Source organism: Caballeronia sordidicola (assembly GCF_002220365.1).
Lineage (GTDB): Bacteria > Pseudomonadota > Gammaproteobacteria > Burkholderiales > Burkholderiaceae > Caballeronia > Caballeronia sordidicola_C.
Genome location: NZ_MTHB01000204.1, coordinates 1 through 57,671 on the forward strand (window position 1 = coordinate 1; position 57,671 = coordinate 57,671).

Below are 57,671 nucleotides of genomic sequence, written 5' to 3' on the forward strand. Positions count from 1 at the left end.
CCACGGTCACCAAAGGAAGGGCGCGGGCCACGATCGCTGCTCGGACCACGCGGCGCATCACCACGCGGCGTGAACGGTCGACGTTCACCATCGCCCGCAGGCCGATCACCGCGCGGAGCGCCACGGTCACCAAAGGAAGGGCGCGGGCCACGATCGCTGCTCGGACCACGCGGCGCATCACCACGCGGCGTGAACGGTCGACGTTCACCATCGCCTGAAGGCCGATCACCGCGCGGAGCACCACGGTCACCAAAGGAAGGGCGCGGGCCACGATCGCTGCTTGGACCACGCGGCGCATCACCACGCGGCGCGTACGGTCGACGTTCACCATCGCCTGAAGGACGATCACCGCGCGGAGCGCCACGGTCACCAAAGGAAGGGCGCGGGCCACGATCGCTGCTCGGACCACGCGGCGCATCACCACGCGGCGCGTACGGTCGACGTTCACCATCGCCTGAAGGCCGATCACCGCGCGGGGCACCACGATCACCAAACGACGGCCGCGCCCCGCGGTCACCCGCGCCGCGCGAATCGTCGCTACGCGCTTTGAAAGGTTTCCGCTCACCCGCACCCGATGGTCGTGCACCACCTGCTGGTTTGTCGCTACGCACTGGCCGATCGCCGCTCGCCATGTCGGCGCGTGCGGGCTTTTTCCGTCCGGCAGCGCTGCCGGTACGGACGGGGGAACGTGCCGGCGATGCCGGGCGCGGGTGCTTCGCTGTCAGTTTGACGCGCATATATTCTCAGGCTGCGATCGCGCGCAGCAGTTCGGTTTCGACCTGGATCTGTGTCCGGTTGTCGGATAGGGTTTTGCCGTCGAGCAGGAACACGTCTTCCACGCGTTCGCCAAGCGTATTGATCCGCGCCGCGTGGACGCCGATCCGGTGCTGGGCCAGAACCCGCGCGATCGAATAAAGGAGGCCCTGCCGGTCGTTAGCCGATACGGACAGGATGTAATACTGACCACGTTCGTCGGGACGTAAATCCACGCGCGGCGTGATCGGAAAAGTGCGGACAAGCCGCGAAACACGTCCCTTCGACGGTTCCGGCAAAATGCCCTCAGCGCCCAGCAGCGTACTCAACTGCTGTTCGACGAGATTCGCAATGTCGCGATAATGCCCGTCATGGTCCGGATGCGCGACCAGAAAATTGTCTAGCGCGTAGCCGTGCCGTGTCGTCGTGACCCGTGCGTCGAGCACGGACAGGCCGTTTTTGTCGAAATAAGCGCAAATCCCGGCGAACAAATCGGGCCGGTCCTGCACATACACCAGCACCTGAAGCGCGGCGCCAATCGGCGACGGCCGCGCCCGCACGATCGGCTTTTCGCTCTCCACGTGTTTGTAAAGCACGCGGGTCTGCCAGGCGATATCGGCGGCGTCGTGACGCAGGAAATAGCCGACATCGAGCTTGTCCCACAACACTTTTTCCGCGTTTTCGGGCACGGTTTCAAGGCGCAGCAACGCGAGCGCGTCTTCCTGGCGCGACTTGAGTTCCGAATGCGCGTGCAGTTCGGCGCCGCCGAGCACGGCGCGCGTGGCGCGATACAAATCCTCGAGCAGCTTGCCTTTCCACGCGTTCCAGACCTTCGGGCTGGTGCCGCGGATATCGGCGACCGTCAGCAGATACAGCGCGGTCAGCCGGCGCTCGGTCTTGAGCATCGATGCAAATTGCTTGATGACTTCCGGATCACTCGTATCCTGCTTTTGCGCCACCTGGCTCATGGTCAGATGCTGTTCAACGAGCCACACGACCAGGTCGCTGTCGTCCGCGCCAACATCGTGTTCACGGCAAAAACGCCGTGCATCCGCCATGCCGAGCACGGAGTGATCGCCGCCGCGGCCCTTGGCGATATCGTGAAAAAGCGCCGCAATATATAGCACCCACGGGCGTTCGAAATTGCCCATCAACTGACTGCAGAACGGGTATTCATGCGCGTGTTCGGCCAACGCAAAGCGCCGGAGATTGCGCAACACCATCAGGATATGCTGATCGACGGTATACACGTGATACAGGTCATGCTGCATCTGCCCGACAATGCGCCGGAAGTTGAGCAGGTAACGCCCCAGCACGCTTGTCTGGTTCATCAGCCGCAGCGCGTGCGTGATGCCTTCGGGTTGCTTCAGGATCTCCATGAACAGACGCTGATTCTCGGGGTCCCGCCGCCAGTCGCGGCCCATCAGGTCACGTGCGTTATAGATTGCCCGGAGCGTTCGGGCGGATAAACCCTTTATGCCGCGCGTCTGTTCGTACAGCAGGAACGCTTCGAGAATGGCGTTGGGTTCGCGTTCGAAAACGTCGTCGCTGGCGATTTCCAGCATGCCCTGCTTCTCGACGAAACGCTCGTTGAGCACGCGCGTGATGCCGCTCGTCGACGGAAACAGTTGCGCTTCCACGTTCTGGATCAGGATGGTGGCAAGCTGAGTGACGGCTTTGGCGGCCCAGTAGTAGCGCCGCATGAGCTGTTCGCTCGCGCGTTTGGACGAAGTCGCTTTGTAGCCGAGGCTTTCGGCCAGCGCCGTCTGCAGGTCGAAGACGAGAATGTCCTGACGCCGCCGCGCAATGACATGCAGCCGCGCGCGCAGGGTCTTCAAAAAGCCTTCGTTGCGGCGCAGCTCGCTGGCTTCGCGTTCGGTGATGAGCTGGCGCGAATCCAGTTCGCGCCAGCTGCTGCCGAAACCGGCCGCGCGCGAGATCCATAAAATAAGCTGCAAGTCGCGCAGCCCGCCGGGACTTTCCTTGATATTCGGCTCGAGGCTGTACGGCGTGTCCTGATACTTGGCGTGCCGCTGGCGCATTTCCAGAACTTTTGCCTGGAAGAACGCACGTGGATCGAGCGTCTGCCGATACCGCGCCTCGAACGTTTCAAACAGTGTTTCGTTGCCCACTATGCGCCGCGCTTCCAGCAGCGAGGTCTGGACGGTGATGTCGTTGCTCGCTTCATCTATGCACTGCGACACCGAACGCACGCTGCTGCCGATGTCCAGGCCAAGATCCCACGCCATCCCGATCAGCTGTTCGATACGCGCAGCCAGTGAGGCGGTGTGCTCGGGCGTTTCGTCATCGGGCAGGAGGACGAGGATATCGACGTCCGAATAGGGCGCAAGTTCGCCGCGCCCATAACCACCGACCGCAATCAGCGCTGCCGATTTCGGCATCGCGCAGGCTTCCCACGCGCCTCGGAGCGCGTCGTCGGTGGCGCGCCCGAGCGCGTGCATCAGGCCATCGACATTGGTTGCGCTTTGGAAGCGCTCGAGCAAGGCGGCCTTGGCCGACTTGTATGAGGCTTTCAACGAATCAGCGCGGGGCGGGGCGTCGGCAGGTACGCTCATGGGCAGGCGGGTCGTCAAGTCAGTGGGTCAAAATTGATCGTAGCGAACAGACGGTTCGCCGGGTTTTAATCAGGTCACGTCGGTGCGGTCAGTGCGCACCCCGACACAGATTGCATGCGGCGTGCAAAGCAAGCGCTGTCTGACCAGCCTTTGACCGCGAGCGTGAGTGGTTGGGCGCGAACCAAGGCGAGATGCCGCGGCTTCCCATGCCACTCCATGCAGCAAGCTTAAGCTGTCTTTAAACCGGGCGAAATAACTGGCTTGTTCCGGCCCGACTCAAGTTCCGGCACGACTCAACGACAACCATTCACTGCGCGAAAGCGCGTGATGGGGCGCAGCAAAGCCCAAATAGCGAGATTCGGCCCGCTGAGTATCGGCAATATCGGCCGTAACACGACGCCTGCACGAATCGGCCGCAACCTGCACTGTCAAAAAACCGGCCGGCCAACGGTCGAACTACGTGCTACGAGTTCTCAGTCAAGCCCGCTTCGAGTCCTTCAAGCCGCCGCGGCGATCAATTCCGAAGGCGCTTGCGTACCCGCCGACACGGTCAGCACTTCATAGCCCGTCGGCGTGACCAGCACCGTATGTTCCCATTGCGCGGACAGGCTGCGGTCGCGCGTCTTGACGGTCCATTGGTCGGGCATGGTGCGGATATCGCGGCGGCCGGCATTGATCATGGGTTCGACGGTAAAGATCATGCCCGCCTGCAATTCGATGCCCGTGCCGGGCCGGCCGTAGTGCAGCACTTGCGGATCTTCGTGGAAGACCTTGCCCACGCCGTGGCCGCAGTACTCGCGCACCACGCTATAGCCCTGCGCTTCGGCATATTTCTGGATGGCGTGCCCGATATCGCCCAGATGCGCGCCCGGCTTGATCTGGTGGATTCCCAGCCACATGCAGTCGAACGTGGTTTGCACCAGGCGTTTGGCCAGGATCGATCCTTCGCCGACCAGGAACATCCGGCTGGTATCGCCGAAATAGCCTTCCTTGATCACGGTGACGTCAATATTCAACGCGTCGCCGTTTTTCAGCGCCTTGTCGCCGGGAATGCCGTGGCAAATCACGTCGTTCACGGAAATACAGGTCGCTTTCGGGTAGGGCGGATAGCCGGGCGGCTGGTAATTCAGCGGCGCGGGCACCGTGCCTTGTTCTTTCAGCATGTACTCGTGGCAGAGGCGATCGAGTTCGCCCGTCGTCACGCCTGCGACAATATGGGGCGTGATGAAGTCGAGCACTTCGCTGGCAAGTCGGCAGGCGACGCGCATTTGCGCGATATCGTGGTCGTTTTTCAGCGTAATGCACATGACTTGTGTCGAGAATGCGTGTAAGCGGCTGTGTTGTCGCCAATCGCGCATTATCGCACCTTACAGGGCTCGCCGCACCCAGGTGCGGGCCGGCGCGGCAGTTTTAGAGCAGTCGGCGCGCGAATTTACCGATTGCAGCGGCAGCCGCGGCGCACGATAGGGCGGTTGGGGAAAGCCGCCCCTGGCGCATATCCGAGTGAGCAGGCGTCTTGAGTCCTGCCATTTGTGCGTGATATACTCGCTGGCTAAGTCTGCATCTACTTTGCAATCATCTTTTCAAGAAGGCTTTGCTGAAAGCAATGAGTTTTTCAGGAAAGCGCGTGGAGAGGGACGAGGCAAAGAAAATCGGACTTGAATCGCAAGCCGGCGCACCCAGGGTGTCCGGCGCCCCGGATCCAGGAAACTCGATCGAGAAACACGGGGCGCCCGATGCGGCAGCCGGCTTAAGACCTAACCCTCGCGGAGAACTCTCATGGCAGTAACAATGCGTGAAATGCTGGAAGCCGGTGTCCACTTCGGTCACCAAACTCGCTTCTGGAACCCGAAGATGGCCCCGTTCATTTTCGGTCATCGCAACAAGATTCATATTATCAACCTCGAAAAAACGCTGCCGATGTACAACGACGCGCTGAAGTACGTGCGTCAACTGGCAGCGAATCGCGGCACGATTTTGTTCGTTGGCACGAAGCGCCAATCGCGTGACACGGTGGCAGAAGAAGCGCAGCGCGCTGGCATGCCTTTCGTGAACGCTCGCTGGCTCGGCGGCATGCTGACCAACTTCAAGACGCTGAAAGTATCGATCAAGCGCCTGAAGGACATGGAAGCATCGCTGGAAGCCGGTGAAACGGAACGCATGAGCAAGAAGGAAGCGCTCCTGTTCGAACGCGAGATGGCCAAGCTGGTGAAGTCGATTGGCGGCGTGAAGGACATGGGCGGCATTCCGGACGCAATTTTCGTGGTTGACGTGGGTTATCACAAGATTGCCGTGACCGAAGCCAAGAAACTGGGCATTCCGGTTATCGCCGTGGTTGATACGAACCACTCGCCGGAAGGCATCGACTACGTGATCCCGGGTAACGACGACGCTAGCAAGGCCGTCATGTTGTACACGAAGGGTGTGGCCGACGCGATCCTGGAAGGCCGTTCGAGCGCGGTGAACGAAGTCGTGCAGGCAGTTCGCAGTGGTGATGGCGACGACTTCGTGGAAGTCAACGCAGAAGCGTAAGTCTCTGCATAAGACGCCGACGTGATGTATCCGGCAAGAAAGGGGGCTTTGCGAAAGGCCCCCTTTTTTTAACCGGCCGCAACTGCGACGTAAAGTGACAACGGCAGTATTCGTGGGCAGCAGAACGCGAAACAGTCGTGAAGTATCGGTGAAGTAGTAGGCAGCACCCCAGGCAGCACCCCCATTCTGGCCGCGGGCATTTCTCGCCGGCGGCGCGTGTCAATAGTGCGAACGTGTGAAAGCACGGCACAGACTCAAGGAGCAAATGATGGCGGCAATTACCGCAAGCATGGTGGCAGAACTGCGCGCAAAGACCGACGCGCCCATGATGGAATGCAAGAAGGCGCTGACGGAAGCCGAAGGCGACATGGAGCGCGCTGAAGAGCTGCTGCGCGTGAAGCTGGGCAACAAGGCAAGCAAGGCAGCATCGCGTGTGACGGCTGAGGGCATCATCACGGCGCACATCGACGGCGGCGTGGGTTCGCTCGTCGAACTGAATTGCGAAACCGACTTCGTCGGCAAGAACGACGACTTCCTGGCATTCGGCAAAACCGTCGCCGAGATCGTGGCGAAGAGCAACCCGGCCGATGTCGCTGCCCTCGGCGCGCTGCCGCTGGAAAGCTCGACTGTCGACGCCGTGCGTCTCGCGCTGGTCGGCAAGATCGGTGAAAACGTGTCGATTCGCCGTTTCGTGCGTTTTGAATCCGCCAACAAGCTGGCGTCGTATCTCCACGGTACGCGTATTGGCGTGCTGGTCGAGTTCACGGGCGCGGACGAGCAAGTCGGCAAGGACGTTGCCATGCACATCGCTGCAATGAAGCCAGTCTCGCTGTCGTCGGACGACGTTCCGGCGGAACTGATCGCGAAGGAACGCAGCATCGCCGAGCAAAAGGCCGCTGAATCGGGCAAGCCGGCTGAAATCGTCGCGAAGATGGTCGACGGCAGCGTCCAGAAATACCTGAAGGAAGTTTCGCTGCTGAACCAGACGTTTGTTAAGAACGACAAGCAGACGATCGAACAAATGTTGAAGGCCGCTGGCGCGTCGGTGCAGAAGTTTGCGCTGTTCGTGGTCGGAGAAGGCATCGAAAAGCGTACGGACGACTTCGCTGCTGAAGTGGCCGCGCAAGTTGCCGCCGCCAAGCAAGGCTAAAGATTCAAACGGTGGTCAGGGCTGCGCAGCCGGCTAGGTGCAGCAGACGCGCGTAGCAAGTCCGGTGCAGCATCAGCCGGCCCGTTCAACCGGGCCGCTCGATGTAGACGCACTGGCCGCCGAGTCAAAAATGCAGTGAAAAGCAGCTAAATGTGAGTTCGGCGTTCCCGTATGCGGAACGTCGGTCTCGCGCCCTCATGGCGGTCAAAACCGCGCCGGACGGGCAAACCAGGGTTGATTCAGGTGAGCCCCGGGGTTAATCCGTTACGCCGCCGCGGCTTGTCCAATATGGGATGCTTGCCGGAAATATCGTTTCACCCCTACAGTTCTACGTTGTTGCACTCCCTCTCGGCGCGATCGGAACCCTCATATGCCCACAGCCTACAAACGCGTACTCCTCAAACTCTCCGGCGAAGCACTAATGGGCGACGATGCCTTTGGCATCAATCGCGCGACAATCGAAAGGATGGTGGCAGACGTCGCTGAAGTAGTGCGCATGGGTACGCAACTCGCGGTTGTCATCGGCGGCGGTAATATTTTTCGCGGCGTGGCAGGCGGTGCGGCCGGCATGGACCGTGCGACGGCAGACTACATGGGCATGCTCGCGACCATGATGAATGCGCTCGCCTTGCAGGACGCCATGCGCCACGCTGGTATCGAGGCGCGTGTGCAATCCGCGCTGCGCATGGACCAGGTGGTCGAGCCGTACATCCGCCCGCGCGCCATCCGTCAGCTCGAAGAAGGCAAAGTGGTCATTTTCGCGGCGGGTACGGGCAACCCGTTTTTTACCACCGATACCGCCGCTGCGCTGCGTGGTTCGGAAATCGGTGCGGAAGTTGTGCTGAAAGCGACCAAGGTGGACGGTGTATATTCCGCCGATCCCAAGAAAGACCCGAGCGCCACGCGCTACAGCACGATCAGTTTCGACGAGGCGATCGGCAAGAATCTGCAGGTGATGGACGCGACGGCGTTTGCGCTGTGCCGCGACCAGAAGCTGCCTATTCGCGTGTTTGCGATCAATAAGCCGGGCGCGCTCAAGCGCATCGTTCAGGGCGACGACGAAGGTACGCTCGTCCACGTGTAAACTCACGCGGTGACAAAAGGGCGAGGGCGGGCGCGCTCCCAGGGAACTGCGCTGCCACCGCCAGCACTGCACGCAATAAAAGTACGGAGGCTCAAATGAGTGTGGCTGACATTAGAAAGAGCGTCGATCAGAAGATGCAAAAGTCGATCGAAGCGTTCAAGAACGATCTCGCGAAGATCCGCACGGGCCGCGCCCACACGGGCTTGCTGGACCATATCCAGGTGGATTACTACGGCTCGAGCGTGCCCATTTCGCAAGTCGCGAACATGACGCTCATCGACGCCCGTACGATCGGCGTGCAGGCGTGGGAAAAGAAGATGGTGCCGGTGGTGGAAAAGGCGATCCGTGACTCGGATCTGGGCCTGAACCCCTCCAACCAGGGCGATCAGATCCGCGTCCCCATGCCCGCGCTGACCGAAGAACGCCGTCGCGAACTGACGAAAGTCGTCAAGAGCGAAGGCGAAAACGCCAAGATTGCCGTGCGCAATCTGCGTCGGGACGCCAACGAGCAGTTGAAGCGGCTCGTGAAGGACAAGGAAATCTCCGAGGACGACGAACGTCGTGCAAGCGATGACGTCCAGAAGCTCACCGATAAAAACGTCGCGGAAATCGACAAGCTGGTTGTGTCGAAAGAAGCCGAAATCATGACGGTTTGAGGCCGTTTCCGGTCTCTTGCGTCGTGCCGGCGCGTCACTCTGTCGATACTTAGATTCAGCGGCCATGACCTATACCAGCTCTACCGTTCGCGTACCCGATGTCGCGGCTGTCCCGCGCCATATCGCGATCATCATGGACGGCAACGGCCGTTGGGCGACGCAGCGGCGCCTGCCGCGCGTGGCCGGCCATACCCGCGGCGTAGACGCCGTGCGGGCAACGGTCGAAAGCTGTGCGCGCCAGGGCGTCGAATTCGTGACGCTGTTCGCTTTCAGTTCCGAAAACTGGCGTCGTCCGACTGACGAAGTCTCGTTCCTCATGCGCCTGTTCGTGACGGCGCTGGAGCGGGAAGTCGGCAAGCTGCACGCCAACGGCATCCGTTTGCGGGTGGTCGGCGACACCTCCATGTTCGACGACCGCATCCGTGCGCTGATCCAGCGTGCCGAAACCAAGACGGCGCGCAATACGCGCCTGACGCTGACCATCGCGGCAAACTACGGCGGCCGCTGGGACGTCATGCAGGCGGCGAAAAAACTGGCGGAGCAGTCGGTTCAGGAAGGCCGCGTCGTTCCAGTCGACGAAGCGGCGTTCGAGCAGCACCTGGCCATGGCCTATGCGCCAGAGCCGGACCTGTTCATCCGCACGGGCGGGGAGCAGCGCATCAGCAATTTCCTGTTGTGGCAGATGGCGTACACCGAACTCTATTTCACCGATACCTACTGGCCCGATTTCGACGCCGAAGCACTGGCTCGCGCGATCGAATCGTATGCTGAGCGCGAACGCCGGTTCGGGCGGACCAGCGCGCAACTCGAACCGCAATCGCAGAAGGCCGACACCCTTTCATGCTAAAGACCCGTGTCATCACGGCAATCGTCCTGCTGGCAGTGCTTCTGCCAATCACGTTATTCGCGCCGATAGGCGTTTTCGCGGCATTGATCGCCGTTGTTGTCATCTTCGCTGCCTGGGAATGGGCGCGACTGCTCAAGCTTACCGGCGGGTCGCCGGTGGTGTACGCGGTGATCGCCGGCATGGCGCTGATCGCCAGCACGCGGCTCGGGCTGGGTTACAAACCGTTGTATCAGATGGCGGCCATATTCTGGGTGCTGGCCGGTCCGTTCGCGCTTGCGCGCAAGCCCGCGCTTGCCGACGGCGCGTGGCGCGTCTTCCTGCTGTTCGCCGGCATTGTGACCTTCGTGGCCTGCTGGCACGCGCTCGTTGCGGCCCGTACGGTCGGGGTGGCGTTCGTGCTATCGCTTCTCCTAGTCGTATGGCTGGCCGACATTGGCGCATACTTCGCCGGAAAAGCGTTCGGCCGTCATAAGCTTGCACCGTCCATCAGCCCCGGCAAAACCCGCGAAGGCGCGTTGGGTGGCTGGCTGGCGGTAATGATCGTAGGCTCGGCGGGCGCGGCGACGCTGGTTTTTGCGCCGACACTGTTTTCGGCGCTGGTGGCGCATCTCGGCTGGGCCGGCGCGCTCCTCTCCTTGACGGTGCTGACCGTATTCAGCGTAATTGGCGACCTGTTCGAGTCTCTGCTGAAACGCCAGGCGGGCGTCAAGGATTCGAGCGGATTGCTGCCCGGGCACGGTGGCGTCCTTGACCGGATCGACGCATTGTTGCCTGTATTGCCGATCGCACTCCTGTTGCTCGGTCCTGTTGCCCAGTCAATCGGCTAATCGGCTAAAGAAGGATTTATGCAAAAACGTCTGACTCTGCTCGGATCCACGGGCTCGATCGGCGAAAGCACGCTCGACGTCGTGGCGCGGCACCCGGACCGCTTCACGGTCTATGCGCTGAGTGCGCATCGCAACGGCGACAAGCTCGTCGACCAATGTGTGCGATTCCAGCCGGAAGTGGCGGTGGTCGGTGACGCCGATACCGCCGCGAAGGTTGCCGCGGCGCTGCGCGCCCAAGGCTGCAAGACCGAGGTGAGCTACGGTCCGCAAGCGCTGGTGGACGTTTCGGCAAGCGCCGCCTGCGACACGGTGGTGGCCGCTATTGTCGGTGCTGCGGGCCTGGCGCCCACGCTGGCTGCCGCGCGCGCGGGCAAGCGCATCCTGCTGGCCAACAAGGAAGCGCTGGTCATGTCGGGCAAGATTTTCATTGATGCGGTGCACGACAACGGCGCGGTGCTGCTGCCGGTCGATAGCGAGCACAACGCGGTGTTCCAGTGCATGCCGCGTGAAGTGGCGCTGCACGGCGGGGTATCGAAGATCATCCTGACGGCATCCGGCGGCCCTTTCCGTACCCGCGAACCGTCAACGCTGCGCCACGTCACGCCTGACGAAGCCTGCAAGCATCCGAACTGGGCGATGGGCCGCAAGATTTCCGTCGATTCCGCCACGATGATGAACAAGGGCCTCGAAGTGATCGAGGCGCATTGGCTCTTCAACGTGCCGGGGTCGCGCATTGAAGTGCTGATCCATCCGCAAAGCGTGATTCATTCGCTCGTTTCGTACGCGGACGGTTCCGTGCTCGCGCAACTCGGCAACCCCGACATGCGCACGCCGATCGCCTATGCGTTGGCGTTTCCTGAGCGTGTGGACTCGGGCGTCGCGCAACTTGATCTCGCGCAAATCGCTTCGCTCACCTTCGAGAAGCCTGACCTGAAGCGTTTCCCGTGCCTGGCGCTCGCGCTGAAGGCGCTGGACGCTGGCGGCACCGCGAGCGCGGCGCTCAACGCGGCCAACGAGGTCGCGGTGGAGGCGTTCCTTGCTCGCCGTATCGGCTTCATGTCGATCGGGGAAGTGGTCGAGCGCGTGTTGAATGCGTTGCCGAACGGCAGTGCATCGACCCTTGATGAGGTGCTCGCCGCCGATGCCGAAGCGCGTCGCCTGGCAGGCGAGTTCGCCGCTTTGCTGACAGCCGACGCACCGCACGCCGAACGCGTCCTGCACTGAGGTCGCCATGAACTTCCTGATCGAGATCGTTGCATTTGTGGTGGCCATCGGCGTGCTGGTCGTCGTCCACGAATTCGGCCATTACAGCGTCGCGCGGCTGTGCGGCGTGAAGGTCCTGCGATTTTCGGTCGGGTTCGGCAAGACGCTCGTGAAATGGGTCAGCAAGCGCACCGGCACCGAGTGGACGATCTCAGCGCTGCCGCTGGGCGGCTACGTGAAGATGCTCGACGAACGGGAAGCTGAAGCGAGCATTCCCGAAGCCGATTTGCCGCACGCATTCAACCGTCAACCGGTGTTCAAGCGGATCGCGATTGTTGTGGCGGGGCCGGTAGCGAACTTCATTCTCGCCATTTTGCTGTTCGCCGGCGTGTTCGCGGGGGGCGTCTCCGAGCCGGCGGCGATTCTCGCGGCGCCCGCGCCCAACACCGTTGCCGCGAAGGCGGGCTTCGAAGGCGGCGAGACGATCGTTTCAATGCGCGATGTGCAGGGCAGCAGTGACGCGAGTGGCGAGACGCACAAGGTGCGCTCGTGGTCCGACCTGCGCTGGAAACTGCTTGACGCGTCATTTGATCATCGCCGCGTGGTGCTGACGGCCAGGACGAACGAGGGCACGTTCGATTTCCCGTTGAGCGTGGGCAAGATCGACGATCAGGACGTCGACCAGGATTTCATGGATAAACTCGGCTTCGAGCCGGGCGGCGGCACGCTGGCGGTAGCCGGTGTGGAAGCGGGCAGCGCGGCGGCAAGAGCGGGCTTGCAGGCCGGTGACGTGCTGCGCGCTATCGACGGCAAAAAGATCGATAACGCGATGGGTTTTATCGACTACGTGCAGCATCGTCCGGGTACGCCGGTCTCGCTGACGGTCGAGCGCAACGGCGTGGAGCGCGCAGTGCAGATCGTGCCGGAGCTCAAGCAGGACGCTGCCACGCATCGCGATGTCGGCCGGATCGGCGCGTCGCTCGCGACCCGGATTGCGGCAGTGGATGTGCGTTATGGTCCGGTCGAAAGCCTGCAGTTGGGCGTCAAACGGACGTGGGACATCAGCATTTATTCGCTGCGCATGTTCGGGCGGATGATCACGGGCGAAGCGTCGCTGAAAAATCTTTCGGGGCCGGTGACGATCGCCGACTACGCCGGCAAGAGCGCGCGGCTTGGATTGTCGGCGTTTCTTTCATTCCTCGCGCTCGTGAGTATCAGTCTTGGCGTCTTGAACTTGTTACCGATTCCGGTTCTTGACGGTGGGCATCTGTTATATTATTTGGTTGAAGCCGCAACCGGCAAGGCCGTGTCAGATCGTTGGCAGCTGGTTTTGCAGCGGGCGGGTCTTGTTTGCATCGTCGCCTTGTCGATGATCGCGCTCTTTAATGACCTTGCTCGCTTGATCCGCTTTTGATCTGGCTTGCCGTTTCACCTTGATCCTTTTTCATCCTGTCTGGCGGCGCTTGAACGAACGCCGTCCGGCTTGATGCAGCTATACACACTGGGGAAGCACGTTGTTCAAACCTCATCGCTTTGTTCCTAAGTCGGCTGTGGCCGCAGCATTGGCCGCAACCGGAATGGCGGCGCACGCGACAACGCCGTTTGTCGTGCAGGACATCCGGATTGACGGCCTTCAGCGCATTGAACCCGGTTCGGTTTTCGCCTACTTGCCTATCAAGCAGGGCGACACGTTCACCGACGACAAAGCCTCCGAGGCAATTCGCGCGCTGTATGCAACGGGCTTCTTCAACGACGTCCAGATCGCCACACAGGGCAACGTGGTGGTGGTGCAGGTGCAGGAGCGTCCGGCCATTTCGCAAATCGACTTCTCCGGGATCCACGAGTTCGAAAAGGACAACCTGGCGAAGGCGTTGCGCGCGGTAGGCTTGTCGCAGGGCCGCTCGTACGACAAGGCGCTTGTCGACAAAGCCGAGCAGGAACTCAAGCGCCAGTACCTGACGCGCGGGTTCTACGCGGCCGAAGTCACGACCACCGTCACGCCGGTTGACCGTAACCGCGTGCAAATCCTGTTCTCGGTGGCGGAAGGTCCGAGCGCGAAGATCCGCCAGATCAACTTCATCGGCAACAAGGCGGTCAGCACGAGCACGCTGCGCGACGAGATGCAGTTGTCCACGCCGAACTGGTTCTCGTGGTACACGAAGAACGATTTGTACGCGAAGGACAAGCTCACGGGCGACCTCGAAAACGTACGCTCGTACTACCTGAATCGCGGTTATCTCGAGTTCAACATCGACTCGACGCAGGTGTCCATCTCGCCCGACAAGAAGGACATGTACCTGACGATTGCGCTGCACGAAGGCGAACCGTACAAGATCAGCGCGATCAAGCTCTCGGGCAATCTGCTCGACCGCCAGGCCGAGCTGACGAAGCTCATCAAGATCAAACCGGGTGACCGTTTCTCGGCTGAAAAGCTGCAGGCGACCACAAAGGCTATCGTCGACAAGCTCGGTGAATATGGCTACGCGTTCGCACAGGTCAACGCACAGCCGCAGATCAATCAGGCCGATCACACGGTCGACCTGACGCTGAATGTGGATCCGAGCCGTCGCGTGTATGTGCGGCGCGTGAACATCGTCGGCAATACGCGTACACGTGACGAAGTGGTGCGCCGGGAAATGCGTCAGCTCGAAAGCTCGTGGTTCGATTCGAGCCGGCTGGCGTTGTCGAAGGATCGCGTGAATCGTCTCGGTTACTTCACCGATGTCGACGTGACCACCATCCCGGTCGAAGGGACGAACGACCAGGTGGACGTGGACGTGAAAGTCACGGAAAAGCCGACCGGCGCGATTACGCTCGGCGCGGGTTTTTCGTCGACCGACAAGGTAGTGCTGTCAGCGGGCGTGTCGCAGGACAACGTGTTCGGTTCGGGTACCAGCCTCTCGGTCAACATCAATACGGCCAAGACGTACCGGACATTGACGGTGACGCAAGTCGATCCGTACTTCACCATCGACGGCATCAAGCGTATTACCGACCTGTACTACCGCACGTATCAGCCGCTGTATTACTCCACGGATTCCAGTTTCAAGATCGTTACCGTCGGTGGTGATTTGAAGTTCGGCATTCCGTTCTCGGAGCAGGACACGGTGTACTTCGGCGCGGGCCTCGAGCAGAACACGCTCGATATTGATTCCGCTACGCCGCAAAGCTATATCGACTACGTGAAGGAATTCGGCCGCGTAGTGAACAACGTGCCGGTGACGGTTGGCTGGTCGCGTGACAATCGTGACAGCGCATTGGTCCCGAGCCGCGGTTATTACACGCAGACGAACGCTGAATACGGCACGCCGGCGGGTAACACGACGTACGTCAAGGTGGACGCTCAGGCGCAGTACTACTACTCGTTCGCGCGCGGCTTCGTGCTCGGCCTGAACTTGCAAGGCGGCTACGGTAAGGGCCTGCAAGGCCAGACGTACCCGATTTTCAAGAACTACTATGCCGGCGGTATCGGCTCGGTTCGCGGCTATGAACCGAGTTCGCTGGGTCCGCGTGACACGACCACGGGAGACCCGATCGGCGGTTCGCGCATGGCGGTGGGCAACATCGAGTTGACCTTCCCGTTGCCGGGTACGGGTTATGACCGCACGCTGCGCGTCTTTACCTTCCTTGACGGCGGTAACGTCTGGGGCGATCCGGGTCAGGGCGGCACCAGCACGGGTGCGAACGGCCTGCGGTATGGTTACGGTTTCGGCTTGGCCTGGATCTCGCCGATCGGCCCGCTCAAGTTGAGCTTGGGTTTCCCGGTGACGAAGCATGCCGGCGACCAGTATCAGAAGTTCCAGTTCCAGATCGGTACGGCGTTCTAAACCGCGATCGGGATGTGTCGGTGGCCCGGTTTTCCGCTCTTGTCGCGGAGCTGGGGTGCCTGACACAGTGGCTTGACTTCGTAACCTGATTCAGCGACTTGATTGAGCAAGATAAGTCAGTGGTGTAAATAAGTAACGTGAGGAAGACTTTGCGAACCGGTAAGCTTTCTAAACATGTAGCGTTGGCGCTTGTCATGTCGGTGGCGCTCGGCCTGACGGGTGCCGCCAAGGCAGAGGCGCAGGAGACCCGGATTGCAGCCGTCAACTCCGATCGCATCTTGCGTGAGTCAGCAGCGGCGAAGGCGGCGCAGACGAAGCTCGAAAGAGAGTTTTCAAAGCGAGACAAGGCGCTGCAGGACATGGCAGCGGGCCTGAAGACCCTGTCGGACGCAATGGACAAGAACGGCGCAGGCATGGCACCTGCCGACCGTGCTGCCAAGCAACGCGAGTTGTCGCAGGCCGATCAGGACTTCCAGCGCAAACAACGCGAATTTCGCGAAGACCTGAATCAGCGGCGCAACGAAGAGCTTGCTGCCGTGCTGGACAAGGCCAACAAGGTCATCAAGCAGATTGCGGAAGCGCAGCATTACGACCTGATCGTGCAGGAGGCGGTGTACGTCAGTCCGCGCATCGATATCACCGATCAGGTGCTGAAGGCGCTGGCCGCAAATCAGGCGAGCCTGTCTGCCAATCCAGCTAGTAGTTCGAACTGATCGGGAGCGGTACCGGATGGCATCAGACAGTGCGATCACGCTTGGTGAACTGACCGAGCGCTTCGGTGGAGACATAGCGGGCGATGCAGCGCATCGCGTGAACGGCCTCGCGCCGCTCGACAAAGCCGGCCCCACGCAACTCGCCTTTCTCGCGAACCAGAAATATTTGTCTCAAGTGGAAAGCACTCAGGCCGGTGGGGTATTGATTTCGCCAGCAGACCTGGAAAAAGTGACGTCGCCGGAAGGGCGTAACTTCATCGTCACAGCGAATCCCTACGCTTATTTTGCGCGTGTGGCGCAGGCTTTCATCGACCTCGCGACGCCGCCGGTTGAACCCGGCGTGCATCCCACGGCGTTTATCCATCCCGGCGCGAAGGTGGCGGCCAGTGCCGTGATCGGGCCGCACGTGAGCGTGGAAGCGGGCGCCGAGATTGGCGAGCGCGTGAAGCTGGATGCGGGCGTGACGATCGGCCAGGGCGTCAAGCTGGCTGACGACGTTCATCTCTATCCCCACGTGAGCGTCTATCATGGCTGTAAGCTCGGGGCGCGCGTGATCGTGCATGCCGGCGCGGTGATCGGTGCAGACGGTTTTGGTTTTGCTCCGGATTTTGCCGGCGACGGCGACGCGCGCACCGGCAACTGGGTCAAGATTCCGCAAGTCGGCGCCGTGGTCGTGGCAGAGGACGTGGAGATCGGCGCGAACACGACGATCGACCGGGGCGCAATGGCCGATACGGTGATCGAGGAAGGCGTGAAGATCGATAATCTGGTCCAGATCGGGCATAACTGCCGGATCGGCGCCTACACGGTGATTGCAGGCTGCGCGGGCATTGCGGGCAGCACGAACATTGGACGGCACTGCATGATCGGCGGCGCGGTGGGCATTGCGGGCCACGTGACGCTGGCGGACTACGTGATCGTCACGGCCCAGTCCGGCGTGTCGAAGTCGCTGCTGAAGCCGGGTATGTACACCAGCGCGTTCCCCGCCGTGAATCACGCCGACTGGAACAAAAGCGCTGCCATTGTGCGTAATCTGGACAAGTTGCGCGAACGCATCAAGACGCTCGAAGCGGCCGTAGCTGCGGGCACTCACCCGGATAACACCGCGGATAACATCCCGGACAGCACTTCAGGCAAGCATTAAGACGGTAAATACCGGCATCCCACGCGAAGCCGCTTGTTGTTTGTTGCTTATCAACGAGTAACGAGCTAACGAGCGGTTTCGCAGTCAACACCCGCGCTGTGAAGCGCGCGAGCAGAACGACTATGAGCACCGAAAAAATCAATCTAGACATCCACAAGATTCTCACGTTGCTGCCGCATCGGTATCCGATCCTGCTCGTCGACCGAGTACTCGAACTCACGCCGCATAAGAGCATCAAAGCGCTGAAGAACGTGTCGATCAACGAGCCGTATTTTCAGGGTCACTTCCCGACACGGCCTGTGATGCCTGGCGTGCTGATTCTCGAAGCGCTTGCGCAGGCAGCCGCGCTGCTGACGTTCGCCGAGGAGAAGGAGCCGCACGACCCGGAAACCACTCTGTATTACTTCGTAGGCATCGACCGGGCACGCTTCAAGCGCGTGGTCGAACCCGGCGACCAGTTGATCCTGAACGTGAACTTCGAGCGCTACATGCGCGGCATCTGGAAATTCAGCGCACGTGCCGAAGTGGACGGTGCAGTAGCAGCCGAAGCCGAGTTGATGTGCACCGTGAAAAACACGGCCGCCGACCCGAAGTGACGCGAGCCGTGCCTAAGTGACGCGAGCCGTGCCTTAGCCGGCGCGGCAAACCAAGCAACTGAACACCAAGCGAGGGCGCATGAGCAAGATTCACCCTACCGCGATCATCGAGCCGGGCGCGCAGCTCGACGAATCCGTCGAAGTCGGTCCATACGCGATCGTCGGCCAGCACGTGCAAATTGGCGCGCGCACGACTATTGGTTCGCACAGCATAATCGAAGGCCATACGGTCCTGGGTAGCGACAACCGCATCGGCCACTACGCATCCGTCGGCGGCCGGCCGCAGGACATGAAGTACAAGGACGAGCCCACCCGGCTTGTGATCGGCGAGCGCAACACTATCCGCGAATTCACCACCATTCATACCGGCACGGTGCAGGATACAGGCGTGACCACCATCGGCGACGACAACTGGATCATGGCCTACGTGCACGTAGGGCATGATTGCCAGCTTGGCAGCAACATCGTCATGTCGAGCAACGCGCAACTGGCAGGTCACGTGATCATTGGCGACCATGCCATTGTCGGCGGCATGTCGGGCGTGCATCAGTTCGTGCGCATTGGCGCGCATTCCATGCTGGGCGGTGCGTCCGCGCTCGTGCAGGACATCCCTCCGTTCGTGATCGCCGCCGGTAACAAGGCTGAGCCGCACGGTATCAACGTGGAAGGGCTGCGTCGCCGTGGCTTCTCGGCTGAGGCTATTTCGGCGCTGCGTTCGGCGTATCGCGTGGTGTACAAGAGCGGCGCGACGCTGGAAGAAGCGAAAGTGCAATTACGTGAACTCGCTTCCGCAGGTGGAGACGGCGACGCGCCCGTCACGGCGCTGGCCGATTTTATCGACGCCTCGCAGCGCGGCATCATCCGTTGACCGAGCGCTCGATGACGCTGGCCCCCGCCCCCCTGCGCGTTGCGATGGTGGCGGGCGAGCCGTCAGGCGATCTGCTCGCGGCTTCCCTGCTTGAGGGCTTGAACGAGCGTTTGCCGGCCGGCACGCAGTTCAACGGGATCGGCGGTCCACGCATGACGGCCGCGGGTTTCGACGCCCACTGGCCGATGGACAAGCTGACGGTGCGGGGTTATGTCGAAGCGCTCAAGCATATTCCCGAGATCCTGGGCATTCGCAACGAGCTCAAGCGGCAACTGCTCGCGGAGCCGCCGTCGGTGTTTATCGGCGTGGATGCGCCCGATTTCAATTTTGGTCTCGAACACGCGTTGCGCGACGCCGGTATTCCGACAGTGCATTTCGTGTGTCCGTCGATCTGGGCGTGGCGCGGCGGACGGATCAAGAAGATCGTCAAAGCTGTCGATCACATGCTGTGCGTGTTCCCGTTCGAACCGGCGCTGATGGAGAAGGCGGGCATTGCGTCCACCTACGTGGGCCATCCGCTCGCCGATGAAATCCCGCTCGTGCCTGACGTTGAAGGCGCGCGCCGCGCATTGGGCTTGGCGGAGGGCGGCCCGATCATCGCGGTGTTGCCCGGTAGCCGGCGTTCCGAGATCGCGCTGATCGGCCCGACCTTTTTCGACGCGATGGAGCTCATGCAGCTTCGCGAACCCGGTGTGCGTTTCGTGATGCCGGCGGCGACTGCTGCGTTGCGCGAATTGCTGCAGCCGCTGGTTGCCGCGCATCCGAATCTCGCGCTGACGATCACTGAAGGCAAGGCTCAGGTGGCGATGACTGCCGCCGACGCCATCCTGGTCAAGAGCGGCACCGTGACGCTGGAAGCAGCGCTGCTTAAAAAGCCGATGGTCATCTCGTACAAGGTGCCTTGGCTGACGGGCCAGATCATGCAGCGGCAGGGTTATTTGCCGTATGTCGGCTTGCCGAATATTCTGGCCGGGCGGTTTGTCGTGCCGGAGATTCTCCAGCATTTCGCCACGCCCGAAGCGCTTGCCGACGCCACGCTGAAACAGTTGAATGACGATGCGAACCGCGCGACACTGACGGAAATCTTCACGGAAATGCATCACGCGCTGCGTCAGAACACGGCTCAACGCGCTGCGCAGGCCGTGGCGCAGGTGCTGGAAACGAGGAGGCCGCGGTAATGGCGAAGATCGTCGTGAAAGGCGTGGTACGGCGCGCGGGGCGGCAAGCACTGCAGCCTGCGTTCGACTTCGACGTCGACATGCCGTCCGACGTCATTTGCGGCGTGGACGAAGCCGGCCGTGGCCCGCTGGCGGGTCCCGTGGTTGCGGCGGCGGTGATCTTCGATCCATCGAAACCCAAGATTCGCGGACTCGATGACTCGAAGGTGCTGAGCGCCAAGAAGCGCGAGGAGTTGTACGAGAAGATCATCGACCGTGCGCTGGCCTATAGCGTGGCTTCGGCGACGGTCGACGAAATCGACACGATCAACATTCTCCATGCCACCATGCTCGCGATGAAACGCGCCGTGGAAGGGCTGTCGGTTACGCCGACGGTCGCGAAGATCGACGGTAACCGGTGTCCCCAGTTGTCGATGCGCTCGGTGGCTGTTATTGGCGGCGACGCGTTGATCGCGCAGATTTCGGCGGCTTCCATTCTGGCCAAAGTCACGCGCGACCGGATGCTGCTGCAATTGCACGAAGTTCACCCCGTTTATGGTTTCGATGCCCACGCCGGTTACGGCACGCCGCAGCACCTGAGGGCGTTGCTTGAACACGGGCCTTGCGAGCATCATCGGCGTTCGTTTGCGCCTGTTCGTGAGGCGCATGCGCGCTTGGGCACGGCGTTGCCGGTTGTTGCGGCCGGGGTGCTTGAAGCGGCTGCCGCGGAGCAAGGCGTCGACGCTCCTCCGTTCTGAATTCTCCCCACGTGAAATCCATTACCTCGCGGGATAACCCGCTTTACAAGCGCCTGAAGGCGCTCGCCGGATCGACCTCGCAGCAGCGCCGCAGTGGCCACGCTTTGCTCGAAGGGCTGCATCTCGCCAGTGCTTATCTCGACGCGGAAGGGCAGCCAGAGACGTGCGTTGTGACCGAGGGTGCGCTTGAGCACGATGAAGCGCGGCAGATTGTCGGCCGGATCGATCCTGCGCATGTTTATACGTTGCCCGATGCTTTGTTCGGACAACTATCGAGTGTCGTGCATGGTGTGGGGATGGTGTTGCTGGTCGAGAAAATCGCGCCATCGTTGCCCGAACGCATCACTGGGACGTGTCTGGTTCTCGATGGTATCCAGGATGCCGGCAATGTCGGATCCATCTTGCGGAGCGCCGCAGCGGCCGGCGTTCAGCATGTGTTTTGCGTACCCGGGACGGTGTTCGCGTGGTCATCGAAGGTGCTGAGGGCGGGTATGGGCGCGCATTTCCTGCTCGGCATTTATGAGGACGTCGAACCGGCGGAGTTATTGTCGCGACTCGCGCCCGAGGTGCGGGTGACCATCACTGATTCGCACGGCGCAAAAGCGATCTACGATACCGATTTGTCAGGGCCTGTGGCCTGGGTCATGGGCAACGAAGGCGCGGGCGTCTCGCCATTCTGGCGCGACCACGCGACGCTTCGGGTGACCATTCCCCAGCCGGGCGGCATGGAGTCGCTGAATGTGGCGGCGGCTGCTGCGATTTGCATCTTTGAACAGTGCCGGCAGCAACGCCGATAGTCGCGATGGCCGTCGCGTGAGTTCGCAAAAAAGCCGTTTTCAACCTTCGTTGAAAACGGCTTTCGCCTATATGCCCACCATACCAACCGATATCAATAATACGATGGCCGTTCCAGCCGGATCTCCTGCAGGATGGTCGTGGCGATTTCCTCGATCGACTTATGCGTCGACGATAACCACTTGACCCCCTCGCGTTTCATCATCGCTTCGGCTTCGTTGATCTCATAGCGGCAGTTCTCCAGCGCCGCATATTTACTCCCCGGCCGACGCTCATTGCGAATCTCCGCCAGCCGCTGCGGATCGATCGACAAGCCAAACATCTTTTCCTTATACGGCAGCAACGGCGTCGGCAACCGTCCACGCTCAAAATCTTCCGGAATCAACGGATAATTCGCTGCTTTGACACCGTACTGCATCGCCAGATAAAGCGACGTTGGCGTCTTGCCGCTGCGCGACACACCAACCAGGATCACATCGGCATCGGACAGATTGCGATTTGACTGGCCGTCGTCGTGCGCCAGCGAAAAATTGATCGCCTCGATCCGGTTCTTGTATTCCTCCGTATCCGCGTTCTGGTGAACCCGGCCCATCGCGTGCGTCGACTTGATGTCGAGTTCCAGTTCCAGCGGCTCGATAAACGTCTGGAACATGTTCAGAACCAGCGCATTGGAGCGCCTCACGATCTCGTTCGACGCGCTGTCCACCAGCGTGGTGAACACAATCGGCCGACGGCCGTCAAGCGACACCGCCTCGTTGATCTTGGCGATAGTCGCATGCGCCTTCTCGGTCGAATCGACAAACGGCACGCGCACGAGCCGGAATTTCTGGTCGAACTGGGACAGGATCGAATGCGCGAATGTCTCGGCAGTGATCCCGGTGCCATCGGAAACGATGAATACGGTAGGCGGCATCGGCGTTGAGGGTCGTGAAATTACGTGAAATGAATTGACGGTGATTATGGTCGGCTAACGGGTCGATTAGTCGACCGGACGAAATGACGCAAAAAGACGCTAAAGGATGCTAAGGGCCCTAAGGGCCCTAGTGTGAGCCCTAGTGTGAGCCCGACTATGAGCGCCCATCGACATCGCGCCGGGCGCGGCGTCAGGCTGACAACTCCAAACTAAGCATCCACTAAAACACCCGATGTGCGCCGCCACACCATCCACGTGTGAAGGGTCTCATTACGCAGCGCTTTTATGCCCCGCGATGAAACATTTTCAAGAGTTAGCACGGTAGAATAGCGGCAACCTGTTCGATAAGCAATTGCGGACGATTAATCATCGATTGAGTGAAATTGTCGCCCATTCGTGCGTTTTCGAAACAATACGTAGATTTTATGGGCAGTTTTAACTGATATCGATGTGTTTCGAAGTCGTGTTTTTCAGCATCGCGACGTGGTTTGGCAGGACTCACGTTCCGGTGCATACACGATACGTCACGCCCCCAACGGCGCGTGGATCGAAACATGCGGCATGTGCTTATCAAACAGGTTATGCAGGTTGCGGTACGCGCCCCCAAATAAGCGCCACCGCTTCGAGCCCACTTGCATGATCGTGAATTCCATCCACCTTAGGGGCTTACATGACTAACGAAGCTAACGTTGCAAAGGACCAGGCGTATGTAGTTCCATTCGAGCAGTTGCGAATGACCGACGTCGACATTGTCGGCGGCAAGAATGCGTCGCTCGGCGAGATGATCAGCCAGCTCGCCGAAGCCGGCGTGCAGGTGCCCACTGGTTTTGCGACCACGGCACAGGCATTTCGCGACTTCTTGAATCACAATAACCTGACCGAACGCATCGCCAAACGTCTGGAACTCTTCGACGTGGACGACGTGAAAGCCTTGGCCGAAGCCGGCAAGGAGATCCGCCAATGGATCGTCGACGCGCCGATGCAACCGCGCCTCGAAGAATTGATTCGCAAAGGCTTCGACACGCTTCAGGCCAGCTCGCCGGACGAGCTGTCGTTCGCGGTGCGCTCTTCGGCGACTGCCGAAGACTTGCCGGATGCATCGTTCGCGGGTCAGCAGGAAAGCTATCTGAACGTAGTTGGCATCGACGAAGTGCTCGATCGCATGAAGCACGTGTTCGCGTCGCTGTATAACGACCGCGCTATTTCGTACCGGGTGCACAAGGGCTTTACCCACGCTGAAGTCGCGTTGTCGGCAGGTGTGCAGCGTATGGTCCGCTCGGACGTGGGCGCGGCCGGCGTGATGTTCACACTCGATACCGAATCAGGCTTCAAGGACGCCGTGTTCATTACGTCGAGCTATGGCCTGGGCGAAACGGTCGTGCAGGGCGCCGTGAATCCGGACGAGTTCTACGTCTTCAAGACCACGCTCGCACAAGGCAAGTACCCGATCATCCGTCGTTCGATCGGCTCGAAGCTCATCAAGATGGAATTTACGAACGCTGGCGAAGCCGGCCGAGTGAAGACCGTCGACGTGTCGCACGAACAGCGCAACCGCTTTTCCATCACCGACGAAGACGTGATCCAGCTCGCGAAGTACGCGGTGATCATCGAAAAGCATTATCAACGTCCGATGGACATCGAGTGGGGCAAGGACGGTCGCGACGGCAAGATCTTCATTCTCCAGGCGCGTCCGGAAACGGTGAAGAGCCAGGCTGCGGGCAAGGCTGAAATGCGCTTCAAGCTGAAGGGCCAGTCGAACGTGCTGGCTACCGGCCGGGCTATCGGCCAGAAGATCGGCGCAGGTCCGGTGCGCGTGATTCACGACCCGTCGGAGATGGATCGTGTTCAGCCCGGCGACGTGCTGGTGGCCGACATGACCGACCCGAACTGGGAGCCGGTGATGAAGCGTGCATCGGCGATCGTGACCAATCGCGGCGGGCGCACCTGCCACGCGGCCATCATCGCGCGCGAACTCGGCGTGCCGGCCGTGGTGGGTTGCGGCGACGCAACCGACATGCTGAAGGAAGGCCAGTTGGTGACGGTGTCGTGCGCGGAAGGCGACGAAGGCAAGATCTACGACGGTCTGCTCGAAACTGAAGTGACCGAAGTCGAGCGCGGCGAACTGCCCGAAATTCCGGTCAAGATCATGATGAACGTCGGCAATCCTCAGCTCGCGTTCGACTTCTCGCATCTGCCGAATGCAGGCGTGGGCCTGGCGCGGCTCGAGTTCATCATCAACAACAACATCGGCGTGCATCCGAGGGCGATTCTCGAGTACCCGAACGTTGATGCCGACCTGAAGAAAGCCGTGGAAAGCGTCGCGCGGGGCCATGCGTCGCCGCGAGCGTTCTACGTCGACAAGCTGACCGAAGGTATCGCGACAATCGCGGCGGCGTTCTATCCGAAGCCGGTGATCGTGCGCCTGTCCGACTTCAAGTCGAACGAGTACAAGAAACTGATCGGCGGTTCACGTTACGAGCCGGACGAAGAGAACCCAATGCTCGGCTTCCGGGGCGCATCGCGTTACATCTCGCAGGATTTCGCCGAAGCCTTCCAGATGGAATGTATTGCGTTGAAGAAAGTGCGCGAAGAGATGGGCCTCGACAACGTCGAGATCATGGTGCCGTTCGTGCGCACGTTGGCGCAGGCTGAGAAGGTCGTTGGCCTGCTCGAGAAGTTCGGCCTGAAACGCGGCGTGAACGGTCTGCGGTTGATCATGATGTGCGAGATTCCGTCGAATGCCATCCTGGCTGAAGAGTTCTTGCAGTTCTTCGACGGTTTCTCGATCGGATCGAACGACCTGACGCAGCTGACGCTGGGTCTGGACCGCGATTCGGGCATGGAGTTGCTCGCAGTCGACTTTGACGAACGTGACCCGGCTGTGAAGTTCATGCTGAAGCGCGCTATCGAAACATGTCTGCGGCTGAACAAGTACGTGGGCATTTGCGGTCAAGGCCCGTCGGACCATCCGGACCTCGCCGAATGGCTTGCGAAGGAAGGCATTGAGTCGATGTCGCTGAATCCGGACACGATTATCGACACTTGGAAGACGCTGGCAAAGACGTTGAACAAGTAAGCGCGATAAGTAAGCGCAATACGTACGACATGCCGCTGCATCGAAAGGGTATCAACCTTTCAAAACAGTAAGCGTGCTATAACACCCCGGACGTTCCGGGGTGTTTTTGTTTGGAGGAATCGCATGGCTGCTAACGGACTTTTCTGGTGGATCGGCGCCGGGGTGCTCGTGCTGCTCGAGCTGATGTCCGGTACGTTTTATCTGTTGATGGTGGCGGTCGGTTTTATCGCGGGCGGAATCGCACATTTGTTTGGAGCGGGTCTGGAGATCGAGCTGCTGGTGGCGGCTCTGGTCGCGATGATCGCCGTCACTGTTTTGCGGCGCTCGAAGCTGGGACACGTTACCCGGCGCGATGCATCGCATGATCCGGGCGTGAACCTGGATATTGGCGAGACGCTGAAGGTGAACGAGTGGCATGAGGGCCGCGCGCGGGCGCTGTATCGCGGGGCGGAATGGGACATTGAACTGGCGCCCGGGGAGACTGAAGGCGCGCATATGTACAGGATCACGGCGTTTTCCGGCAACACGCTGGTGGTTGCGGCAACACGCTGAGAAGGTGGAACGGGGTTGAAGCTTTCCTAAGTAAGACACGCATAACAAGGAGTAGAAATGGACGTGACTATCATCGGGGCAATTTTGTTGATTATCGTCATCGCGATCGCCGCGCAGACGATCAAGATCGTGCCGCAACAACACGCATGGGTGCTGGAGCGGCTTGGGCGCTATCACGCGACCCTCACGCCGGGGCTGACCATCGTCGTGCCGTTTGTCGACCGCGTGGCCTACAAGCACGTGCTGAAGGAAATTCCGCTGGAAGTGCCGAGCCAAGTCTGTATCACGCGTGACAACACGCAGTTGCAAGTGGACGGCGTGCTGTACTTTCAGGTGACAGACGCCATGAAGGCGTCGTATGGATCGAGCAACTTTATTTACGCCATTACGCAGTTGTCGCAGACCACGTTGCGTTCAGTGATCGGCAAGCTCGAACTCGACAAGACCTTCGAAGAGCGCGACTACATCAATCACAGCATTGTGACGTCGCTCGATCAGGCTGCGGCGAACTGGGGCGTGAAGGTACTGCGCTATGAAATCAAGGATTTGACGCCGCCGAAGGAAATCCTGCACGCGATGCAGGCGCAAATTACGGCCGAGCGTGAGAAGCGGGCGGTGATTGCTGCGTCGGAAGGTCGCAAGCAGGAGCAGATCAATATTGCGTGGGGCGCGCGTGAGGCGGCCATCCATAAGTCGGAAGGCGAGCGTCAGGCGCAGATCAATCAGGCCGAAGGCGAGGCGTCGGCCATTCTGGCGGTGGCCGTGGCGAATGCTCAGGCGATTGAGAAGATCGGCGCGGCGATACAGACGGCCGGCGGCATGGAAGCGGTGAACCTGAAGGTTGCCGAGCAGTATGTCACTGCGTTCGGGAACATCGCGAAGCAGGGCAATACGCTGATCGTGCCGGGGAATTTGTCGGAGATGAGTTCGATGATCGCGTCGGCGCTGAGCATCATCAAGGGCGATGGAGCGGGTGGCGGCGTGATTCGTAAGAGCTGAAGCTTGGCATTAGCCGAATCAGCTTGTTGAATCACCTGACCGTATGAAAAAAGGGCGTCGACTCCATGGTCGACGCCCTTTTTGCGTTGGATATCTTACTTTCATTCCGGCGGTGCTCAATGCTTGGCACCGCGCATGATTTGCGCTTTTTCGCGTTCCCAGTCGCGTTTTTTCTCGGTTTCGCGTTTGTCATGCAGCTTCTTGCCCTTCGCGAGGCCGATCTCGCATTTCACGCGACCGCCTTTGTAGTGGAAGTTCAGCGGGACAAGCGTGTGGCCTTTCTGCTCGACCTTGCTGATGAGCTTCGAGATCTCTTCGCTGTGCAGCAGCAGCTTTCGAGTGCGGACCGGATCCGGATGGATGTGGGTCGATGCTTCCGGCAACGGGCTGATGTGAGCGCCGATCAGGAACAATTCTCCGTCGCGAATGATGACGTAGCCTTCCTTGATCTGGCCGCGGCCGGCCCGGAGCGCCTTGACTTCCCACCCTTCCAGCACGAGCCCCGCCTCGTAGCGATCTTCGATGAAGTAATCGAAGAAGGCTTTTCTGTTGTCGATGATGCTCATGAATGAAAAGTGCCTAACTCGTTTAAAATCCTGATTTTAGCAGCGCGGGCGAGGTAAAGCCCGCAAAGCTTCCCACTCTTGCCACGCGTTGCGCCCTTTATGGCAGATGTCCAGAAAACTGTATTGATCCGTCACTCTGCAGAGCAGATGTTCGACCTCGTCACCGATGTCGCCGATTACCCGAATTTTTTGCCGTGGTGTGGAGGGGTGGAAGTAGGCCGCCACGACGAACACAGCATGGAAGCGAAGATCCACATCAATTTCAAGGGCATCAAGCAACATTTCGCTACCCGTAACGTGCATACGCGACCGACCACCATCGATATGGAGTTCATGGACGGTCCTTTCAAGAAATTCACCGGTTACTGGCGGTTCACGCCGTTGCGGGCCGATGCCTGCAAGATCGAGTTCGCGCTGCACTACGAGTTTTCGAACATCATTCTCGAGAAGATCATCGGGCCAGTGTTCAGCCATATCGCGCACACGTTCGTGGATTCGTTCGTGAAGCGCGCTGACCAGCGGTATGGAAAGTGATGACTCTTGCCGTTGAGGTTTGTTATGCGTTGCCGGAGGGGAAGAGTGCGGTGTGTACGCTTTCCTTGGGCAACGGTGCGACCGTGCGGGAGGCGATTGAGGCGAGTGGATTGCTCGTACAGTTTCCCGAGATCGATTTGAACGTGCAAAAAGTGGGCGTTTTCGGAAAGATTCAGGCGCTGGATGCGGTGCTCGCCGATCACGACAGGGTGGAGATTTATCGGCCGCTGAAGGTTGATCCGAAGGTCGCGAGGCAAAGGCGGGTTGAGAAGACGCGGCGCGGCGGGTCCATTGAAGGGCGCCGGTGGACGCGAAAGGAAGCGCGGTAAGAGCGATCCGATCGCGCGCCGGCATTCCTGCTGGCATCCGCAAAACCGAACTTATATCGAACGCAAATCGAGCGAAAAACCGAAACGGCGGCGTAAATCGCCTACCCGGTTGAGGCCCGGAAATTGCGCCGGAAAGCGAGCAGCGCCGCCTAAGCTGCTGTTCGGGCAGTGAAAATCCGGGGAACTATCGGTATAATTCGGTTTTGCGCCCATAGGATTTGCCATGCGTCTGATCCAGAAAGCACTCACGTTCGATGACGTGCTCCTCGTGCCCGCGTTTTCCAACGTTCTCCCGCGCGATACCAGCCTGAAAACACAGGTTACCCGCAAGATCTCCCTGAATATGCCTCTGTTGTCCGCCGCCATGGACACAGTCACCGAAGGCCGGCTCGCTATTGCGATGGCTCAGCTCGGCGGCGTCGGCATCATTCACAAGAACCTTACCGCAGCCGAACAAGCCCGCGAAGTCGCGAAAGTAAAGCGCTTCGAATCGGGCGTGGTGCGCGATCCGATTACTGTTCCGCCGCAAATGAAAGTGCGCGACGTGATCGCTCTCACGCGACAGCACGGTATTTCCGGGTTTCCGGTGGTGGAAGGGCCGCAGCTGATCGGTATCGTGACGAACCGGGACCTGCGCTTCGAAGAACGTCTCGACGACGAAGTGCGCAAGATCATGACGCCGCGTGAACGCCTCGTGACCGTCAAGGAAGGCACACCGCTCGCCGAAGCCAAGGCGCTGATGCATAGCCATCGGCTGGAACGCGTGCTGGTCGTCAACGACGCGTTCGAATTGCGCGGCCTCATGACCGTCAAGGACATCACCAAGCAAACCGAACACCCGGACGCCTGCAAGGACGAGCACGGCAAGCTGCGCGCTGGCGCGGCAGTTGGCGTGGGTCCCGAGAACGAAGAGCGTGTTGAGCTTCTGTCGGCGGCGGGTGTGGACATCATTGTCGTAGATACGGCGCACGGTCACAGCCAGGGCGTGCTCGAGCGCGTGCGCTGGGTGAAGCAGAACTATCCGCATATTGAGGTGATCGGCGGCAATATCGCCACGGCTGCAGCCGCCAAGGCGCTCGTGGAATACGGCGCGGATGGTGTGAAGGTCGGTATCGGTCCGGGTTCGATCTGCACGACGCGGATCGTGGCGGGTGTCGGCGTACCGCAAATTACCGCGGTGGCGAACGTGTCGGATGCATTGCGCGGCTCGGGCGTGCCGGTGATCTCCGACGGCGGTGTGCGTTTTTCTGGCGATGTCAGCAAAGCGCTTGCAGCCGGCGCGGACGCGGTGATGATGGGCAGCATGCTGGCCGGCACGGAAGAGTCCCCCGGCGACGTGTTCCTGTTCCAGGGCCGCCAGTTCAAGGCGTATCGCGGCATGGGGTCGGTCGGCGCGATGAAGGACGGTGCGGCGGACCGGTACTTCCAGGACAACTCGGCGAATATCGACAAGCTCGTGCCTGAAGGCATTGAAGGGCAGGTGGCTTATAAGGGTTCGGTCAACGCCATCCTGTTCCAGGTGGTCGGCGGCGTGCGGGCAAGCATGGGGTATTGCGGCTGCCGCAATATTGCAGAAATGCATGACAAGGCCGAATTCGTCCAGATCACGGGCGCCGGCATGCGCGAGTCGCACGTGCACGACGTGCAGATCACGAAGGAAGCGCCCAACTACCACGTGGACTGACTATGAAACCGTTGCTGCGCGCTGTTCTTGTCATCAATGCACTGATTTTTCTGGCTTTCGGCGTGCTGTTTCTGCTCACGCCTTGGACGGCTTTGTGGGCATCGATGCATCTCGTGACCGTGCAGCCGCCGTTTGTCGGACAGTTGTTCGGGATCGCGCTGATCGGTATTGCGTGGCTCGCGGTTCATGCCGCTATCGATGGTGCGTTGACTGCGACCGCTGCCAAGGTGTCGGGACATGTGGAGTGGTTGTCGGGCCTGGTGATGATGGTCTGGCTGCTCGGGCTGCATACGCCCGAGTTGACGGGTTTTGGTCAGGTGATCGCGGCGTTGGTTGGCGTGGCCATGCTGGTGCTGGGGCTTGGCAGCGTGAGGCTGTCAGGTGCCGTGCGGCGGCGCGAGCGCGCCGCGCTGGCCGGCGCTGCCGCGGCTGAGCGTGCCGAGAAACGGGCGGCGAAGACCAAGGCGGAAGAACGCGTGGAGCGTGTAACTCCGCCGCCGAGGCCTTTGTCGTCTGACCCCGTCGCACCGGCAAATCCGCGCTGGGACAGGGATAGCGGGCTGGTCGAGCCTGTCGTGGGCGAGGCTATTGCACGTCCTGCCGCGCCGGCGCCATCCGCTACCGCGTTTGATCCTGCTACCGGGCATGTCATCGATCCGGCCACGGGACGCTCGCTGGACCCCGCCACTGGCCGCGCGTTCGATCCCGTCAGTGGTCACAAAATTGATCCTGAAACCGGGCGCCCGATCGACCCGGTCACCGGTCGTACGGTGGATCCGGTGACCGGCCAGTTTATCGATCCGGTCCGCCGCGATCCGCGCTGAAGGCTTGCGCGCACAGGTCTTCGCGGCCGCGTCGGGTTGATCGAACACTTATCGATGAACGGAGCGTCGCGTTTCGTTGTATCGATGAATCTGTCTTGCTGCGGTCGGCAACAATCGCCGGCCGTTGAACTCTCTGCGTGACGTGATGCGCGGGACCTCGTTCCTGCTGCTTGCGTTATCGTTTTTGCCAACTGTTTCCGTCTACTTGCCTTCCCGGCCGCTGCCATGCACGACAAGATCCTGATTCTCGATTTCGGCTCCCAAGTCACCCAGTTGATCGCACGACGCATCCGCGAATCACATGTGTATTCGGAGATCCATCCGTACGACGTCGACGAGGCGTTCATTCGCGACTTCGCACCGAAGGGCATCATTTTGTCGGGCGGCCCGAACTCGGTTACCGAACTCGGCTCGCCGCGTGCGCCGCACGTTGTCTTCGATCTCGGCGTGCCGGTGCTCGGCATTTGCTACGGCATGCAGACGATGGCCGAACAACTCGGCGGCAAGGTCGAACTCGGCAATGTTCGCGAATTCGGTTATGCCGAAGTGCGGGCGCATAACCACACGAGCTTCCTGAACGGCATTGAAGATTTCCAGACGGCCGAAGGTCACGGCATGCTGAAAGTGTGGATGAGCCATGGCGACAAGGTGTCGGACATGCCCGTCGGATTCAAGCTGATGGCATCGACACCGTCTTGCCCGATCGCCGCGATGGCCGACGACGAGCGCCATTTCTACGGCCTCCAGTGGCATCCGGAAGTTACGCACACGGTTCAGGGACGCGCGATGCTCGACCGCTTCGTGCTCGAGTTGTGCGGTGCGCGGCCGGACTGGGAGATGGGGCATTACATCGATGAAGCGGTGGAGAAAATCCGCGCGCAAGTCGGCGATGAGCACGTGATTTTGGGTTTGTCGGGCGGCGTGGATTCGTCGGTGGCGGCGGCGCTTTTGCATCGTGCGATTGGGGCGCAATTGACGTGCGTTTTTGTTGACCATGGCTTGCTGCGCTTGAACGAAGCCGAGCAGGTCATGACGACGTTCGCCGATCACCTTGGCGTGAAGGTGATTCATGTCGATGCGAGCGAAGTGTTCTTGTCGAAGCTTGCCGGCGTGACGGATCCTGAGGCGAAGCGGAAGATCATTGGCGCTGAGTTTGTTGAAGTGTTCCAGACGGAAGCCAACAAGCTGAAGGACGCGAAGTGGCTCGCGCAAGGGACGATTTACCCGGATGTGATCGAGTCGGCAGGCAAGGGCAAGAAGGGCCACACGATCAAGAGCCATCACAACGTGGGTGGATTGCCCGAGACGCTGAATTTGAAGTTACTTGAGCCGTTGCGCGAGTTGTTCAAGGACGAAGTGCGGGAGTTGGGCGTGAAGCTGGGGCTGCCGCCGGCGATGGTTTATCGGCATCCGTTCCCGGGCCCGGGTTTGGGCGTGAGAATTCTGGGCGAGGTGAGAAAGGAGTTCGCCGAGCTGCTGCGTCACGCGGATGCGATCTTTATCGAAACGTTGAGGAATACGTTCGATAAGGAATCGGGTAAGTCGTGGTATGAGCTTACGAGCCAGGCTTTCGCTGTGTTTTTGCCGGTGAAAAGCGTGGGCGTGATGGGCGATGGGCGGACCTATGAGTATGTGGTTGCGCTGAGGGCCGTGCAAACGCTGGACTTCATGACCGCGCAGTGGGCACATCTGCCGCATGAGTTGTTAGGACATGTTTCGAACCGAATCATTAATGAGGTTCGCGGGATTAATCGCGTTGTTTATGATATTTCGGGGAAACCGCCGGCTACGATCGAGTGGGAGTAGAATTTCCGCCGGAAACATTATTCGCTGGTTGATTGACTATTAAAGCCCTGTTTTTACAGGGTTTTATATTTTGGATTGTCGCTTGATAGTTCTCGCATTCTGGCGAATGTTGGAGAAACTCGTGTCGTTTCAGTTTGGTGAAACTGCACTTGGCGACGGAAATAGCGGCTACATCATTTTTAGGATTTCCCCATGGAAATTAAAGTCAACTTTCTCGATAAGCTGCGTCTTGAAGCCAAGTTCGATGATTTCACGGTCGTGTCCGACCAGCCTATCCGTTATAAGGGCGATGGGTCTGCGCCCGGTCCCTTCGATTATTTTCTGGCTTCATCGGCCTTGTGTGCAGCTTACTTTGTGAAGTTGTACTGCGTAACTCGCAATATTCCTACCGAAAACATCCGCCTGTCGCAGAATAATATTGTTGATCCGGAAAACCGGTACCAGCAGATTTTCAAGATTCAGGTCGAGTTGCCGTCGGATATCTCTGCCAAAGACCGCCAAGGTATTTTGCGCTCCATCGACCGTTGTACGGTGAAAAAAGTGGTGCAAGCCGGACCCGAGTTTGTCATTGAAGAGGTAGCGAACCTGGATGCCGATGCACAGTCGTTGCTGATGCTGAAGCCGGCTTCTGATGCCAGCACCTATATTGCGGGCAAGGATCTGCCGCTGGAGCAGACCATCGCCGATATGTCGGGCGTTTTGGCGGCCTTGGGCATCAAGATTGAAATCGCTTCGTGGCGCAATCTTGTTCCCAATGTGTGGTCGCTGCATATCCGCGATGCGCACTCGCCGATGTGTTTTACCAATGGCAAGGGAGCGACCAAAGAAAGCGCGTTGGCGTCGGCGTTGGGAGAGTATATCGAGCGATTGAATTGCAACCATTTCTACGCCGGCGCGTTCTGGGGCGAAGACATCGCCAATGCGGCGTTTGTGCATTACCCGAACGAGCGCTGGTTCAAGCCTGGCCGTAAGGATGCGCTGCCGGCTGGAATTCTGGATGCGTACTGCCTGGAAATTTATAATCCTGATGGCGAGTTGCATGGCTCACATCTGGTCGACACCAACTCCGGCAATGTGCAGCGCGGTATCTGTTCGCTGCCGTTTGTGCGGCAGTCGGACGGCGAAGTGGTGTATTTTCCGTCCAACCTGGTCGAAAACCTATATGTCAGCAATGGCATGAGTGCCGGGAACACGCTGGCCGAAGCGCAGGTGCAATGTCTATCGGAAATTTTCGAACGGGCGGTAAAGCGCGAAATTCTGGAAGGTGAAATCGCATTGCCTGATGTGCCACAGGAAGTGCTGGCGAAATATCCTGGCATTCTGGCCGGCATTCAGGGGTTGGAAGAGCAGGGCTTTCCGGTGCTAGTGAAGGATGCGTCGCTGGGAGGGGTGTACCCAGTGATGTGCGTCACCTTGATGAACCCGCGCACAGGCGGTGTGTTTGCCTCGTTCGGCGCGCACCCAAGCTTGGAGGTGGCGCTGGAGCGTAGTCTGACGGAATTGCTACAGGGCCGCAGTTTTGAAGGCCTGAACGAATTACCTCGGCCCACCTTTGCGAGTGAAGCCGTGACTGAGCCAAATAACTTTGTCGAGCACTTCATTGATTCCAGCGGTATCGTGTCATGGCGCTTTTTCAGCGCCAAAGCGGATTTCAATTTTGCTGAATGGGATTTCTCTGGCCAGGGTGCGAACTCCAATGCCGAAGAAGCCGCGACCTTGTTCGGTATTCTCGAAGACATGGGCAAGGAGGTGTACGTGGCGGTGTATGACCAGCTGGGCGCCGTAGCCTGCCGGATTTTAGTACCTGGGTATTCGGAAGTTTACCCGGTAGAGGATTTGGTCTGGGATAACACAAACAAGGCGCTGTTGTTCCGTGCCGATGTTTTGAATCTGCATCGCCTGGACGATGCCGGCCTGGCAGCAATGCTTGAACGGTTGGATAACAGTGAACTAGATGAGCACTCCGATATTGCCACTTTGATCGGCATCGAGTTTGACGAGAACACGCACTGGGGACAGTTAACCGTTCTCGAGTTGAAGCTGCTGATTCATCTCGCTTTGAAGCAATTTGAGGAGGCACAAGAGCTGGTGGGAGCCTTCCTGCAGTACAACGACAACACGGTCGAACGCGGATTGTTTTACCAGGCCTTGAATGTGGTGCTGGAGGTGCTGCTCGATGACGACCTGGAACTGGACGACTACGTAGTCAACTTCCGTCGCATGTTCGGCGACGCTCGGATGGACGCGGCAATGGGGTCAGTGGACGGCAGCGTGCGCTTCTATGGCTTAACGCCTACGAGTATGAAACTGGAGGGTCTCGATAGGCACCACCGCCTGATCGACAGTTATAAAAAATTGCATAAGGCGCGGGCGAAGGGGGCGGCTACAGCGAGTTAGCGTGACGAGTCATGGCTGGATGCGATGATGCCGTTCATCTCCAGCACAAACGCATGTTCGATACGCCAGCGGCCGTCTGTGCCGGCGTGCATCAGTGTGGATGCCGTCGTGTCCGGAGCTTCAATCCGCCTGGGGGCTAGTCAGCACACTGGCGCGCTCCTGATTGATCTTTTAGCCCCTTCGCGTCTTCGACCGAGACGACTTCTATGACGGCGATCACTGCAGCTTCTTGCATTGTGGTTCTCCGAGTTGAATTCTTTCGGGCAAGGTCCAGGCAGGTCGTCCAGTCGCAGGCCAGCTTTTTTTCGACCCTCACTTTTGATATCGGCCATTTTGGCTAGGGCCGCGCGTAGCAGGCCGCCCCACTCAGTTCCCGGGGTAGTGTCCGGCTGCAATGTCTTCCAACAGCGTCTCGTGCGTCGGCTCCCAGCCAAGCTGCGAACGCGTGCGTGCGCTGGAGGCCGGGGCGTCGGCACCGAAGAACATGCCCAGCCAGTCGAAGTGAGCCTGTGCGCGCTCGACGGGGATCGATTCCACCGGCACGTCCAGGAATTGTCCCAGCGCCGTCGCGATGTCACGCGTCGCGACGCCCTCTTCGGCGACAGCGTGCAGCACGCTGCCTGGTGTCGCCTTGTCGATCGCGAGTTGCACGAGCTTGCCGGCATCGAGCCGGTTCACCGCCGGCCAGCGGTTATGGCCCTCGCCGATGTAGCCCGACATGCGCTTTTCGCGAGCGATGCGCGCCAGCACCGCGACGAATCCGTGGTCAGCGCCCGCGCCATGCACCGTGGGAGCGAAGCGCACGACCATTGACCTGATACCGCGATCGGCCAAGCCCAACGTGTAGGCCGCGTTGGCAATGCGCGGATGGACCCCGGCGCTCGGCATGTCCGTCTCGGTGCCCACGCGGCCCGGGGCCAGCCCCAGTGTGCCCGAGGCGATCAGCAGCGGGCCGCCAGTGCCTTGCAGTACGTCGGCGAACGTGTCGATGGCCGCGCGGTCGGTCTGCGCAGCGGCCGCCATCTGCGAGAAATCGTGGTTGTAGCCGAGGTGCACGACGCCCTCGGCTAGCGTCGCTGCGCCGCGCAGGCTGGCAAGGTCGTCCAGGCTGCCGCGCACCACTTCGGCACCAAGCTCGACGATCCTGGCTGCGGACGCGTCGTTGCGGGCGAGGCCGAGGACGTGGTGCCCTGCAGAAATGAGTTCCTTGACGCTGGCCGAACCGATCCAGCCCGAAGCGCCGGTGACGAGAATTCGCATGAGATGCTCCTTTGATGTCATTGAGTGACATCAGTATAGGCCTATGATGTCACACTGTGTCAACACAAGAGAGAAAATATGGGTCGCTGGGAACCCGATGCTGAGAGCCGTTTCCGTGCTGCGGCCATTGAACTGTTCGGGGAGGTAGGCTACGAGCAGACGACCGTGGCAGCCATCGCGGAACGCGCGGGGCTGACCGCGCGCACGTTCTTTCGCTACTTCGCCGACAAGCGCGAAGTGCTCTTCAATGGTTCCGAACGTCTTCAGCAGACGATGGTCGATGCGCTGGCTCAGGCGCCGGCCGAGGTTTCAGCGATAGACGCGATCGCCGCCGCCTTGATGAAGGCCGGCGATTTCTTCGATGACGACCGCCGCCCGTTCGCGCGCCTGCGCAGCACGGTGATCGCGGCGAACACGGACCTGCGCGAGCGCGAGCTGATCAAGCTGGCGACGTTGTCCGCGGCGCTCGCACAGGCGCTGCGCGAGCGCGGTGTCGGCGAGCCGGACGCGAGCCTTGCGGCCGAGGCGGGCATCGCCGTCTTTCGGGTTGCGTTCGTGCAGTGGGTCAGCGAATCCGAGCGACGCGGCTACGTCGGGATCGTGAAGGAGTCGCTTGCGCGACTGAGAATGCTCGCGGCCAGCTGACCGGTTTGCTTATGAGGCAGTGGGAGGGGAGAGAGACCTCATCAGCAGGCAAGTTGCGGGGAAATCATGCAAGAAATTCACGATCGGAGGAGAACCAAGGATTTCGCCGAAGGGTTCCGTGCTGATCTTGTTCACGGACCGACCAGCCATTGATCCTGAAGCCATAATCTTTAAGTTTGAAGAGATAGCAGTGAGCGTCGACGTTGTATCCGAAGAGGAATTGCATCAAACCGTTTTTAATCTCTTAGGTGTGCACGACAAGTGTCGCACCGGGGCGCTTCGTTTTCGACGCAACGACAAGGCTCCGTTTCTAGGCGATGAGAACGATATCGCTGCGCGTCCCTTCGTCCAGTTCGCCCTCCGGAGGCCCCGAGCTTGGCTCTGGAGCGCGACGAAGACAACACGGCGAGCGAAGCGGATGAATGGCTGCGGATGCTGATCGCCATGGCGGCTGATTGGGCGGAGCCCGGCACAAGGCCAGCGTGGTCGATCCGAATGGTCATCTGTGGATTGCGAAGTATCCTAGCGTTCGAGATGAGTTCGATGTCGGCGCATGGCAAATGGGGGTGTACACGCTGGCTAAGGCGTGCGGGCCTTGCGTTCCCGACGCACTTGGGTATTCCGAGGGTGTAATTAGTTTTGTGTAAACGGTCATTTGGCAGGAGACTGCCAGCATCCAGGAGCAACGATGACCGTAGTGAAGCGCAACAAACGAGTGAAACCCGATCCTGAGTTGGTGAAACTGGCGGACAGCCTGTTGGCGAACTACCAGAAGCCTGAGGATTTGATTGGCGAGAATGGCCTGCTCAAGCAGCTTACCAAGATGTTGGTCGAGCGGGCTCTGGAAACGGAGCTGTCAGAGCATTTGGGTCACGGCAAAAGCGAAACGGTAACCAATGCCACGGGCAACACGCGCAATGGCCACAGCGCCAAGACGTTGCAGGGCGAGTTTGGCGAATTACCGCTCGATATCCCGCGAGACCGTCAAGGCGCGTTCGAGCCGAAGCTGGTGACGCGCCACCAGACACGCTGGGCGGGCTTTGACGACAAGATCATCTCGCTGTACGCCCGCGGCTTGAGCGTGCGCGAGATCCAGGCTCATCTGGAAGAAATGTATGGCACGGAGGTTTCGCCCACGCTGATCTCGGCTGTGACCGATGCGGTGAGCGAGGAGGTGAAGCTTTGGCAAGGCCGCCCGCTCGACGCGCTGTACCCGATCATTTATCTGGACTGCATCCACGTCAAGGTACGCGACAGCGGGCCTGTGCGTACCAAGGCGGTGTACTTGGCGATTGGCGTGAACATGAACGGCCACAAGGAGGTTCTGGGGTTGTGGATCGCCCAGACCGAGGGTGCCAAGTTCTGGCTACAGGTGGTGACGGAGTTGAAGACGCGCGGCGTGCAGGACATCTTCATCGCCTGTGTGGACGGGCTCAAGGGCTTTCCAGAAGCGATTGAAGCGGTCTATCCGAAAGCGACGGTGCAGCTTTGTATCGTGCACATGGTGCGCAACAGCCTAAACTTCGTGTCTTGGAAACTGCAGCGCGAAGTCGCCGCCGATCTGAGGACGATTTATACGTCGACGACCGTCGAGGTGGCCGAGCAGATGCTCAGCGCCTTTGAAGCCAAATGGGATAAGGAATACCCGTCGGTCGGCCAGAGCTGGAGGCGCAACTGGGCCCGAGTGATCCCGTTCTTCAACTACCCGCCGGAGATCCGAAAAGTGATTTATACGACCAACGCGATCGAATCGATCAACATGAGCCTTCGCAAAGTCATCAAGACCCGAAGCTCATTTCCAACCGACGACGCAGTAACCAAGCTGTTTTACCTGGCGTTGAACAACATCAGCAAGAAATGGTCGATGCCAATCAGAGACTGGAAGGCGGCTCTAAACCGCTTCGCTATCCAGTTCGAAGACCGGATGTCGCCGGGTTAAACGAAAACCCGTTTACACAAAATTCGGGACACCCCCTGGCACCTCGGCACTGACCCCGACCGCTAACCCCGGAACCGTGCACCTCGCCCCCGCTCCGCCCGCCCCCCGCCCCCATTCAAGTGCGAACGAAAATCACCGTCCATTCAATCCGCGTTCCAGATCCCCTCGAATATCCCCGGCATTTTCCAATCCCACCGCTAACCGGATCAACCCCTCGCGAATCCCCGCCGCTTCGCGCACCTCGGGCGTCAACCGTCCGTGCGTTGTCGTCGATGGATGGGTAATGGTCGTACGCGTATCCCCAAGATTGCCGGTGATCGAACAGATCTTGGTGGCATCAATCACCCGCCACGCATTCGCACGCTGCTCTTCACGCGTCTCGCCCTTCAACTCGAACGACACAATCGCCCCACCCGCCTTCTGCTGTTTCTTCGCAATCGCGTATTGCGGATGCGACTCGAGCCCCGGATAAAACACGCGCTCGATCGCCGGATGCGTCTCCAGCCAGCGCGCGATTTCCAGCGCATTCGCCGACTGCTTCTCCACTCGCAACGACAGCGTCTCCATCCCCTTCAGCAACACCCATGCGTTGAACGCGGACAACGTCGGCCCTGCGCTGCGCACGAAAGGAAACACCTTCTCCATGATGAACTGCTTCGACCCGACCAACGCGCCGCCCAGCACACGCCCCTGACCATCGAGGAACTTGGTCGCCGAGTGCATGACGACATCAGCACCAAGCTTAAGCGGCTGCTGCAGCGCCGGACTACAGAAGCAGTTATCGACGACAAACAACGCACCCACTTCCTTCGAAATCTTTCCGATCGCCTCGATATCCGCGATTTCGGTCAGCGGATTCGACGGCGTCTCCAGGAAGAACATCTTCGTCTCAGGACGCACGGCAGCACGCCATTCATCAAGATTGGTGGCATCGACGAACGTGGTCGTGATCCCGAACTTCGTGAAGATCTGCGAGAACATCCCGATCGTCGAGCCGAACAAGCTCTTCGAACTGACCAGATGATCGCCCTGCTGCATCGAACACATCACCACCGACATGATCGCGGCCATGCCTGAGGCCGTCGCCATGCACGCCTCGCCGCCTTCCAGCGCCGCCAAGCGGTTCTGGAACATCGCGACGGTCGGATTGGTGAAGCGCGAGTACGTGTAAGCCTCTTCGGAGTTCTTGAAGCTCTGCGCAGCATGCGCGGCGCTCTCGAACACAAAGCTCGACGTCAGGAAAATCGCTTCAGAGTGCTCGTTGAACTCGCTGCGCAACGTTCCCGCGCGCACGGCGAGCGTATCGAAGTTGAGGTTTTCGTCCATGTTCGTGTTTTCCATTCCCATCTATTCCATCTATCCAATAGCCCGGCCAAAAAACCGGGACGCAAAAAAGCCCGCTTCTGCGTCAGCATGAGCGGGCTCGGTGCGGAAAAGCCTGTAGCGTCGCCGGCGCGTGGGTTAGATTCGCCACCGGTTCGCTTTAGCTGTTTCGGGTTCCGACTCAAGCTAAACATCTAGCCCGTTCATCAAAACCCGCGTCCGCAAGCTGATCTCAAATCGACGCAAACCCAATCCTATCACGACTGTCAAACGCTTATCGCGCGCTCACTCCACCGACAACTGCAAGTGCAACTGCGAACGCGATACATCACCGCCTTCCATTGCTTCACTCGCGGCATCGCGATCCGACTGCGCTTGCGGCGCCAAGCGCGACTTTTCCAGACGATCGAGATAAGCCGAGTCAATGTCACCGGTGATGTAGTTGCCATCGAAGCACGATGCATCGAACTCACGCAGCGCCGGATTGATGTCGCGAATGGCTTGCTTCAAATCCGCCACATCCTGATACACCAGATGATCCGCGCCTATCATGCGCGCCACTTCCTCGTCCGTTCGGCCATGGGCGACCAGTTCGCCGCGGGTGGGCATGTCGATGCCATACACGTTCGGATACTTTACCGGCGGCGCAGCGGACGCGAAGATCACTTTGGCCGCGCCTGCATCGCGCGCCATCTGCACGATTTCATGCGATGTCGTGCCGCGCACGATGGAGTCATCCACGATCAGCACGTTCTTGCCCTTGAACTCGATTGCCATCGCGTTCAACTTCTGGCGCACCGACTTCTTGCGCACAGCCTGGCCCGGCATGATGAAGGTGCGGCCAACATAGCGATTCTTGAAGAAACCTTCGCGATACTCCACGCCCAGCTTCGCGGCCACTTGCATGGCGGCGGGACGCGACGAATCGGGGATCGGCATGACCACGTCGATAGGCACGTCCGGCAGCACGCGCTTGATCTTCTCGGCGAGGTAATCGCCCATGCGCAGGCGCGCGTTGTAGACCGGCACGCCGTCAAGGCACGAATCGGGACGCGCGAGATACACGAGTTCGAAGATGCAGGGGTTCAGGCTCGGGTTCTCGGCACATTGCTGGCTGTGCAGGTTGCCGTCGTTATCGATGAAAATGGCTTCGCCCGGCTCCACGTCACGCACGAACTCGAAGCCGATACCTTCAACGGCCACCGATTCCGACGCCACCATCCATTCCACGCCCGTCGCGGTTTCCTGCTTGCCGAGGACGAGCGGACGGATGCCGAACGGATCGCGGAAAGCAACGAGGCCGTAACCCGCGATCAGCGAGACGATGGCATAAGAACCCTTCACTCGCCGATGCACACCGCTCACGGCCTTGAACAACGCGGCCGGATCGAGTTCCAGGCCGGAGCTGGACAACTGCAGTTCATGCGCGAAGACGTTGAGCAGGACTTCCGTATCCGACGCGGTGTTGATGTGCCGGCGATCGATCCGGAACATCTCTTCCTTCAACTGCGGCCAGTTCGTGAGGTTGCCGTTGTGCGCGAGGATGATGCCGAATGGTGCGTTCACGTAGAACGGCTGGGCTTCTTCCTCGCTCGATGCCGATCCGGCCGTCGGATACCGCACCTGGCCAATGCCGACATTACCCGGCAGGCTGCGCATGTTGCGCGTGCGGAACACGTCGCGCACCATGCCGTTGGCCTTATGCATGTGGAAGTTATTGCCGTTAGCCGTCGCAATGCCAGCCGCGTCCTGCCCGCGATGCTGCAGCAGCAGCAAGCTGTCATAAATCAACTGATTAACGGGAGTCTGGGAAACTACGCCTACGATGCCGCACATGGCATGGTCCTTCAAAGAGACGAAACGGGTCCAAAAGGCGTATCGGAGCAACGAATGCAGGCAGCCCCTGACGGGGGACAAGACTGCAGGGTGTTGCGCCGAGCCGTAGCAAGATTCTCGGGTAGCGGGCCAGAACGTCATTGCGCAGGCGTGGCGGGCGGATCTTGCGGGCCGTCCGGCGTGGTGCGCAGGTACGCGGCGAGCGTATCGGGAAGCAGCGGTTTCAGTTCTCGAACGCCTTGTTCGGCCGCGGGCCGGAACAACGCGTTACGCCAGAAATCGTGTTGTGGCAGTTCGGTCAAGCCCGCGAGGGCGACCAGGATCACTACCAGAATGGCCCCTCTCACGAGGCCGAACAAAAGTCCAAGCGACCGGTCGATACCGCGCAGCCCGACCACCTCGGTCACGCGCGTCAACAACGCGCCAGCCACGCTCGACACCACCAGCACGCCCGCGACGATCAACAAAAACGCGATCAGCCATTGGGTCAGCGCCCCGCCCGGCCAATGCGCCGGAATGTACGGCACGACCATTGCGACAAAACGCCCCGCGATCAACAGTGCCGCGATCCAGCCGATCAGGCCGAACACTTCGGCCAGCAGGCCGCGCCACATGCCGCGCAGCGCGGACAGGCCGATCACGGCCATCACCGCGTAGTCGAAACTCGTAAACATCTACAGCTAGTTCGCCGGCGCGTTATTGCTGCCGCCGCCCAGCCCGGCTTGCCGCACCTTCACCAGCGCCGCCGATGCAGCCGTCCGGTCAGCGAACGGACCAGCACGCAACAACGTGCGAGTGGTGCCGTCAGCCTGTTTCCGATGTTCGACATATGCGGGCACTCCCGCCGCCTTCAACTTGGTCACCCAGCCTTGAGCCGCCGTGTCGTCATCGAAGGTACCGATCTGGACCACAAAACGGCTTCCCGCCGGGGAGGCCGGTGTGTTCGGTTTCGGGGTGGCTGCGGTAGCTGCAGGCGCGTCCACCGGCGGCTTGGCGGCCGTTGCTGCGGGTGGGGGCGCCACCGGCTTCGCTTCGGGCTGCGGTGCGGCGGCCTTGGCCTGCGCCTGGGTTTCTACGGGTTTAGAGGCTTGCTTCGAGTCGGGCTTTAAAGCGGATTTCGAGTCGGGCTTTGAAGCCACCGCCGCTGCATTGTCCGGAGCCGCGGCCGGACCGTCCGGCGCTACGCCGGCTTGCGTATCGGCTGACGAATCAACCGCGCCGCCATCGGTCGCGTCGTTATGACTCGTCTTGGGCAAAGGCGCAGCCGGGCGTGCCGGGATATCGATCGAGATGTCGTCGGTGACGGGCTTCGGATGCGAATCCAGCACCATTGGCAGGATGATCACCGCCGCCGCGACCAGCGCGAGCGCGCCGACCAGACGCCGCCGCGCACGCTGCTTTTCAGGCAGGGTGGGGTCCAGCATCATTGCATCGGCTTCAGGACGGTCGGTGCGGCGCGTCCGGCGTTCGGTACGCACGGTCTGACGCGAGCCGCGCGGGGAGTCGGAGTATGCGTCGCGACCTGAGGGCGCGTCGTCTTTCTTGCCGAACGAGAAAAAGGACATGGTTGGCTTTTGCGAGAGGCTGGCCGGCCGTCCGTTCAATGACGCTGCGATTTACGGTATGCCATTACACCGGCCACCGTATGGAAACTGCCGAAAACCAAAATTCTATCATTTTCGGACGCTCGCTTTAACGCATCTTGAAAAGCGTCGGCCGGAGTATTGAATTGTGTAACGCTGCTGTCACTACTATCGTTGACGCCGGCATCGCGTAAAACGCCTTCCAGTACTTCCGGAGACGCGCCACGCGGGGTTGGCAAGGCAGTCACGTTCCAGTGATCGATTTCGCCCTTCAAATGCTCGACGACCCCGGTAATGTCCTTGTCGCCCATCGCGCCGAAGACTGCGTAGGTGTACGGGAAAAAGCCCATGTTGCCGAGATTCTGAGCCAAAACGGCCGCGGCGTGGGGGTTGTGAGCGACATCGAGGATCACTTGCGGCTTGCCCGGTACGACCTGGAAACGCCCCGGCAACTCGACGTTCGCTAGTCCAAGCCGGATATCCTGCGCGGACACGGGAATGCGCTCGCGCAGCGACTCGAGCGCGGCCAGCGCCGCCGACGTATTGATCAGCTGATTAGCGCCGCGCAGAGCCGGGTAAGCGAGCGCCGAGCGTCGCTGCGTCCGGCCAATGTAACTCCATTGCTGGCGCTCGTTGCCGCCTTGCGCTTCGTAGCGAAAATCGCGGCCAACCAGCCACAGGTCCGCGCCGATCGCCTTCGCATGGTCGATCAACGACTGCGGCGGCGAGGGATCGCCGCAAATGGCAGGCGTATCCGGGCGGAGAATCCCGGCTTTCTCGAAGCCGATTTTCTCGCGGGTGTCGCCCAGATACTCCGTGTGGTCGATATCGATGCTGGTTACGATCGCGCAATCGGTATCGATGATATTGACAGCGTCCAGACGTCCGCCCAACCCTACTTCGAGAATCACTGCGTCCAGTTCACGCGTTGCGAACAGCCGCATGATCGCCAGCGTGGTGAATTCGAAATAGGTCAGCGAAACCGGAATGGCCAGGCTGATGCGCGCCTGCTCGACCGCTTCGAAATGCTCGAGCAGCTCGTCGTCCGTGGCGTCGACCCCATTCAGCCGCGCGCGCTCATTGAAGTCGAGCAGGTGCGGCGACGTATGACAGCCCACGCGATACCCCGCGCGCACCAGGATGGTTTCGATGATCGCGCAGGTCGAACCCTTGCCGTTCGTGCCGCCGACCGTAATCACAGGGCACGTGAACGTCAGTCCGAGCGCGTCGCGCACTTGGCTGACGCGCGTCAATCCCATGTCGATGCCGACCGGATGCGCAGATTCCAGGTGGGTAAGCCACGCGTCGAGGGTGGGGAAGGTGCTCGATGAAGTCGCCATGAATGATCGTGCTCGTCGGCCAAAGCCGGCAAAAAGTGAAAGTAGCGCCCATACAAAAACGCCGCACGCGACCCTCGGCGGGTTCGCGCGCGGCGCCTGGGCCGTCATCGTTTAACGCCTGCGGCCCGACGCGCTCCAAGCGATCACCGCGCAACACGCGCTGGAAAACCGTACCTCAGGCGACCGAATCCGCCGGTTGCAGCGTCAGCAACGCAATCAGGCGCGCAATTTCTTCGCGCATCTTACGGCGATCCACAATCATGTCGATGGCGCCTTTCTGGATCAGGAATTCCGAGCGCTGGAACCCTTCCGGCAGCTTCTCGCGCACCGTTTGCTCGATCACGCGCGGTCCCGCAAAGCCGATCAGCGCCTTCGGCTCCGCGATCACCACGTCGCCCAGGAACGCGAAACTGGCGGACACGCCGCCCATGGTCGGATCCGTGAGAACGGAGATGAACGGCAGCTTGGCTTCGGCCAGTTTCGTGAGCATGGCCGTGGTTTTCGCCATCTGCATCAGCGAGAGCAGACTTTCCTGCATCCGCGCGCCGCCCGATGCCGTGAAGCAGATGAACGGCGTGCGCTGCTCCAGCGCGTTACGCGCGCCGCGGGCAAAACGTTCGCCGACCACCGAGCCCATCGAGCCGCCCATGAACGAGAACTCGAAGCATGCGGTCACGACCGGAATGGTGTGGATCGCGCCGCCCATGACGACCATGGCGTCGGTTTCGTCCGTATCTTCCATTGCCTCTTTCAGGCGGTCCGGATATTTCCGGCTGTCCTTGAACTTCAGCGCATCGACCGGCAGGATTTCCTGGCCGATTTCGTAACGGCCTTCCGGATCGAGCAACCCGTCCAGCCTTTCGCGCGCACCAATTCGCATGTGATGGCTGCACTTCGGGCAGACATGCAGATTCGCCTCGACGTCATTGCGGTACAGCACCGCTTCGCATGAGGGGCACTTGATCCACAGCCCTTCCGGAATGCCTTTGCGGCTTTTCGGATCGGTTTGCTTGATCTTCGGCGGTAGCAGTTTGTCGAGCCAGCTCATCGTATGTTCTTCCTGTTTGTTTCACGTATTTTGCGGCCCGTTTGGAGCGGGTATAAACCCTCCGGTCCGCAATAACGGGTTATTTTGCAGAATCGAGCGCAGAGCGTATTTCAGCGATAAAGCGCGTCAGCATCTCGGCCGCCTCCTCTGGCGGCGCTTCCTCGAGCAATTGCACGAGACGGCTGCCGATCACCACGGCATCTGATACATCGGCCACCAGCCTCGCGGACGCAGCGTCGCGGATGCCAAAACCCACCCCCACCGGCAACGCAACATGCGCCTTGATGGCCGGGATTTTACTCGCGATGCTGGCCACGTCCAGATTTGCTGAACCGGTCACGCCTTTCAGCGACACGTAGTAGACATATCCGCTTGCCACTTTGCCGACCGCAGCAATGCGGTCATCGGTCGATGTGGGCGCAAGCAGGAAGATCGGATCGATGCCGGCCGCGCGCATCGATGCACTGAACTCCGCCGACTCTTCCGGCGGGTAATCGACGACCAGAACGCCATCCACGCCCGCTTCTTTCGCTGCGTGGGCGAAGGCCTCGGTGCCCATCCGTTCGATCGGATTCGCGTAGCCCATCAGCACCACCGGCGTGGTGGTGTTCGTTTCGCGGAAGCGCTTCACGTCAGCGAGCACGTGCTTCAGCGAGACGCCCTTGGCCAACGCTCGCTCAGACGAGCGCTGGATCACCGGCCCGTCAGCCATCGGATCGGAAAACGGCACGCCCAATTCGATGACATCAGCGCCGCCCTTCGCGAGCGCATGCATGAATTCGACGGTCTGCTCAGGGTTCGGATCGCCAGCCGTGATAAACGGGATCAGACCTTTCTTGCCCTGCTCGGCCAACGCCGCAAATGTGTTTTCAATACGGGACATGAGTTAATCTCTTTGCGCAAAATTTGCGCATTTTAGCGTTTTTAGCAGTGACTTCGCGACAACTTAGGCGGCGTTCGCTTGATCGACGGCAGCGGTGGCCGTGGCCTCTTCCGCTGGCAGCGGCTCAACCCGGACCCCGACGGAACGCGTCTGCGCAACTCGCTTCTCGGCAATCGCGTGATAGTCGGCGTTGATCTCATAGCCGATGAACTCGCGCCCATGGCGCGCACAGGCAACGGCGGTCGTGCCGCTGCCCATGAACGGGTCAAGCACGCGTCCACCGCGCGGACAACTCGCCAGCACCATGCGTTCGATAATCTCAAGCGGCTTTTGCGTCGGATGGTCCACGCGCTCGGCGTGTTGCCTGTGCAACCGCGACACGGACCATACGTCCTTCGGGTTGTAACCCAATTCCAGCCACTTGCTACCTTCGAACAATTTGCGCGAACGCGCTTTCTTCGTCACTGCGTCGTAGGGGATGCGGATAGGATCGAGATCGAAGAAATAATCCTTCGATACCGCGAAATAACCGATGTTGTCGTGCACTGACGTGTATCTACGCACCGTTCCGCCCATGCTCGGTACACGCCGATCCCACACGATCTCGTTGACCATTGTGAGGCGGCGCTTGAGGAAGACGAAGATCTCCGGCGCATATTGCCACGTGCAAAATATGTAAAGCGAACCGCTGGGCTTGAGCTTCGGAATAGCCAGCTCAAGCCAGCCGTAGGTCCAGTCGAGGAAGGCATCGCCCGAACGCATGTCCGAATCGTTGCCGTAATCCTTGCCCAGTCCATACGGCGGATCTGCCACAATCAAATCGATCGAGCCGTCGGGGAGGTTCGCTGCATCGGTTAAGAAATCGCGGTGATGCAAGTGGATACCGCGGTCGATGCCGCTGTGGACATCGCCACCAGCGGCGCCGTGCGCACTTGCATGATCGATTTCATCGCGCATCGGTTGCGGGCTCAGAACGTGATGCCGGTGCGCTCGGCGACCGTATGCATGTCCTTGTCGCCACGGCCCGACAGATTGACCAGCAGGAGCTTGTCTTTGGGCAGCGTGGGCGCGAGCTTCGCGGCGTAAGCGAGAGCGTGGCTCGATTCGAGCGCTGGAATGATCCCTTCGATCCGGCAGCAATCGTGGAAACCTTTCAGCGCTTCTTCGTCGGTAATGCCCACGTACTCAGCGCGGCCCGCATCCTTAAGCCACGCGTGTTCCGGGCCTACACCGGGATAATCCAGCCCGGCTGAAACCGAATGCGTCTCGATGATCTGGCCGTTATCGTCCTGCAGAAGATACGTGCGGTTGCCATGCAAGACGCCCGGACTTCCGCCGATCAGCGACGCTGCGTGGCGCCCGGTGCCGATGCCATCGCCAGCCGCTTCGACGCCGATCAACTTCACGTTTTTATCGTCGATATACGGATAAAAGATGCCCATTGCATTCGATCCGCCGCCAACGCACGCGATTACCGCATCTGGCTGGCGACCCGTCATTTCGGGCATCTGGACCTTGCATTCATCGCCGATTACCCGCTGGAAGTCGCGGACCATCATGGGGTAAGGATGCGGCCCCGCCACCGTACCGATGATATAGAACGTGTTTTCCACGTTCGTCACCCAGTCGCGCATGGCTTCATTGAGCGCGTCTTTCAGCGTCTTGGAGCCGGATTCGACGGGTACGACCGTCGCGCCGAGCAGCTTCATGCGGTACACGTTCGCCGCTTGGCGCCGTACGTCTTCCGAGCCCATGTAAACCACGCATTCCATGCCGAACCGCGCGGCGATGGTCGCCGTTGCGACGCCGTGCTGTCCCGCGCCGGTTTCCGCGATCACGCGCGGCTTGCCCATCTTGCGCGCGAGCAGCGCCTGGCCAATCACGTTATTGACTTTGTGCGCGCCGGTGTGATTCAGGTCTTCGCGCTTGAGGAAGATTTGCGCGCCGCCGAGCATTTCGCTCCAGCGCTTGGCGTGATAGATCGGCGACGGACGGCCGACGTAATGCTTCAGTTCGTATTCGTATTCCGCGATAAACGCCGGATCCTTGCTGCATTCCGCGTAGGCATCCCGAAGTTCATCGAGCGCGTGGATCAGCGTTTCAGATACGAATGTGCCGCCATATGGGCCGAAATGGCCACGATCGTCTGGTAAGTTGTACATGTGTCACTCTCTCGGTACGTGGAAGCGTTGCGCTTGCCCACGTTAATCATCCAGCGTCTGCTTCGCGCACCGCGCGTACAAACGCCGCCATTCGGGCGTGATCTTTCACGCCCTTCGCCCCCACTACTTCGATGCCGCTAGAGACATCGACTGCGTAAGGACGCACGCGCCGGATGGCGTCAAGGACGTTTTGCGCGTTCAACCCACCACTCAAAACGGCCCGATGCCCGAGATCTGTTGGGATAAGTGACCAATCGAATACCTTTCCACCGCCACCGTAGCTGTCGACGAGAGTGTCGAGGAGCAAACCGCTGGCTGCTGAATAATCAAGAAATGATTCTACCAAATCGCGTGCGGTGGCATCAGGCCCTACCCGCACAGCGCGCCACCACGGCAAGCCGGCCACTTCAGCGAGCGCCGCGCATTGGGCCGGGGTTTCATCGCCGTGGAATTGCAGCAGTGAAAGGCGCACGTTCGACGTCACCTCGCGAATCCATTCCGGCGTGGCGTTGACGAACAAACCGACCGCCGAGACAAGCGGCGGCACGCGCTCCGCCAGTTCGACAGCTTGCCCGACACTGACCGAACGGGAGCTGGGCGGATAAAACACAAAACCCACGGCATCCGCGCCGAGCGCGACGGCGGTATCGACGTCTTCCGTCTTCGACAAACCGCACAGCTTGATTCTCGTCCGGCGCAAATCGCTACTTATTCCGTCACTCATGCTTGGTCTCGTTATTGTTGTCCTGCCAGACCGCGCTCCACGGGTAGCTGCCCAGGCGCGGCGCGGGCACTGCGAAGTTCTCAGGATAGCCGACCTCGGCCAAATACAGGCCGTCGGGCATGAACGTGGGCGCGGCGCGTTTGCGGTCGCGCGCTTCCAGCAATTCCGCCATCCACGACGCGGGATGCTTGCCTCGGCCAATCGCGACGAAACATCCCATCAGGTTGCGCACCATATGATGCAAAAACGCGTTCGCCCGGAAGCGAAAGTGGATGAAATCGCCCTGCTCCACGATATCGATCTGATGCAGGTATTTCACCGGCGTCTTCGCCTGGCATTCCGACGAGCGAAACGCCGTGAAATCGTGCTTGCCGATAATGCTGGCGGCAGCTTCGCGCATCGCGGCGGCATCGAGCGCCGCGTAGCACCAGCCGGCGCGGCCGGTGATCATCGGCGAGCGCACGGGGTGCACGTAGAGCGCGTAGTAATAGGTGCGCTCATAGGCGCCGAAACGGGCGTGGAAGTCCTCGGGCATCGGACGCGCCCACTGCACCGCGACGCTCTGCGGCAAGAATGCGTTCGTGCCGCGCACCCAGGCGAAGTCGGTGCGCTCGAGTTCGGTATCGAAGTGCACGACCTGGCCGAGCGCGTGCACGCCGGTATCCGTACGCCCCGCGACGACGGTCTGCACGCGCGTCTGCGTGAATTTCCCCAACGCGCGTTCGAGGACGTCCTGCACGGTCGGCACGTCCGATTGAGTCTGCCAGCCGCTGAACGCCGAACCGTCGTACTGGATGCCTAATGCAATGCGTTTCACAGGCATCTCAGGACAGCGGCGCCAGTGTCGATAACAGCGTGGCGGCGGGTTGGCGCGTGGCAGGATCGTTCGATTCGATCACTTCCTGCAGCAACGTGCGCGCGCCGGATAAATCGCCGAGTTCAATGTATTCGACAGCCAGTTCGAGCTTGTTGCGAGCTATCGTCGAAATTTGCTCGGGGGTGAAGGACGGTAGCGGCTCGGTCTGGCTCGCGGGCGAGTTGTAGTCGAAGTCGAGGCTTAGGGGACCAAAACGCGATGCACCAAGACCCGCCACCGATGCCGCGCCCGTCATGCCGGATTCGATTTGCTGGCTCGCGGATGGCGGAAGCGTGGCTGCTTCAGGGTGGCTGTGCTGCGCGTTCTGACGATCGAAGACGGCCGGGTCGGCGATCGGTTGGGGCATGGCGGGCGCGGGGGCCAATGGGGCTTCGTTTTGCGCGGCGGATTCAGCGGGGGCAGCGGGAACCGGCGGGTGAGCGTCCGAAGGTGCGGGCGCCTCCTGACGCGGCGGCAACCCGAAATCGAGCGCGCTCAGAGCTTCAATAGCCTCTTGCGGGAATTTGGGTTGCGGGAAGCGGGAAGCCGGCGACGGTTCGTCGTCGTAGGCGGCCGCGTCTTCCGCGTCGTTTCGCTGGCTCGTTGCTGGTTCGGGTGCGATAGCCGACGGGGCCGATGCCAGGTGTTCGACGCTTTCGCGCTCGTTCGATGCGCGCGCCGATGCTTCTCGTGCCGCGGCTTCACGGGCCGCTACTTCACGGGCTTCTGTTTCACGCGCCTGCGCTTCGAGAGCAGCAGCTTCGCGGGCTGCAGCTTCACGCGCTGCGGCTTCGCGGGCGGCAGCTTCACGCGCTTCCGTTTCACGCGCCGCGGCTTCGCGGGCGGCGACTTCACGCGCTTCTGCTTCGCGCGCCTCCGCTTCACGGGCTGCGGCTTCGCGGGCTGCGGCTTCGCGGGCTGCGGCTTCACGGGCTGCGGCTTCGCGGGCTGCGGCTTCGCGAGCTTCTGCTTCACGCGCTGCGGCCTCCCGGGCTGCAGCTTCACGCGCTGCGGCCTCCCGAGCTTCTGCTTCACGCGCTGCAGCTTCGCGGACTGCAGCTTCACGTGCAGCGACCTCACGTGCTTCTGCCTCGCGAGCTTCCATTTCACGCGCCGCAGCTTCCTGCGCCACCGCCTCTCGCGTCGCTTGTTCTAACGCCGCTGCCTTGCGAAGCTCGTTTTCCCGGGCCTCCATTTCTGCGCGCAATGCCTCGGCGCGATCTGCCGCTGCCCGCTCCGCCGCCAGCGCCGCTTCAATCGCACCCGGGCGCGGCGGCGTGAAATCGCGATGAAGCGCTGCGGGTGCATCGGGCATGAACGGCGCGCGTTTCGTGTCCGCGTCGCGGGTTTCACCTGCTGCGTCCGGCGCACGGTTCTCGCCCAGTGTCACTCGCGTGCCGTCGGCATCGTCATCTAGTGAGTTGATCTCGGCCGGCGGAAACGGCTTGTCTTCGGACGGGGTATCGAAGGACTGCGCGGCATCGTAGTTTTCCATGCTCGCGGCCACCACGTTCAGCTCGCTTTGACCGCGCTGAACCGATGCACCGTCGAGATCGGCAGCGCCTGTGGAAGCCTGCGCGTGGCTCGTCGATCCATCGTGAGAGAGCGCCGCGGTTTTCTCAGGCGCCGTCGACACCACCGGCGGCTCCTGCGGCGCGCGCTCATCGGCAGTCGCCACGGCGGCGGCGCTTGCGGCACGGCGTCGTTTAGCACCACGCATCACGAACAGCAGCAAGCCGATCACCACGACGGCCCCAACAAGCCAGCCAATCGGCCCGTTCGCCGACATAGCCGACGAGCCCGTCGCCGACGGCGCGCTTGCCGGTGCGACGGTCGCCTCAGGCGCGCTCGACACACTCAATGCCGGAGCCGCTGCCGATGCAGGCGCCGCTTCGCTCGCGTTCGCAGCCTCGCTGGCATTCGCCGCGGGTTTAGCTTCCGATGTAGGCAACGCCGCGTTCGCATCACTCGATGCACCCGGCGCAACCGTAGCGACCGCGCCGCTTGCCGCCATCGAAGGTCCATTCACCGCACTGGCAGCATTTGACGCACCCATGGCCGGCGCCGCAACCCCTGCGGAACTGCTAGCCTCGACTGCCGGCGACGATGCTCCCACAGTCGCAGAAGCCCCAGCAGCCACCCCCGCGTCCTCAACCGCCGGCACGTTCAATACCGATCCGAGTTTCAACCGGCTTGGGTCATGGCCCATGAACGCGTTGGGATTCGCGTCGAAGAGCGCGCGCGACATCTTTTCGCGCGTCGCGCGGTCGTTCGACCCGGTGATCTGGGAGGCGATATCGCTGAGCGACTGCCCGGGTTTCACGCTGTATTGGGTCACCGCACCCGATGCAGCCGCAGGCGCCGAGGCTTCCGAAACGGCTGTCGCGCTGCTGGCCTGGGCGATGGCATCGGAAGAAACGGCCGTCCCGAGCAGCACACTCGCGAGGCTTGCCGCGATCAGCGCCGCGCGCCGCGAGCGGCTGAGGAAGCAAGGCTGTGAATGAGGCGGCCGACTCGGACGAACGATCATTGATACTCCAGGCGAGTGGACAGCGAACAAGAAACCAACAAAACGGGGCGACATCCAAAATTGGCCGCATACCGATTGCGCAATACCGGCAACCCAGCCGCGAACCAGCAACGAACCAGCAACGATCCAATCCCGAAACGAAAAAGCGCCGCGCAAGCGCGACGCTTTGTTGAACTACTGCGCGTCGTGGCGCGTAGTTTACTTTACTTGTCCAGCAGGATGCGCAGCATCCGGCGCAGCGGTTCCGCCGCGCCCCACAGCAACTGGTCACCGACCGTGAACGCCGACAGATATTCGCCGCCCATGGCGAGCTTACGCAAGCGGCCGACCGGCACCGTCAACGAACCCGTGACCACCGCCGGCGACAAATCGCGCATCGATGCTTCGCGTTCGTTCGGGACAACCTTCACCCAATCGTTCGCCGATGCCAAAATGCCGTGCAATTCGTCCAGCGGCACGTCTTTCTTGAGCTTGATGGTCAGCGCCTGCGAGTGGCAGCGCATGGCGCCAATCCGCACGCACAAGCCGTCTACAGGGACCGAACCCGGCTCGTCCATGGCAGGCAATCCGAGAATCTTGTTGGTTTCCGCGCCGCCCTTCCATTCTTCCTTCGACATGCCGTTTCCGAGATCCTTGTCGATCCACGGAATCAGCGAGCCGGCCAGCGGCACGCCGAAGTTATCGACCGGCATACGCTCGCCGGACATGGCTGCCTGCACACGCTTGTCGATATCCAGAATGGCCGACGACGGGTCCGCCAGATCTTCCTTGGCCGCGCCATAAAGCACACCCATTTGCTGCAGCAGTTCGCGCATGTTCTGCGCGCCCGCGCCGGAAGCCGCCTGATACGTCATGGCGGTCGTCCATTCGACCAGGTTCTGATTAAACAAGCCGCCCAGCGCCATCAGCATCAGGCTGACCGTGCAATTTCCGCCGATAAAATTCCGGCCGCCCTTGACCAGCGAATCCTTGATGACGCTCAGGTTCACCGGATCGAGAATGATGACCGCGTCGTCCTTCATGCGCAGCGACGAAGCCGCGTCGATCCAATAACCCTTCCAGCCTGCCGCGCGCAGCTTCGGGAACACCTCGTTGGTGTAATCGCCGCCCTGGCACGTGATGATGACGTCGCACTTTTTCAGGTCGTCGATGCTTGTCGCATCCTTGAGTTTCGTCTCGTTTTTCGCGAACGACGGCGCATTGCCGCCCGCATTGCTGGTGCTGAAAAACACCGGTTCGATCAGGTCGAAATCGCCTTCCTGCTGCATGCGTTGCATCAGGACGCTGCCGACCATGCCGCGCCAACCAACGAGACCTACGTTCATGACTAACCTTATGTGTGGACACTTCCCCGCTTGGGCCTGACCCTCCGCCGGCGTGACCGCGCGGGGAAGATGGGCGGACACGACGGGCGATCAGCTGAACGTGATCGTTTTGAGGGAAATGGTTTTCGTAATGCGTTTGGACAGCGCAACCGTACCCAGATGCGTGTCCAGACGTGTAATGGCGAGACGAGTCGTGCGGGCGCCTGAGCTAATGCCGCCGCATGAAATCGAGTCCAGAGAGATTGAAGAGATCTTCGCCATAACAAAAGAGTCTACACGATAACCCGCATATTCGTCCCTCCGCGCGAGCGTTCCACGCCTTTTGACGTGGTTCGTGCGCTAAAAGCGCCGAATCGAGATGAAATATCGCGATCGGCGGCATCCGACAAAGATGTCCGCCGCGAGACGCTTTTCCACCGGAATTTTTCGCTGACGCGTATGGCCGACTCGTCCGATGAAAAAGCGCGTTGCCCGACTTAAAGCGCCGCGATAACCGCGTCGCCCATTTCCGTCGTGCCGACCGTACGGCCGTCCGGCGTCGCAATGTCGCCGGTACGCAGACCCTGTGCGAGTACCTTCTTCACCGCCGTTTCGATCCGGTCAGCCTGCTCGGGCTTACCGAGCGAGTAGCGCAGCATCATGGCGGCCGAGAGGATGGTCGCCAGCGGATTTGCCACGCCCTTGCCGGCGATATCCGGTGCCGAACCATGCGACGGCTCGTACAAGCCCTTGTTGTTTTTATCGAGCGAGGCGGACGGCAACATGCCGATGGAACCCGTCAGCATGGCCGCTTCGTCGGAGAGAATGTCGCCGAACATGTTGCCGGTCACCACCACGTCGAACGCCTTCGGGGCCTTCACCAACTGCATGGCCGCGTTGTCCACGTACATGTGCGACAGCTCGACGTCCGCATATTCCTTCGAAACGTCAATCATCACGTCGCGCCAGAATTGCGACGTTTCGAGCACGTTGGCTTTATCGACGCTCGTCAGCTTCTTCGTGCGTTTTTGCGCGGCCTGAAAGGCCACATGCGCAATCCGACGCACTTCCGGCTCCGAATAACGCATGGTGTCGAAGCCTTCCTTCGCGCCTTCGAACAAGCCATCCGGCGATGAACGCACGCCGCGCGGCTGGCCGAAATAGATATCGCCGTTCAGTTCTCGGATGATCAGGATGTCCAGCCCAGCCACGATCTCCGGCTTCAGCGACGAAGCCGCCGTCAATTGCGGATAACAGATAGCCGGACGGAAGTTCGCGAACAATTGCAGGTGCTTGCGCAGACCCAGGATGGCTTGCTCCGGACGCAGCGGGCGTTCGAGCGAATCGTATTTCCAGTCGCCCACGGCGCCGAACAGGATCGCGTCCGATGCCTTTGCCAGCGCGAGCGTCGCTTCCGGCAGCGGATGGCCGCTCGCCTCGTAGCCCGCGCCGCCCACCGGCGCTTCTTCGAGCTCGAATTTTTCGTCGAGCGCGCTCAGGACCTTGACGGCTTCCTTGATGATCTCCGGACCGATTCCATCGCCGGGCAGCACTGCAATCTTCATGGTGTTTCCTTTTTCTTTGTTGATTCGTACGCGTTCGTGCTTGCTCGCACTTATCCGACGAGGCGGTTATTCAACCACGGCTGCTTCACGAGGCGCTCGTTCTCGAATTGCTTGATCTTGTCGGCATGGCGCAGCGTCAGCGCGATGTCGTCGAACCCGTTCAGCAGGCAGAACTTGCGGAATCCCGGCACTTCGAACGGATATTGCGTTCCGTCGCCGGTCAGCACAACCTGGCGCTCCAGATCAACCGTCAGCTTGAAACCGTTGAACGCGTAGGTTTCGTTGAACAGCTTGTCGACCTGGCTTTCGGTCAGGACGATCGGCAGCAGGCCATTCTTGAAGCAGTTGTTGTAGAAGATATCGGCGAAACTCGGCGCGATGATCGCGCGGAAACCGTACTGGTCCAGCGCCCAGGGCGCGTGCTCGCGCGAGCTGCCGCAGCCGAAATTCTTGCGCGTCAGCAGGATCGACGCGCCTTGGTAGCGCGGCTGGTTCAGCACGAAATCCGGATTCAGCGGCCGGTTCGAGTTGTCCTGGCCGGGCTGGCCGACATCGAGATAACGCCATTCGTCGAAGGCGTTCGGGCCGAAACCCGTGCGCTTGATCGACTTGAGAAACTGCTTCGGAATGATCGCGTCCGTGTCGACGTTGTCGCGATCCAGCGGCGCCACGAGCCCGCTATGTACGATGAATTTTTCCATGATGCGTTACCGGTTTGGTTTGCCTGACCGTTCTTTGGAGCCGCTTACTTGTCGGCCGCGTTGCTGATCGAGTTGCCGAGGTGATGCAGATCCTCGCCGAAACCGTGGACCGTATTGCAGCCCGCAGTGCCGGTGACGACCGCGATCAACGCCAGCAGAGTAAAGACGCGCTTCATGCCAGTTCGCGGATATCGACGAAGTGACCTTCAATAGCCGCCGCAGCCGCCATTGCCGGACTTACCAGATGCGTACGGCCGCCCGCACCCTGACGCCCTTCGAAGTTCCGGTTCGACGTCGACGCGCAGCGCTCGCCCGGCTCCAGCCTGTCGGCGTTCATGGCGAGGCACATCGAGCAGCCGGGTTCTCGCCACTGGAAGCCCGCGTCGAGGAACACCTTGTCGAGCCCTTCGCGTTCCGCCTGCGCCTTCACGAGACCGGAACCCGGCACGACCATGGCCAGGCGGATGCTCGGCGCCACGCGGCGGCCGAGTGTCTTCACCACATACGCCGCGGCGCGCAGGTCTTCGATCCGCGCATTCGTGCACGAGCCGATGAAAATCTTGTCCGGCTTGATCGACTGCATCGGCGTGTTCGGTTCGAGCGCCATGTACTTCAGCGCGCGTTCGATCGCATCGCGCTTGACCGGGTCTTTTTCGCGTTCAGGATCCGGCACGCGGCCGTCGATGGACGTGACCATTTCCGGCGACGTGCCCCACGTCACTTGCGGAACGATTTCAGCCGCATTCAGCTCCACCACGCGATCAAACTTCGCGCCCGGATCGGACGTGAAGGTGCGCCAGTAGGTG

51 protein-coding genes (1 of these 51 running past the window's edge) are annotated in these 57,671 nt (G+C 60.6%); 27 read left to right on the plus strand and 24 right to left on the minus strand.

All coding sequences use genetic code 11. From position 1 onward, the window contains the following. The 3 genes from BSU04_RS28605 to map all read right to left on the minus strand — a co-directional run. A partial coding sequence (locus BSU04_RS28605; protein WP_144021379.1) for a hypothetical protein occupies positions 1-589 on the minus strand: 589 nt, incomplete at its 3' end. Positions 590-743: 154 nt separating this feature from the next. Beyond that, complete coding sequence (locus BSU04_RS28610; protein ID WP_089159885.1) at positions 744-3,329, minus strand: [protein-PII] uridylyltransferase; 2,586 nt, start codon at positions 3,327-3,329, stop codon at positions 744-746. A 497-nt stretch (positions 3,330-3,826) separates the two neighbouring features. After that, a complete protein-coding gene (gene map / locus BSU04_RS28615) occupies positions 3,827-4,636 on the minus strand; it encodes a type I methionyl aminopeptidase (protein ID WP_089159884.1) in 810 nt (269 codons plus the stop codon). A 472-nt stretch (positions 4,637-5,108) separates the two neighbouring features. On the opposite strand from map, the gene rpsB reads away from it, so the two are divergent. The 16 genes from rpsB to BSU04_RS28700 all read left to right on the plus strand — a co-directional run bounded on the left by rpsB (position 5,109) and on the right by BSU04_RS28700 (position 21,488). After that, on the plus strand, positions 5,109-5,861 hold the full coding sequence (gene rpsB, locus BSU04_RS28625) for a 30S ribosomal protein S2 (protein WP_089159883.1): 753 nt from the start codon (positions 5,109-5,111) through the stop codon (positions 5,859-5,861). Positions 5,862-6,129: 268 nt separating this feature from the next. Next, positions 6,130-7,011, plus strand: a complete 882-nt coding sequence (tsf, locus tag BSU04_RS28630) for a translation elongation factor Ts (protein WP_089159882.1) — start codon at positions 6,130-6,132, stop codon at positions 7,009-7,011. Positions 7,012-7,381: 370 nt separating this feature from the next. Beyond that, complete coding sequence (gene pyrH, locus BSU04_RS28635) at positions 7,382-8,095, plus strand: UMP kinase (protein WP_047896685.1); 714 nt, start codon at positions 7,382-7,384, stop codon at positions 8,093-8,095. A 95-nt stretch (positions 8,096-8,190) separates the two neighbouring features. Further along, complete coding sequence (frr, locus tag BSU04_RS28640; RefSeq protein ID WP_089159881.1) at positions 8,191-8,751, plus strand: ribosome recycling factor; 561 nt, start codon at positions 8,191-8,193, stop codon at positions 8,749-8,751. Positions 8,752-8,815: 64 nt separating this feature from the next. Next, complete coding sequence (uppS, locus tag BSU04_RS28645; protein WP_089159880.1) at positions 8,816-9,598, plus strand: polyprenyl diphosphate synthase; 783 nt, start codon at positions 8,816-8,818, stop codon at positions 9,596-9,598. After that, positions 9,592-10,425, plus strand: coding sequence for a phosphatidate cytidylyltransferase (locus BSU04_RS28650; RefSeq protein ID WP_089159879.1), 834 nt, complete (start codon positions 9,592-9,594; stop codon positions 10,423-10,425). Before uppS ends, BSU04_RS28650 begins: the two co-directional genes overlap by 7 nt. A gap of 18 nt (positions 10,426-10,443) precedes the next feature. After that, entirely contained in the window at positions 10,444-11,649 is a 1,206-nt protein-coding gene (locus BSU04_RS28655) for a 1-deoxy-D-xylulose-5-phosphate reductoisomerase (RefSeq protein WP_089159878.1), read from the plus strand. Between the two features lie 7 nt (positions 11,650-11,656). Beyond that, positions 11,657-13,042 carry an RIP metalloprotease RseP gene (gene rseP, locus BSU04_RS28660; protein WP_089159877.1) on the plus strand — a complete coding sequence of 462 codons (1,386 nt, stop codon included), beginning with the start codon at positions 11,657-11,659 and terminating at the stop codon, positions 13,040-13,042. Between the two features lie 100 nt (positions 13,043-13,142). Next, positions 13,143-15,455 (plus strand): outer membrane protein assembly factor BamA, encoded by a 2,313-nt coding sequence (gene bamA / locus BSU04_RS28665; RefSeq protein WP_089159876.1) that lies wholly within the window; start codon positions 13,143-13,145, stop codon positions 15,453-15,455. Positions 15,456-15,649: 194 nt separating this feature from the next. Then, complete coding sequence (locus tag BSU04_RS28670; RefSeq protein ID WP_089159875.1) at positions 15,650-16,168, plus strand: OmpH family outer membrane protein; 519 nt, start codon at positions 15,650-15,652, stop codon at positions 16,166-16,168. A gap of 16 nt (positions 16,169-16,184) precedes the next feature. Further along, positions 16,185-17,312 (plus strand): UDP-3-O-(3-hydroxymyristoyl)glucosamine N-acyltransferase, encoded by a 1,128-nt coding sequence (gene lpxD, locus BSU04_RS28675; protein ID WP_089159874.1) that lies wholly within the window; start codon positions 16,185-16,187, stop codon positions 17,310-17,312. A 122-nt stretch (positions 17,313-17,434) separates the two neighbouring features. Continuing rightward, the gene (gene fabZ / locus BSU04_RS28680) at positions 17,435-17,908 is read left to right on the plus strand and encodes a 3-hydroxyacyl-ACP dehydratase FabZ (RefSeq protein ID WP_089159873.1); all 474 of its coding nucleotides are present in this window, start codon (positions 17,435-17,437) and stop codon (positions 17,906-17,908) included. A gap of 79 nt (positions 17,909-17,987) precedes the next feature. Then, positions 17,988-18,776 (plus strand): acyl-ACP--UDP-N-acetylglucosamine O-acyltransferase, encoded by a 789-nt coding sequence (lpxA, locus tag BSU04_RS28685; protein WP_089159872.1) that lies wholly within the window; start codon positions 17,988-17,990, stop codon positions 18,774-18,776. An 11-nt stretch (positions 18,777-18,787) separates the two neighbouring features. Further along, the gene (gene lpxB, locus BSU04_RS28690; protein ID WP_089159871.1) at positions 18,788-19,954 is read left to right on the plus strand and encodes a lipid-A-disaccharide synthase; all 1,167 of its coding nucleotides are present in this window, start codon (positions 18,788-18,790) and stop codon (positions 19,952-19,954) included. Positions 19,955-20,034: 80 nt separating this feature from the next. Further along, positions 20,035-20,691: a ribonuclease HII gene (gene rnhB / locus BSU04_RS28695; protein ID WP_144021145.1), complete on the plus strand. Its 657-nt coding sequence runs from the start codon at positions 20,035-20,037 to the stop codon at positions 20,689-20,691. An 11-nt stretch (positions 20,692-20,702) separates the two neighbouring features. After that, complete coding sequence (locus BSU04_RS28700) at positions 20,703-21,488, plus strand: TrmH family RNA methyltransferase (protein WP_089159869.1); 786 nt, start codon at positions 20,703-20,705, stop codon at positions 21,486-21,488. Between the two features lie 92 nt (positions 21,489-21,580). Here the strand turns inward: BSU04_RS28700 and ppsR are convergent, their stop codons facing one another. Continuing rightward, the gene (gene ppsR, locus BSU04_RS28705) at positions 21,581-22,399 is read right to left on the minus strand and encodes a posphoenolpyruvate synthetase regulatory kinase/phosphorylase PpsR (protein WP_089159868.1); all 819 of its coding nucleotides are present in this window, start codon (positions 22,397-22,399) and stop codon (positions 21,581-21,583) included. Positions 22,400-23,069: 670 nt separating this feature from the next. On the opposite strand from ppsR, the gene ppsA reads away from it, so the two are divergent. The 3 genes from ppsA (at position 23,070) to BSU04_RS28720 (ending at position 27,026) form a co-directional block, all read left to right on the plus strand. Continuing rightward, positions 23,070-25,475: a phosphoenolpyruvate synthase gene (ppsA, locus tag BSU04_RS28710; protein ID WP_089159867.1), complete on the plus strand. Its 2,406-nt coding sequence runs from the start codon at positions 23,070-23,072 to the stop codon at positions 25,473-25,475. Positions 25,476-25,598: 123 nt separating this feature from the next. After that, positions 25,599-26,027 (plus strand): NfeD family protein, encoded by a 429-nt coding sequence (locus tag BSU04_RS28715; protein ID WP_089159866.1) that lies wholly within the window; start codon positions 25,599-25,601, stop codon positions 26,025-26,027. A 57-nt stretch (positions 26,028-26,084) separates the two neighbouring features. Next, positions 26,085-27,026, plus strand: a complete 942-nt coding sequence (locus BSU04_RS28720; protein ID WP_089159865.1) for an SPFH domain-containing protein — start codon at positions 26,085-26,087, stop codon at positions 27,024-27,026. A gap of 116 nt (positions 27,027-27,142) precedes the next feature. Here the strand turns inward: BSU04_RS28720 and smpB are convergent, their stop codons facing one another. Then, entirely contained in the window at positions 27,143-27,592 is a 450-nt protein-coding gene (gene smpB / locus BSU04_RS28725) for an SsrA-binding protein SmpB (RefSeq protein ID WP_031364027.1), read from the minus strand. A 99-nt stretch (positions 27,593-27,691) separates the two neighbouring features. On the opposite strand from smpB, the gene BSU04_RS28730 reads away from it, so the two are divergent. Then, on the plus strand, positions 27,692-28,126 hold the full coding sequence (locus BSU04_RS28730; RefSeq protein WP_031364028.1) for a type II toxin-antitoxin system RatA family toxin: 435 nt from the start codon (positions 27,692-27,694) through the stop codon (positions 28,124-28,126). Next, positions 28,126-28,455, plus strand: coding sequence for an RnfH family protein (locus BSU04_RS28735; protein WP_089159864.1), 330 nt, complete (start codon positions 28,126-28,128; stop codon positions 28,453-28,455). The genes BSU04_RS28730 and BSU04_RS28735 overlap by 1 nt, the downstream gene beginning before the upstream one ends. 51 nt (positions 28,456-28,506) lie before the next feature. On the opposite strand, the gene BSU04_RS46685 is transcribed toward BSU04_RS28735, so the two are convergent. Then, positions 28,507-28,680 (minus strand): hypothetical protein, encoded by a 174-nt coding sequence (locus tag BSU04_RS46685; RefSeq protein WP_179258227.1) that lies wholly within the window; start codon positions 28,678-28,680, stop codon positions 28,507-28,509. Here BSU04_RS46685 and guaB point away from each other — a divergent pair. From guaB to BSU04_RS28755, 4 genes are all read left to right on the plus strand, one after another. Next, positions 28,679-30,139, plus strand: a complete 1,461-nt coding sequence (gene guaB / locus BSU04_RS28740; RefSeq protein WP_089159863.1) for an IMP dehydrogenase — start codon at positions 28,679-28,681, stop codon at positions 30,137-30,139. The two genes, BSU04_RS46685 and guaB, sit on opposite strands and share 2 nt — an antisense overlap. A 2-nt stretch (positions 30,140-30,141) precedes the next feature. Then, entirely contained in the window at positions 30,142-30,963 is an 822-nt protein-coding gene (locus BSU04_RS28745; RefSeq protein ID WP_089159862.1) for a hypothetical protein, read from the plus strand. 225 nt (positions 30,964-31,188) lie between these two features. Further along, positions 31,189-32,769 (plus strand): glutamine-hydrolyzing GMP synthase, encoded by a 1,581-nt coding sequence (gene guaA / locus BSU04_RS28750; RefSeq protein ID WP_089159861.1) that lies wholly within the window; start codon positions 31,189-31,191, stop codon positions 32,767-32,769. Between the two features lie 192 nt (positions 32,770-32,961). Then, a complete protein-coding gene (locus BSU04_RS28755; RefSeq protein ID WP_089159860.1) occupies positions 32,962-35,166 on the plus strand; it encodes an OsmC domain/YcaO domain-containing protein in 2,205 nt (734 codons plus the stop codon). Between the two features lie 366 nt (positions 35,167-35,532). Here the strand turns inward: BSU04_RS28755 and BSU04_RS28760 are convergent, their stop codons facing one another. Continuing rightward, complete coding sequence (locus BSU04_RS28760; RefSeq protein WP_089159859.1) at positions 35,533-36,426, minus strand: SDR family oxidoreductase; 894 nt, start codon at positions 36,424-36,426, stop codon at positions 35,533-35,535. A 78-nt stretch (positions 36,427-36,504) separates the two neighbouring features. On the opposite strand from BSU04_RS28760, the gene BSU04_RS28765 reads away from it, so the two are divergent. Beyond that, positions 36,505-37,071: a TetR family transcriptional regulator gene (locus BSU04_RS28765; RefSeq protein ID WP_089159858.1), complete on the plus strand. Its 567-nt coding sequence runs from the start codon at positions 36,505-36,507 to the stop codon at positions 37,069-37,071. 688 nt (positions 37,072-37,759) lie between these two features. Then, entirely contained in the window at positions 37,760-39,010 is a 1,251-nt protein-coding gene (locus BSU04_RS28775; RefSeq protein ID WP_144021143.1) for an IS256 family transposase, read from the plus strand. Between the two features lie 132 nt (positions 39,011-39,142). On the opposite strand, the gene BSU04_RS28780 is transcribed toward BSU04_RS28775, so the two are convergent. The 17 genes from BSU04_RS28780 to leuC form a co-directional block, all read right to left on the minus strand. After that, the gene (locus BSU04_RS28780; protein ID WP_089163742.1) at positions 39,143-40,336 is read right to left on the minus strand and encodes an O-succinylhomoserine sulfhydrylase; all 1,194 of its coding nucleotides are present in this window, start codon (positions 40,334-40,336) and stop codon (positions 39,143-39,145) included. A gap of 282 nt (positions 40,337-40,618) precedes the next feature. Continuing rightward, positions 40,619-42,169, minus strand: a complete 1,551-nt coding sequence (gene purF / locus BSU04_RS28785; protein ID WP_089163726.1) for an amidophosphoribosyltransferase — start codon at positions 42,167-42,169, stop codon at positions 40,619-40,621. Between the two features lie 137 nt (positions 42,170-42,306). Continuing rightward, complete coding sequence (locus tag BSU04_RS28790) at positions 42,307-42,843, minus strand: CvpA family protein (RefSeq protein WP_089163727.1); 537 nt, start codon at positions 42,841-42,843, stop codon at positions 42,307-42,309. Between the two features lie 6 nt (positions 42,844-42,849). Next, entirely contained in the window at positions 42,850-43,734 is an 885-nt protein-coding gene (locus BSU04_RS28795) for an SPOR domain-containing protein (RefSeq protein ID WP_089163728.1), read from the minus strand. Positions 43,735-43,769: 35 nt separating this feature from the next. Continuing rightward, a complete protein-coding gene (gene folC / locus BSU04_RS28800) occupies positions 43,770-45,092 on the minus strand; it encodes a bifunctional tetrahydrofolate synthase/dihydrofolate synthase (RefSeq protein WP_089163743.1) in 1,323 nt (440 codons plus the stop codon). 175 nt (positions 45,093-45,267) lie between these two features. Further along, the gene (gene accD, locus BSU04_RS28805) at positions 45,268-46,140 is read right to left on the minus strand and encodes an acetyl-CoA carboxylase, carboxyltransferase subunit beta (protein ID WP_062002470.1); all 873 of its coding nucleotides are present in this window, start codon (positions 46,138-46,140) and stop codon (positions 45,268-45,270) included. Positions 46,141-46,219: 79 nt separating this feature from the next. Beyond that, positions 46,220-47,023: a tryptophan synthase subunit alpha gene (gene trpA / locus BSU04_RS28810; protein WP_089163729.1), complete on the minus strand. Its 804-nt coding sequence runs from the start codon at positions 47,021-47,023 to the stop codon at positions 46,220-46,222. A gap of 63 nt (positions 47,024-47,086) precedes the next feature. After that, complete coding sequence (locus tag BSU04_RS28815; protein ID WP_089163730.1) at positions 47,087-47,980, minus strand: DNA-methyltransferase; 894 nt, start codon at positions 47,978-47,980, stop codon at positions 47,087-47,089. Between the two features lie 11 nt (positions 47,981-47,991). After that, complete coding sequence (gene trpB / locus BSU04_RS28820; protein WP_089163731.1) at positions 47,992-49,185, minus strand: tryptophan synthase subunit beta; 1,194 nt, start codon at positions 49,183-49,185, stop codon at positions 47,992-47,994. Between the two features lie 46 nt (positions 49,186-49,231). Beyond that, a complete protein-coding gene (locus BSU04_RS28825; protein WP_089163732.1) occupies positions 49,232-49,909 on the minus strand; it encodes a phosphoribosylanthranilate isomerase in 678 nt (225 codons plus the stop codon). Then, positions 49,902-50,732 (minus strand): tRNA pseudouridine(38-40) synthase TruA, encoded by an 831-nt coding sequence (gene truA, locus BSU04_RS28830; protein WP_089163733.1) that lies wholly within the window; start codon positions 50,730-50,732, stop codon positions 49,902-49,904. Before truA ends, BSU04_RS28825 begins: the two co-directional genes overlap by 8 nt. A 1-nt stretch (position 50,733) precedes the next feature. Then, a complete protein-coding gene (locus BSU04_RS28835; RefSeq protein ID WP_089163734.1) occupies positions 50,734-53,295 on the minus strand; it encodes a FimV/HubP family polar landmark protein in 2,562 nt (853 codons plus the stop codon). Between the two features lie 203 nt (positions 53,296-53,498). Then, positions 53,499-54,620 (minus strand): aspartate-semialdehyde dehydrogenase, encoded by a 1,122-nt coding sequence (gene asd / locus BSU04_RS28840; protein WP_089163735.1) that lies wholly within the window; start codon positions 54,618-54,620, stop codon positions 53,499-53,501. 476 nt (positions 54,621-55,096) lie between these two features. Beyond that, positions 55,097-56,164 carry a 3-isopropylmalate dehydrogenase gene (gene leuB / locus BSU04_RS28845; protein WP_089163736.1) on the minus strand — a complete coding sequence of 356 codons (1,068 nt, stop codon included), beginning with the start codon at positions 56,162-56,164 and terminating at the stop codon, positions 55,097-55,099. Between the two features lie 50 nt (positions 56,165-56,214). Beyond that, positions 56,215-56,865: a 3-isopropylmalate dehydratase small subunit gene (gene leuD / locus BSU04_RS28850; RefSeq protein ID WP_089163737.1), complete on the minus strand. Its 651-nt coding sequence runs from the start codon at positions 56,863-56,865 to the stop codon at positions 56,215-56,217. 44 nt (positions 56,866-56,909) lie between these two features. Then, positions 56,910-57,041, minus strand: a complete 132-nt coding sequence (locus BSU04_RS28855; protein WP_089163738.1) for an entericidin A/B family lipoprotein — start codon at positions 57,039-57,041, stop codon at positions 56,910-56,912. Next, a protein-coding gene (leuC, locus tag BSU04_RS28860; protein WP_089163739.1) for a 3-isopropylmalate dehydratase large subunit crosses the window boundary here: on the minus strand, positions 57,038-57,671 show its final stretch. Its footprint extends 776 nt past the window's final position; only the last 634 of its 1,410 coding nucleotides appear in the window; its start codon lies off the right edge, out of view; it ends in the stop codon at positions 57,038-57,040. Before leuC ends, BSU04_RS28855 begins: the two co-directional genes overlap by 4 nt.

Coding starts and splice junctions, on each gene's coding strand:
- BSU04_RS28610 (WP_089159885.1), bottom strand. CDS start 3,329: ATGAGCGTACCTGCCGACGCCCCGCCCCGCGCTGATTCGTTGAAAGCC.
- map (WP_089159884.1), bottom strand. CDS start 4,636: ATGTGCATTACGCTGAAAAACGACCACGATATCGCGCAAATGCGCGTC.
- rpsB (WP_089159883.1), top strand. CDS start 5,109: ATGGCAGTAACAATGCGTGAAATGCTGGAAGCCGGTGTCCACTTCGGT.
- tsf (WP_089159882.1), top strand. CDS start 6,130: ATGGCGGCAATTACCGCAAGCATGGTGGCAGAACTGCGCGCAAAGACC.
- pyrH (WP_047896685.1), top strand. CDS start 7,382: ATGCCCACAGCCTACAAACGCGTACTCCTCAAACTCTCCGGCGAAGCA.
- frr (WP_089159881.1), top strand. CDS start 8,191: ATGAGTGTGGCTGACATTAGAAAGAGCGTCGATCAGAAGATGCAAAAG.
- uppS (WP_089159880.1), top strand. CDS start 8,816: ATGACCTATACCAGCTCTACCGTTCGCGTACCCGATGTCGCGGCTGTC.
- BSU04_RS28650 (WP_089159879.1), top strand. CDS start 9,592: ATGCTAAAGACCCGTGTCATCACGGCAATCGTCCTGCTGGCAGTGCTT.
- BSU04_RS28655 (WP_089159878.1), top strand. CDS start 10,444: ATGCAAAAACGTCTGACTCTGCTCGGATCCACGGGCTCGATCGGCGAA.
- rseP (WP_089159877.1), top strand. CDS start 11,657: ATGAACTTCCTGATCGAGATCGTTGCATTTGTGGTGGCCATCGGCGTG.
- BSU04_RS28670 (WP_089159875.1), top strand. CDS start 15,650: ATGTCGGTGGCGCTCGGCCTGACGGGTGCCGCCAAGGCAGAGGCGCAG.
- lpxD (WP_089159874.1), top strand. CDS start 16,185: ATGGCATCAGACAGTGCGATCACGCTTGGTGAACTGACCGAGCGCTTC.
- fabZ (WP_089159873.1), top strand. CDS start 17,435: ATGAGCACCGAAAAAATCAATCTAGACATCCACAAGATTCTCACGTTG.
- lpxA (WP_089159872.1), top strand. CDS start 17,988: ATGAGCAAGATTCACCCTACCGCGATCATCGAGCCGGGCGCGCAGCTC.
- lpxB (WP_089159871.1), top strand. CDS start 18,788: ATGACGCTGGCCCCCGCCCCCCTGCGCGTTGCGATGGTGGCGGGCGAG.
- rnhB (WP_144021145.1), top strand. CDS start 20,035: ATGCCGTCCGACGTCATTTGCGGCGTGGACGAAGCCGGCCGTGGCCCG.
- ppsR (WP_089159868.1), bottom strand. CDS start 22,399: ATGCCGCCTACCGTATTCATCGTTTCCGATGGCACCGGGATCACTGCC.
- ppsA (WP_089159867.1), top strand. CDS start 23,070: ATGACTAACGAAGCTAACGTTGCAAAGGACCAGGCGTATGTAGTTCCA.
- BSU04_RS28715 (WP_089159866.1), top strand. CDS start 25,599: ATGGCTGCTAACGGACTTTTCTGGTGGATCGGCGCCGGGGTGCTCGTG.
- BSU04_RS28720 (WP_089159865.1), top strand. CDS start 26,085: ATGGACGTGACTATCATCGGGGCAATTTTGTTGATTATCGTCATCGCG.
- smpB (WP_031364027.1), bottom strand. CDS start 27,592: ATGAGCATCATCGACAACAGAAAAGCCTTCTTCGATTACTTCATCGAA.
- BSU04_RS28730 (WP_031364028.1), top strand. CDS start 27,692: ATGGCAGATGTCCAGAAAACTGTATTGATCCGTCACTCTGCAGAGCAG.
- BSU04_RS28735 (WP_089159864.1), top strand. CDS start 28,126: ATGACTCTTGCCGTTGAGGTTTGTTATGCGTTGCCGGAGGGGAAGAGT.
- guaB (WP_089159863.1), top strand. CDS start 28,679: ATGCGTCTGATCCAGAAAGCACTCACGTTCGATGACGTGCTCCTCGTG.
- BSU04_RS46685 (WP_179258227.1), bottom strand. CDS start 28,680: ATGGCAAATCCTATGGGCGCAAAACCGAATTATACCGATAGTTCCCCG.
- BSU04_RS28745 (WP_089159862.1), top strand. CDS start 30,142: ATGAAACCGTTGCTGCGCGCTGTTCTTGTCATCAATGCACTGATTTTT.
- guaA (WP_089159861.1), top strand. CDS start 31,189: ATGCACGACAAGATCCTGATTCTCGATTTCGGCTCCCAAGTCACCCAG.
- BSU04_RS28755 (WP_089159860.1), top strand. CDS start 32,962: ATGGAAATTAAAGTCAACTTTCTCGATAAGCTGCGTCTTGAAGCCAAG.
- BSU04_RS28760 (WP_089159859.1), bottom strand. CDS start 36,426: ATGCGAATTCTCGTCACCGGCGCTTCGGGCTGGATCGGTTCGGCCAGC.
- BSU04_RS28765 (WP_089159858.1), top strand. CDS start 36,505: ATGGGTCGCTGGGAACCCGATGCTGAGAGCCGTTTCCGTGCTGCGGCC.
- BSU04_RS28775 (WP_144021143.1), top strand. CDS start 37,760: ATGACCGTAGTGAAGCGCAACAAACGAGTGAAACCCGATCCTGAGTTG.
- BSU04_RS28780 (WP_089163742.1), bottom strand. CDS start 40,336: ATGGACGAAAACCTCAACTTCGATACGCTCGCCGTGCGCGCGGGAACG.
- purF (WP_089163726.1), bottom strand. CDS start 42,169: ATGTGCGGCATCGTAGGCGTAGTTTCCCAGACTCCCGTTAATCAGTTG.
- BSU04_RS28790 (WP_089163727.1), bottom strand. CDS start 42,843: ATGTTTACGAGTTTCGACTACGCGGTGATGGCCGTGATCGGCCTGTCC.
- BSU04_RS28795 (WP_089163728.1), bottom strand. CDS start 43,734: ATGTCCTTTTTCTCGTTCGGCAAGAAAGACGACGCGCCCTCAGGTCGC.
- folC (WP_089163743.1), bottom strand. CDS start 45,092: ATGGCGACTTCATCGAGCACCTTCCCCACCCTCGACGCGTGGCTTACC.
- accD (WP_062002470.1), bottom strand. CDS start 46,140: ATGAGCTGGCTCGACAAACTGCTACCGCCGAAGATCAAGCAAACCGAT.
- trpA (WP_089163729.1), bottom strand. CDS start 47,023: ATGTCCCGTATTGAAAACACATTTGCGGCGTTGGCCGAGCAGGGCAAG.
- BSU04_RS28815 (WP_089163730.1), bottom strand. CDS start 47,980: ATGCGCGATGAAATCGATCATGCAAGTGCGCACGGCGCCGCTGGTGGC.
- trpB (WP_089163731.1), bottom strand. CDS start 49,185: ATGTACAACTTACCAGACGATCGTGGCCATTTCGGCCCATATGGCGGC.
- BSU04_RS28825 (WP_089163732.1), bottom strand. CDS start 49,909: ATGAGTGACGGAATAAGTAGCGATTTGCGCCGGACGAGAATCAAGCTG.
- truA (WP_089163733.1), bottom strand. CDS start 50,732: ATGCCTGTGAAACGCATTGCATTAGGCATCCAGTACGACGGTTCGGCG.
- BSU04_RS28835 (WP_089163734.1), bottom strand. CDS start 53,295: ATGATCGTTCGTCCGAGTCGGCCGCCTCATTCACAGCCTTGCTTCCTC.
- asd (WP_089163735.1), bottom strand. CDS start 54,620: ATGAACGTAGGTCTCGTTGGTTGGCGCGGCATGGTCGGCAGCGTCCTG.
- leuB (WP_089163736.1), bottom strand. CDS start 56,164: ATGAAGATTGCAGTGCTGCCCGGCGATGGAATCGGTCCGGAGATCATC.
- leuD (WP_089163737.1), bottom strand. CDS start 56,865: ATGGAAAAATTCATCGTACATAGCGGGCTCGTGGCGCCGCTGGATCGC.
- BSU04_RS28855 (WP_089163738.1), bottom strand. CDS start 57,041: ATGAAGCGCGTCTTTACTCTGCTGGCGTTGATCGCGGTCGTCACCGGC.